The organism is Leptothoe spongobia TAU-MAC 1115 (assembly GCF_018739885.1).
GTDB classification, from domain to species: domain Bacteria; phylum Cyanobacteriota; class Cyanobacteriia; order Phormidesmidales; family Phormidesmidaceae; genus Leptothoe; species Leptothoe spongobia.
On sequence record NZ_JADOES010000040.1, the window covers coordinates 1 to 50,068 of the forward strand.

General features: G+C 46.2%; 40 protein-coding genes. 20 read left to right on the forward strand and 20 right to left on the reverse strand.

The window, feature by feature from the left end; translation table 11 throughout:
* Window positions 1-562 precede the first annotated feature (562 nt).
* Both IXB50_RS17305 and IXB50_RS17310 read right to left on the reverse strand, forming a co-directional pair.
* Window positions 563-934, reverse strand: coding sequence for a nucleotidyltransferase family protein (locus IXB50_RS17305; RefSeq protein ID WP_215610244.1), 372 nt, complete (start codon window positions 932-934; stop codon window positions 563-565).
* A gap of 76 nt (window positions 935-1,010) precedes the next feature.
* Complete coding sequence (locus IXB50_RS17310; RefSeq protein ID WP_215610245.1) at window positions 1,011-1,610, reverse strand: hypothetical protein; 600 nt, start codon at window positions 1,608-1,610, stop codon at window positions 1,011-1,013.
* Window positions 1,611-1,764: 154 nt separating this feature from the next.
* Between IXB50_RS17310 and codA the strand changes: the two genes are divergently transcribed.
* The 3 genes from codA (at window position 1,765) to uvrA (ending at window position 6,899) form a co-directional block, all read left to right on the forward strand.
* Entirely contained in the window at window positions 1,765-3,012 is a 1,248-nt protein-coding gene (gene codA, locus IXB50_RS17315) for a cytosine deaminase (protein ID WP_215610246.1), read from the forward strand.
* An 82-nt stretch (window positions 3,013-3,094) separates the two neighbouring features.
* Complete coding sequence (locus tag IXB50_RS17320) at window positions 3,095-3,661, forward strand: Uma2 family endonuclease (protein WP_215610247.1); 567 nt, start codon at window positions 3,095-3,097, stop codon at window positions 3,659-3,661.
* Window positions 3,662-3,818: 157 nt separating this feature from the next.
* Window positions 3,819-6,899: an excinuclease ABC subunit UvrA gene (gene uvrA, locus IXB50_RS17325; protein ID WP_215610248.1), complete on the forward strand. Its 3,081-nt coding sequence runs from the start codon at window positions 3,819-3,821 to the stop codon at window positions 6,897-6,899.
* Window positions 6,900-7,049: 150 nt separating this feature from the next.
* Here the strand turns inward: uvrA and IXB50_RS17330 are convergent, their stop codons facing one another.
* Window positions 7,050-7,619 (reverse strand): Uma2 family endonuclease, encoded by a 570-nt coding sequence (locus IXB50_RS17330; protein ID WP_215610249.1) that lies wholly within the window; start codon window positions 7,617-7,619, stop codon window positions 7,050-7,052.
* 147 nt (window positions 7,620-7,766) lie between these two features.
* Window positions 7,767-7,982 carry a hypothetical protein gene (locus IXB50_RS17335; RefSeq protein WP_215610250.1) on the reverse strand — a complete coding sequence of 72 codons (216 nt, stop codon included), beginning with the start codon at window positions 7,980-7,982 and terminating at the stop codon, window positions 7,767-7,769.
* A 414-nt stretch (window positions 7,983-8,396) separates the two neighbouring features.
* Between IXB50_RS17335 and IXB50_RS17340 the strand changes: the two genes are divergently transcribed.
* The gene (locus tag IXB50_RS17340; RefSeq protein ID WP_215610251.1) at window positions 8,397-8,978 is read left to right on the forward strand and encodes a PepSY domain-containing protein; all 582 of its coding nucleotides are present in this window, start codon (window positions 8,397-8,399) and stop codon (window positions 8,976-8,978) included.
* Window positions 8,979-9,291: 313 nt separating this feature from the next.
* Window positions 9,292-11,883, forward strand: a complete 2,592-nt coding sequence (locus tag IXB50_RS17345; RefSeq protein WP_215610252.1) for a calcium-binding protein — start codon at window positions 9,292-9,294, stop codon at window positions 11,881-11,883.
* 95 nt (window positions 11,884-11,978) lie between these two features.
* Here the strand turns inward: IXB50_RS17345 and IXB50_RS17350 are convergent, their stop codons facing one another.
* Entirely contained in the window at window positions 11,979-12,470 is a 492-nt protein-coding gene (locus tag IXB50_RS17350) for a GNAT family N-acetyltransferase (protein ID WP_281413292.1), read from the reverse strand.
* A 252-nt stretch (window positions 12,471-12,722) separates the two neighbouring features.
* Between IXB50_RS17350 and IXB50_RS17355 the strand changes: the two genes are divergently transcribed.
* Together IXB50_RS17355 and IXB50_RS22865 are read left to right on the forward strand one after the other, a co-directional pair.
* Entirely contained in the window at window positions 12,723-13,670 is a 948-nt protein-coding gene (locus IXB50_RS17355) for an SDR family oxidoreductase (protein WP_215610254.1), read from the forward strand.
* 106 nt (window positions 13,671-13,776) lie between these two features.
* Entirely contained in the window at window positions 13,777-14,067 is a 291-nt protein-coding gene (locus tag IXB50_RS22865) for a phage integrase N-terminal SAM-like domain-containing protein (protein ID WP_407658818.1), read from the forward strand.
* A gap of 22 nt (window positions 14,068-14,089) precedes the next feature.
* On the opposite strand, the gene IXB50_RS22660 is transcribed toward IXB50_RS22865, so the two are convergent.
* The 3 genes from IXB50_RS22660 to IXB50_RS17375 all read right to left on the reverse strand — a co-directional run bounded on the left by IXB50_RS22660 (window position 14,090) and on the right by IXB50_RS17375 (window position 17,338).
* The gene (locus IXB50_RS22660) at window positions 14,090-15,310 is read right to left on the reverse strand and encodes a sensor histidine kinase (RefSeq protein WP_215610255.1); all 1,221 of its coding nucleotides are present in this window, start codon (window positions 15,308-15,310) and stop codon (window positions 14,090-14,092) included.
* An 83-nt stretch (window positions 15,311-15,393) separates the two neighbouring features.
* Entirely contained in the window at window positions 15,394-16,647 is a 1,254-nt protein-coding gene (locus IXB50_RS17370) for an iron uptake porin (protein ID WP_215610256.1), read from the reverse strand.
* A 10-nt stretch (window positions 16,648-16,657) separates the two neighbouring features.
* Entirely contained in the window at window positions 16,658-17,338 is a 681-nt protein-coding gene (locus IXB50_RS17375; RefSeq protein WP_215610257.1) for a response regulator transcription factor, read from the reverse strand.
* A 336-nt stretch (window positions 17,339-17,674) separates the two neighbouring features.
* Between IXB50_RS17375 and IXB50_RS17380 the strand changes: the two genes are divergently transcribed.
* The 3 genes from IXB50_RS17380 (at window position 17,675) to IXB50_RS17390 (ending at window position 19,435) form a co-directional block, all read left to right on the forward strand.
* Window positions 17,675-18,028: a VOC family protein gene (locus IXB50_RS17380; RefSeq protein WP_215610258.1), complete on the forward strand. Its 354-nt coding sequence runs from the start codon at window positions 17,675-17,677 to the stop codon at window positions 18,026-18,028.
* Window positions 18,029-18,104: 76 nt separating this feature from the next.
* The gene (locus IXB50_RS17385; protein ID WP_215610259.1) at window positions 18,105-18,572 is read left to right on the forward strand and encodes an ankyrin repeat domain-containing protein; all 468 of its coding nucleotides are present in this window, start codon (window positions 18,105-18,107) and stop codon (window positions 18,570-18,572) included.
* Between the two features lie 74 nt (window positions 18,573-18,646).
* Window positions 18,647-19,435, forward strand: coding sequence for a DUF4870 domain-containing protein (locus IXB50_RS17390; protein ID WP_215610260.1), 789 nt, complete (start codon window positions 18,647-18,649; stop codon window positions 19,433-19,435).
* Window positions 19,436-19,479: 44 nt separating this feature from the next.
* Here IXB50_RS17390 and IXB50_RS17395 read toward each other — a convergent pair whose 3' ends face one another.
* Window positions 19,480-20,091, reverse strand: coding sequence for a Uma2 family endonuclease (locus IXB50_RS17395; protein ID WP_215610261.1), 612 nt, complete (start codon window positions 20,089-20,091; stop codon window positions 19,480-19,482).
* Between the two features lie 245 nt (window positions 20,092-20,336).
* Between IXB50_RS17395 and IXB50_RS17400 the strand changes: the two genes are divergently transcribed.
* The 4 genes from IXB50_RS17400 to IXB50_RS17415 all read left to right on the forward strand — a co-directional run bounded on the left by IXB50_RS17400 (window position 20,337) and on the right by IXB50_RS17415 (window position 25,290).
* The gene (locus tag IXB50_RS17400; protein ID WP_215610262.1) at window positions 20,337-21,350 is read left to right on the forward strand and encodes a hypothetical protein; all 1,014 of its coding nucleotides are present in this window, start codon (window positions 20,337-20,339) and stop codon (window positions 21,348-21,350) included.
* Between the two features lie 216 nt (window positions 21,351-21,566).
* Entirely contained in the window at window positions 21,567-22,523 is a 957-nt protein-coding gene (locus tag IXB50_RS17405; RefSeq protein WP_215610263.1) for a putative 2-dehydropantoate 2-reductase, read from the forward strand.
* Between the two features lie 85 nt (window positions 22,524-22,608).
* Window positions 22,609-24,024: an alanine/glycine:cation symporter family protein gene (locus IXB50_RS17410; RefSeq protein WP_246564649.1), complete on the forward strand. Its 1,416-nt coding sequence runs from the start codon at window positions 22,609-22,611 to the stop codon at window positions 24,022-24,024.
* 342 nt (window positions 24,025-24,366) lie between these two features.
* Window positions 24,367-25,290: a hypothetical protein gene (locus tag IXB50_RS17415; RefSeq protein ID WP_215610264.1), complete on the forward strand. Its 924-nt coding sequence runs from the start codon at window positions 24,367-24,369 to the stop codon at window positions 25,288-25,290.
* A gap of 108 nt (window positions 25,291-25,398) precedes the next feature.
* Here IXB50_RS17415 and IXB50_RS17420 read toward each other — a convergent pair whose 3' ends face one another.
* Window positions 25,399-25,998, reverse strand: coding sequence for a pentapeptide repeat-containing protein (locus IXB50_RS17420; RefSeq protein ID WP_215610265.1), 600 nt, complete (start codon window positions 25,996-25,998; stop codon window positions 25,399-25,401).
* 987 nt (window positions 25,999-26,985) lie between these two features.
* Here IXB50_RS17420 and IXB50_RS17425 point away from each other — a divergent pair.
* Both IXB50_RS17425 and IXB50_RS17430 read left to right on the forward strand, forming a co-directional pair.
* Window positions 26,986-27,480, forward strand: coding sequence for a YdcF family protein (locus IXB50_RS17425; RefSeq protein WP_215610266.1), 495 nt, complete (start codon window positions 26,986-26,988; stop codon window positions 27,478-27,480).
* A gap of 148 nt (window positions 27,481-27,628) precedes the next feature.
* A complete protein-coding gene (locus IXB50_RS17430; protein ID WP_215610267.1) occupies window positions 27,629-28,537 on the forward strand; it encodes a sulfotransferase family protein in 909 nt (302 codons plus the stop codon).
* 39 nt (window positions 28,538-28,576) lie between these two features.
* On the opposite strand, the gene IXB50_RS17435 is transcribed toward IXB50_RS17430, so the two are convergent.
* The 10 genes from IXB50_RS17435 to IXB50_RS17480 all read right to left on the reverse strand — a co-directional run bounded on the left by IXB50_RS17435 (window position 28,577) and on the right by IXB50_RS17480 (window position 42,123).
* Window positions 28,577-29,404, reverse strand: coding sequence for a sulfotransferase family 2 domain-containing protein (locus tag IXB50_RS17435; protein WP_215610268.1), 828 nt, complete (start codon window positions 29,402-29,404; stop codon window positions 28,577-28,579).
* 62 nt (window positions 29,405-29,466) lie between these two features.
* Window positions 29,467-30,894 carry an oligosaccharide flippase family protein gene (locus IXB50_RS17440; RefSeq protein ID WP_215610269.1) on the reverse strand — a complete coding sequence of 476 codons (1,428 nt, stop codon included), beginning with the start codon at window positions 30,892-30,894 and terminating at the stop codon, window positions 29,467-29,469.
* A gap of 20 nt (window positions 30,895-30,914) precedes the next feature.
* On the reverse strand, window positions 30,915-31,913 hold the full coding sequence (locus tag IXB50_RS17445) for a glycosyltransferase family 2 protein (RefSeq protein WP_215610270.1): 999 nt from the start codon (window positions 31,911-31,913) through the stop codon (window positions 30,915-30,917).
* Window positions 31,906-33,357, reverse strand: coding sequence for an O-antigen ligase family protein (locus tag IXB50_RS17450; protein ID WP_215610271.1), 1,452 nt, complete (start codon window positions 33,355-33,357; stop codon window positions 31,906-31,908). Before IXB50_RS17450 ends, IXB50_RS17445 begins: the two co-directional genes overlap by 8 nt.
* A gap of 58 nt (window positions 33,358-33,415) precedes the next feature.
* Window positions 33,416-34,405 (reverse strand): glycosyltransferase family 2 protein, encoded by a 990-nt coding sequence (locus tag IXB50_RS17455; protein WP_215610272.1) that lies wholly within the window; start codon window positions 34,403-34,405, stop codon window positions 33,416-33,418.
* Between the two features lie 54 nt (window positions 34,406-34,459).
* Window positions 34,460-35,488 carry a polysaccharide biosynthesis/export family protein gene (locus IXB50_RS17460; protein ID WP_215610273.1) on the reverse strand — a complete coding sequence of 343 codons (1,029 nt, stop codon included), beginning with the start codon at window positions 35,486-35,488 and terminating at the stop codon, window positions 34,460-34,462.
* A 58-nt stretch (window positions 35,489-35,546) separates the two neighbouring features.
* Window positions 35,547-37,757 carry a GumC family protein gene (locus tag IXB50_RS17465; RefSeq protein ID WP_215610274.1) on the reverse strand — a complete coding sequence of 737 codons (2,211 nt, stop codon included), beginning with the start codon at window positions 37,755-37,757 and terminating at the stop codon, window positions 35,547-35,549.
* 81 nt (window positions 37,758-37,838) lie between these two features.
* A complete protein-coding gene (locus IXB50_RS17470; RefSeq protein ID WP_215610275.1) occupies window positions 37,839-39,506 on the reverse strand; it encodes an alkaline phosphatase family protein in 1,668 nt (555 codons plus the stop codon).
* Window positions 39,507-39,652: 146 nt separating this feature from the next.
* Window positions 39,653-40,858, reverse strand: a complete 1,206-nt coding sequence (locus tag IXB50_RS17475; RefSeq protein WP_215610276.1) for a glycosyltransferase family 4 protein — start codon at window positions 40,856-40,858, stop codon at window positions 39,653-39,655.
* 53 nt (window positions 40,859-40,911) lie between these two features.
* Window positions 40,912-42,123: a glycosyltransferase gene (locus tag IXB50_RS17480; protein ID WP_215610277.1), complete on the reverse strand. Its 1,212-nt coding sequence runs from the start codon at window positions 42,121-42,123 to the stop codon at window positions 40,912-40,914.
* Between the two features lie 1,673 nt (window positions 42,124-43,796).
* Here IXB50_RS17480 and IXB50_RS17485 point away from each other — a divergent pair.
* The 4 genes from IXB50_RS17485 (at window position 43,797) to IXB50_RS17500 (ending at window position 49,940) form a co-directional block, all read left to right on the forward strand.
* Window positions 43,797-44,390, forward strand: a complete 594-nt coding sequence (locus IXB50_RS17485) for a LabA-like NYN domain-containing protein (RefSeq protein ID WP_215610278.1) — start codon at window positions 43,797-43,799, stop codon at window positions 44,388-44,390.
* An 837-nt stretch (window positions 44,391-45,227) separates the two neighbouring features.
* Window positions 45,228-47,519: an ATP-binding protein gene (locus tag IXB50_RS17490; RefSeq protein ID WP_215610279.1), complete on the forward strand. Its 2,292-nt coding sequence runs from the start codon at window positions 45,228-45,230 to the stop codon at window positions 47,517-47,519.
* 36 nt (window positions 47,520-47,555) lie between these two features.
* A complete protein-coding gene (locus IXB50_RS17495) occupies window positions 47,556-48,023 on the forward strand; it encodes a response regulator (RefSeq protein WP_215610280.1) in 468 nt (155 codons plus the stop codon).
* A 330-nt stretch (window positions 48,024-48,353) separates the two neighbouring features.
* Window positions 48,354-49,940 (forward strand): hybrid sensor histidine kinase/response regulator, encoded by a 1,587-nt coding sequence (locus IXB50_RS17500; RefSeq protein ID WP_215610281.1) that lies wholly within the window; start codon window positions 48,354-48,356, stop codon window positions 49,938-49,940.
* Window positions 49,941-50,068: the final 128 nt, after the last annotated feature.

Genomic DNA, 50,068 nt, shown 5'->3' on the forward strand with positions numbered 1-50,068 from the left:
CATTCGTATCACTTCATGTCTTTGCTATCTTGTCAATGCGTAAGTCCTAAATTATTAGATAAAACCGCACTAAATTCCTCGGTTAATGCATCTTAGCTATAAGAATGCTCATTTGTGACAGATTAAGGTCCAAACCCTTTTGTCAAGGGTATTTCACCAATACCAAATTGGCCACTACGTCAGGCCTTCAGCCTCTATGAGTAAATATGCTCATTGAGTTTGGGTTTGGGTCTGGTCCATATCTCTAGTGCCTATTCTTCTAATAAGCCTTTATATATGGGGCTTGATTATTTCTAGAAGTGTTTCACCTGTTACGAATGATTAATGATGAGTCCAATGGCTCGCAGCTTCTAGGGGAAAGGAGGTTCTTAATGAATCTGAGTTCTTTGGAGTCTTTCAGAAGTGTTTTTGTACTATTGGTATGAATAAGGTCTCTCCTAGTAAGCCTTTCAGGTGTAGCTAAAATTTTGGAATTATTCAACTCTGAGAAATCGATCACACAATAGGTTGAAAATTATCAAGCTCTCGATGAAGTCTGTCGGCTCGAAAAGGTAATCCTCGTTTAAACATCAATGCATTCTGTCTGTATGACCTCTAGCAAACTAGGACGGCAGGATTTAACATCAACAACATCTACCCTGAATGCCTCATTAAATTCATCCGCAGCAGTAGCCGCTAAAAAATACTGACTAGCAGGTATTCCCCAAACCGCTAGATCAATGTCTGAAGTCATCGAAAAGTACTCTAACTTGATGACTGAACCAAACACCTGAACCTTTTCAGCCCCATACTCTTCCCGCAGCAGCTTTGCCAATTTAGGAATCAATTCCCAAGCCTGCTCCCATCGAGCCTTAATTTCTGGCGTTATAGACCTCTGAGGCAGTGAAAACTGCTTCCACTCTTCCGGGCTTAGTTCTAAAGCAGTTTTAGCCATTAGGCTTATATTTCAGAAGACTGAAACCATAGTAATCGATATCTAAAGATGCTGGCTTCGGCTCCGCTACAAAATCCTAACCAGCCACGCAATGTTTCAAAATGCCAAGAATTTTACCAACATCGTTAAGAAAATATTCGGTTAGGTCAATATCTACAGTCGTACTTTGTAGTCGCAAAAACTGCCAAATACTACCCGTCGTAATCACCCCATAAACCGCTGGAATCACATTCTCCTGACGCTGATTAAATCGCTGAGCCGCTACCATCTCCGCCACACATTGCCCAAACCCCGACTTAATATTGTCGTTTTTCGCCTCCACAACCGTAACTACCGGAGCCTGAATAAATAACTGTTCCGGTGACTGACTAATCAGAAAATCGCAATAACCAGTTAACCCCTCAGCCGCATCTACATTGAATTCTCTGCCAGAAAACAGACTGATCTGCTCCGTAAACTGACGTTTTAGCTCAAATAAGATAGGCGCAATAATAAACTCAGATCGGGATTTTTCAGTGCCAATCGCCAAGGCAATGGGACTGTAATCCTGCAAAGCTTGTTTGAGAAAATCGCTGTAAGCAATAGGACTGATATCTCTAAATAGGTTTGTGCGATCCTTGATGCTTACCCCAAGGGCATTACCAACACTATCAATAGTGAACTGATTGTAGGACATGGTTGAGAGGCTGGCTTCGATTCCGCTTAGCCAGCAGCCAAGGGGAACGTTTATGCGCAGACGAGAAGGTCTACTGTTAGTTTAAGCACGGAAAAGAGTGATGGCCTAAGGTTATGTCTGCATTACCTCTATCCGACTATTTTCCGCTCGATCCATGACGCCTACACTCATCCTTAGAAACTGCACCCTGGCCGATGGCCTCGCCGACATCGCCATTGAAGACTCAACCATCATCGCCATTGAACCCAATCTAGACCTAACCGCTCCCACCGAAATCGACTGCGCAGGCAAGCTGGTCAGCCCACCCTTTGTCGAATCCCACATCCATCTAGACTCAGCCCTGACTGTTGGGCAACCGCGCCAAAACCAAAGCGGTACCCTGTTTGAAGGGATTGAAATTTGGCGCGATCGCAAACGCACCCTCACCCTTGACGACATCAAACACCGTGCCACCACTGCCCTCAAACTCATGGCCAGCCAGGGCACCCTCTTTGTCCGCACCCACGCCGATGTCAGCGAAGCCAGCCTCACCGCACTACAAGGCTTGCTCGCCGTCCGCGATGCCGTCAAAGACTGGATTACGGTCCAGGTCGTCGCCTTCCCCCAAGACGGCATTTATGGCGGTCCCAAAAACGATGACCTGATCGAAGAAGCGATCAAACAAGGAGCCGATGCTGTCGGCGGCATTCCCCACTACGAACTCACCCGCGAAGACGGTGTTCGTTCTGTTCACCGCATCTTCGAACTAGCCGAAAAATATAACCGTTTGATTGACATCCACTGCGACGAAATCGACGACGACCAATCCCGTTTTCTTGAAGTGGTCTCCGCCTGTGCGTTGCGAACGGGACTAAAAGAGAAAGTCACCGCTAGCCACACAACCGCCTTTGGCTCCTACAACGATGCCTATGCCCTCAAACTCATGGGTTTCCTAAAAAGTTCTGAGATTAACTTTATCGCCAATCCCCTGATCAACATCACCCTCCAAGGCCGCACCGACACCTATCCCAAACGCCGGGGCCTTACCCGCGTCAAAGAACTCTGGCAGGCTGGTCTCAACGTTAGTCTTGGCAACGACTGCATCCAAGACCCCTGGTATGGCCTCGGTACCGGCAACATGCTAGACGTCGCTCACATGGCCGTTCACGTCTGCCAAATGACCGGCCTTGAAGAAATTGACGCCTGCTACGACATGGCCACAACCCACGGTGCCCGCACGCTGAATATCCAAGATTCCTACGGTATAGCGTTAGGTAAACCTGCCAACCTGATTGTGTTGGACAGTGGCGATAAGTATGACGCCATCCGTCGTCGTGCCACTGTCAGTCATGTCATTTCTCGGGGACAGCTCCTGGTGGAGACCGTGACACCCCAGGTTACATGGCAGCAGGATGTGGGGTGATTTATGGTTTGCTTTACCAGCCATCCCCTTGCCCTAACCAAACGTTTATGATTGAAGGGCACCCTTCTGTGGAGACAGGTCTATGACAGCAACCACTCCCAATAAAGTTTGCTGGACAGTGGATGACCTAGAGGGTTTACCAGACACTAGCGATCGCTTTGAAATTATTAGCGGAGACCTGCATGTGACTAGAGCACCCCATTGGAAACATCAGGATGTGGCTGGTGCTATTTATGCAGAACTTTTGGCTTGGTCTAAGCAAACACAATTGGGAAAACCTGTGTTTACTCCAGGAGTGATTTTTTCTCCTACCAATGCAGTCATACCCGATCTCATTTGGGTTAGCAATGGGCGAATTGAGACCTTGATGGATGATGCAGGCCATCTAACAGGGGCACCTGAATTAGTAGTTGAGGTCCTGTCCAGGTCCCAGCAGGATAAGGATCGCGATCGCAAATCTAAACTCAAACTCTATTCAGTAGAAGGCGTCCAAGAATATTGGATCTTTGATCGTGAACAGAAAATGGTCGAGGTTTTCCGCCGTGAAAATGGTGTTTTGGTGAAGGCCCTTACTCTCTATGTTAGAGACACGTTAACGAGTCCTCTGCTGCCCGACTTCAGCTGTGGAGTAGAATCATTGTTTGTGTAGTGCGATCGCAAATAACGCCACTCTATCCATTTGCTATTTTCAGCACCACATGACTCAACTCTATGACTTACCATAAAGAAATGTTTTACCCATAGTAGTACTAATTTATTAGTACTACTATGATCGAGCTGTCTGAGCTGTCACCCCATTTGCCCCCATGCCCCAGTCCAAGACCCCTAAAACGGCCAAGACGACACGCAAGTCGAGTAGCAATGGCAAAGCCAACGGCAAGGCAAGCAGTAATGGTAAGGCAGCAAAGGCCAAACTCACCAACTTATCCGATGACCTGATCCGCATTCGTGGGGCTCGTCAGCATAATCTAAAGGACATCAATCTAGATCTGCCCCGTAACCAGATGATTGTGTTCACTGGGGTTTCGGGCTCGGGTAAGTCCTCCCTCGCCTTCGATACGATTTTTGCTGAGGGTCAGCGCCGCTATGTAGAGTCTCTTAGCGCCTATGCTCGGCAGTTTCTGGGCCAAGTGGATAAGCCCGATGTGGATTCCATCGAGGGCCTGAGCCCGGCCATTTCCATTGATCAAAAGTCCACCTCCCATAACCCTCGATCCACGGTGGGTACGGTGACTGAAATCTACGACTACCTGCGACTGCTCTATGGTCGGGCCGGTCAGCCCCACTGTCCCCAGTGCGATCGCTCCATCGCGCCCCAGGCCATTGACCAGATGCTGGACCAGGTGATGGCGCTACCGGACCGTACCCGCTTTCAGATTTTGGCTCCGGTGGTGCGGGGCAAGAAGGGGACCCATGCCAAACTGCTGTCGGGGCTAGCGGCGGAAGGGTTTGTGCGGGTACGGGTGGATGGCGAGATCCGTGAGCTGAGCGATAACATTGAGCTGGCGAAGAATAAGACCCACGACATTGAAGTGGTGGTGGATCGTCTGGTGAAAAAGGACGATATCCAGGAGCGACTGGCGGATTCGTTGGCCACCTGCCTGAAGCGGGCTGAGGGGATTGCCATTATTAATATCCTGGAAGATCGCAAGCAGGCGGATGTGGTGCCGTTGAAATCCAAGGGCAAGGGCAAAGGGAAGGCCGATCTACCCATGACGGCAGAGCCGGAAGGAGACTATGGGACTAAATTGCCGTCTGAGTTAGTCTTTTCTGAGAATTTTGCCTGTCCAGAACATGGGGCGGTGATGGATGAGCTGTCCCCCCGTCTGTTCTCGTTTAACTCGCCCTATGGTGCCTGTCCCGACTGCCATGGTTTGGGTAGCCATCGGCGGTTTAATGCAGAGCTGGTGGTGCCGGATCCGAGCTTGCCGGTGTATGCTGCGATCGCGCCCTGGTCCGATAAAGACAACACCTACTATTTCTCTCTTCTCTACAGCGTTGGTCAAGCCTACGGCTTCGAAATCCAGTCCCCCTGGTCCAGCCTCACCGACGAACAGCGCGACATTATTCTCTACGGTTCCCCCGATAAAATCTACATTGAGACCGACTCCCGCTATCGCGATAAAAAAGGCTACGAACGCAAATATGATGGCGTACTTCCCATCCTTGACCGTCAGTATCGTGAGAGCACATCCGACCTCTACAAACAAAAACTCGAAAAGTACCTGGTTGATCGAGACTGTGAGACCTGCGAAGGTGCCCGTTTACGGCCAGAATCTCTGGCCGTCAGAATGGGTCCCTACAATATTCTCGACTTCACCAGCGTTTCCATTCGCGACTGTCTCTATAACGTCGAAGATTTGATGGGAGAGAATGGTGGGGATCCTCTCCTGACCAAGAAGCAGCTGGCCATTGGAGAGCTAGTACTCAAAGAAATCAAAGCCCGTCTTACCTTCCTCTTAGATGTAGGTCTGGACTATCTCACCCTTGATCGAACTGCCATGACCCTCTCTGGAGGAGAGGCCCAGCGCATTCGGCTGGCCACTCAGATCGGTGCTGGTCTCACAGGGGTGCTGTATGTTCTGGATGAACCCAGTATTGGTCTGCACCAGCGTGATAATGAACGTCTTCTAAAAACGCTCAATCATCTGCGTAATTTGGGGAATACCCTAATTGTTGTCGAGCATGATGAGGATACTATTCGAGCAGCGGATCATCTGGTTGATATTGGTCCCAGGGCGGGGGTGCACGGCGGTAATATTGTTGTTCAAGGCGATCTTAAGGCTCTCTTAAAGAATAAAGATTCCTTGACTGGAGCCTATCTATCAGGACGTCAGGGCATCGATACGCCAGCCGAACGGCGAGCGGGGAATAAGCGTAAACTACTCATTCGTAATGCCCATCGCAACAACTTGCAGCATATCGATGTCGATATTCCCCTGGGTAAATTTGTTTGCATCACCGGTGTTTCCGGCTCCGGCAAATCCACCCTAATTAACGAGCTGCTTTATCCTGCTCTCCAACACAACTTTGGCAGTAAAATTCCTGAGCCCAATGAGATGGATCCGATTAAGGGGCTTCAGGCTCTGGATAAGGCCATCGTTATCGATCAATCTCCCATTGGTCGTACCCCCCGTTCAAATCCAGCGACCTATACAGGCGTCTTTGATGTTGTTCGTGATCTGTTCTCTGAGACGATCGAGGCCAAGGCCCGAGGTTATAAGCGAGGGCAGTTCTCTTTTAATGTGAAAGGTGGTCGCTGTGAAGCCTGCGGTGGTCAGGGGGTGAATGTGATTGCCATGAACTTTTTGCCCGATGTCTATGTGCAGTGTGAGGTGTGCAAAGGGGCGCGCTACAACCGTGAGACTTTGCAGGTGAAGTACAAGGGTAAGACGATCTCAGACGTACTCAACATGACGGCGGAAGAGGCCTTGCACTTCTTTGAGAATATCCACAAGGCAGCTACAAGATTGCAAACCATGGTGGATGTGGGATTGGGCTATATTCGTCTAGGGCAGACGGCTCCTACTCTTTCTGGTGGTGAGGCCCAGCGAATGAAGTTGGCATCTGAGCTGGCCCGTCGGTCTACGGGTAAAACCATGTACCTGATTGATGAGCCGACAACGGGGCTATCGTTTTACGATGTGCACAAGCTGCTGGACGTGGTGCAGCGTCTGGTGGACAAGGGAAATTCGGTGGTGATGATCGAGCACAACCTGGATGTGATCCGTTGCTGTGACTGGATTATTGATCTGGGGCCTGAGGGCGGTGATCGCGGTGGAGAGATTATTGCTGAGGGGACCCCAGAAGATGTTGCTCAGGTGGAGAATTCTTACACTGGGCATTATCTGAAACATGTGTTGGAGCAACATCCTCCCAAAGGCTAGGCGTATTATGGTACCTGGCGAAATCTCGGATTTCTTCAATCATCGGAAGAGCGACCACTGCCAATGCATTTGGAGCGAAATCTCGGGTTTCTTCAATCATTGGAAGATCGATCGCCAATGTATTTGGAGAAGAAACCCGAGATTTAAGGCTTAAAATCGAGCTATTGTTGTCTCAAAGCCGGGGAGAATGTCTTCACCGGTAAGAGTTTTTGGTAGTGAGTAGATAACTTTTGTCTGATTAGGACGATAAATCTCGACTTGCTGATCCTGTGGATTAAATAACCAGCCTAGTCGTACGCCACTTTCTAGGTATTCTTGCATCTTCTCTTGTAACGTTTGCAAGGTATCGGTTCGCGATCTTAATTCCATGACAAAATCAGGCGCAATGGGCGGAAACTTAGCACGTTCTTCAGCTGTTAATGCGTCCCAACGAGAGCGTTCTATCCACGCTACGTCTGGAGAGCGGTCGCCGCCGCCAGGAAGTTTGAAAATAGTTGATGGGCTAAATACTTTGCCTAAACCAGTCTGACGATTCCAAATGCCTAAATCTAGACCTAACTCAAATTCGCGATTGCCGCTTTCCCCACCAACTGGAGACATAACAATTAAAATTCCTTTTGCTGTGCGCTCCAAACACATCTCTGGATTATCAATGCAGAGCTGGTAGAACTGTTCATCCGTTAGATGAACCTGACTGATATCTAGGGTTAGAGGGACCATGGGATCAACTCCTAAATCAGTTCGCTTAGATTGCTGTAGCCTTAATCATAGCTTGGCAGTTACCGGGCTTCTTGCCTAAATCTCGGGTTTCTTTGTCAGGTATAGGTGCAGTTGTCCGAGGTGTTTAAGAAACCCGAGATTTAATGCTTAAACGACTGACTCGGTGGAGGTTTCGCTATCAGTAGGAATCTGACCTTCGAGTTCGCCAATGGCGGCATTGATGGCGGCTAGATGTACCTGCATGCGATCGCGACTCGCTTTCAGCCATTCCAGCCTCATTTTTTGGCAATTGGCATAGAAACTGGCATAGTCATTGCTGGTGCACTTACCAGACGCAGAAGGGGTGCAGAAAGGAAAAAACATGATTGCGGGCTAAAGAGGTACCCCTATAAGCTAACAACTTTCTAAAAAATGTGTGAGGGTGGGACGCTACTGAATCAGATGCTTGCTGTGCATACACTTGAGAGCAATGAGCCCTGGTGCGGCGTCAAAGCTAAAAATTAGAGTTGAGACGGTGAGTGGTGAGTAGTGAGTGGTGTGTCGGGGCCCGAACACTAGCGCAGTTGGTTGTTCGCTCCTCACTGCTGCGATCATAGGCATGGATAATCTGCCGTATCTCGTTTCATGCGGTATCAGATTCCTGGCTCGACAGGGTTAGGAATCTGAACTGTATCATGCAGTTTTGCATGGAATAGTATGGTTATCGTTGTCTTACTAAGTTCTTGATCTTTGGTTGCTATTATTTGAGCGTGCAAAGTGACTTGAGAGGAGGGCATCATGGTTAGAAAGGGCTGGCTTGGATTTGGAATATTGAGCCTGGCAGCTGTAGGTTTAACAGCTTGCTTAGGGGAAAAAGTTCCTGAGGTTGAGCTAGAGTCAGTTCCTAAATCAGAATTAAAAGTTAGCTTGCAAGAAGCGTTAGAGATTGCAGAAGCAACCGCTAATGGTAAGAAAGCCTACAGTATAGAGCGTGAAACTGAAGAAGGGCAGCCGGTGATTGAAGTGGGGATTGATGGCCATGAAATCTTTGTTCATGCAACCAATGGAGAAATTATCCTCATTGAAGATCTTAGAGAAAGTGAGGATCCAGAGGATCAAGAAGAAATTGAAGAGTTCCTAGAATTACAGTCTTTGGCAACAGTTCTAATCTTGGATGCACTCAATACTGGTGAAGAGTTTGCTGGAGAGTCTGCCCATACGGTAGAGCTGGATAATGAGGATGGTAGTCTAGTATATGAAGTAGTTGTGGGACGCCAGGAAATTTATGTGGATGCAGGTACTGGTGAAGTGTTGTATGTAGAAGAGGACGGCAGTGCTGAGCAAGCTGGTAGCATCCAGGTGCCGGGTGCTGATGAGTGATTTTTAAATCAGCTGGTGATTGAGAAGGCTGAACTGCTTTTGTTGCGAGGTAGTTAATGAGTGCTAATGCTAAAGGCTACAGTTAACGCTAAGTAAAAACTTCTCTTCTCTGAAGTAGAGAAGCCTTGCAGCATATAGGGACCTCATTGTAGGTCCCTATTTTGTCATTAGTCTCTTAAAAAAATCACTGGTCTTGCTAATTTCTTGATCTTCGATCTCTATAACTATCTCCGAAGAGAGTGCTCAGCTGTTTAGTTGAAAAGCATGTAGTGAGTGACCTTCAACTTTTGTCTAAGTTTTTGGAGATAAAGTAATGACTACGATTCTTCCTGAGTTTGGTACAGCTACATTTGATCCTGATGCGGTTATTGATAATCCTTATTTTCCATTGCCGCTAGGACAAATACTAGCTTATGAAGCAGAAGACGATGGTGACGTGGTTGAGAGCAATCAGGTGATTGTCACCTCAGAGACTAGGGAGATTCTGGGGATTAAAGCAACCGTAGTCAGAGATATAGCCTGGGATGAAGGCACCCTGGTGGAAGATACCTCTGATTGGTATGCCCAGGATACTGATGGCAATGTTTGGTATCTGGGAGAGTTGGCAACAAACTATGAATATGATGATGAGGGTAACCTGATTGAAATCAATACAGATAGTTCTTGGGAAGCAGGTGTTGATGGAGCCTTGCCAGGCTATTTGATGCCAGCTGACCCCACGGTGGGCGCTCGCTACTACCAGGAGTTTTACCCAGGTGAGGCTGAAGATGAAGCAATTGTAATTAGCCTGGATGAATCTATTTCTATCGGCTTAGGGGACTTTGAACAGGTACTCCAAACTCAGGAGCTTACGGCATTAGAGCCGGAGGAGTTTGAGTATAAATATTTTGTGCCTGGGCTGGGACAAATTTTGGCAGAGGAAGGGCTTACCGAAGTAGGCGGTGAACCAGAACTAGCACCTGAACTGGTGGGAACTTCCAGACTATCAGATGCTATTTTGCCCGCTCTCACCTCTACGACATTTACCAATGGGGCTCATATTGATAATGAGTATTTCCCTTTGGACCCAGGCATTCTTTATGTATATGAGGGCCAGGAGGTAGATGACGACGATGACGATAGCGAACAACGTTTGGTTTTGGTGACCGGTGAAACAGAGGATATCTTAGGTGTGACCACCAGAGTCGTTCGGGATAGCGAGTTTGACGATGGTCTGCTGACGGAAGATAAGCTGGTTTACTATGCCCAGGATGATGGGGGTAATGTCTGGCTCATGGGTGAGTCGGTAACCGAATATGAGTATGACGAAAATGGCCAGGTCATTGATACAGAGAATGATGGTTGGTTAGCGGGTGAAGATCATACGCTACCTGGCATTGTTATGTTGGCCGATCCTGAGGAGGGGGATGCCTACTATCAGCAGTTTCAATTGGGTGAAGAAGAAGAGCAGGCGCTCGTGCTGGACGACGACTCAGAAATCGATGTTGATGGCCAGGAAATTGAGGATATTTTACGGGTTAAAGAGTTTTCCGCTTTGGAACCCGATGAATTTGACATTACCTACTATGCAGAGGATGTGGGACAGGTTGCTCAGAAAGAGTTTGAAGATAACGGAGAACTGGAGTTTGTATCTGAGCTAGTGGAGACCAAGGATTTAGGGGAGACATTACTGCCAGATTTTAGTTCGGCCACCTTTGAGCCAGGTGCTTTTGGGGATAATCCGTATGTTGCATTAACGCCTGGCTCGGTCACTAGCTATGAGTTAGATGTGGTTGATGAAGAGACCGGTGAGGTTAGTCTGGAAAATAATCAGGTCTTTGTTACCTATAACACCAAGAATATTCTGGGTGTGGATGCCCGCGTGGTGAGAGATCGAGAATATGTGGATGGTTTGCTGGTGGAAGATACCTTTGATTGGTATGCCCAGGATACCGATGGTAATGTTTGGTACATGGGGGAAGATTCCACCAGCTTTGAGTATGACGATGCAGGGAATTTAATCGAAACTAATACGGATGGTTCCTGGCAAGCGGGTGTTGATGGTGCTTTGCCAGGAATTCTAATGTATGCCGACCCTCAGGTTGGGGCGAATTACTACCAGGAATTTTTCCTTGGAGAAGCGGAGGATGAGGCTCAGGTGGTGAGTTTGGATGAGTCTATCTCCATTGGATTGGGCAGCTATGATAATGTGCTCCAAACCTTTGAATCCACGGCATTAGAGCCTGACGCCCTGGAGTTTAAGTACTATGCACCGGGTGTGGGGTTGCTGCGGATTGAGGGTCTGAATGAAGACGGGGAGCCCGAAGAGGTGACAGAATTCACCGGCATGGAGATGTTTGATCAGTTCTTCTTTGGAGAGAATAGTCGAGATAAGTTTGTTGGAAGTGACGGTAATGACTTTATTGATGGTGGCGCTGGTAATGACAAGATTGCTGGTGGTCTAGGTGACGATAAGATTTTGGGTGGTGCTGGTAATGATGTGTTGCGAGGTGATTTGAACCGGCGTAATCCTCAAAATGGTATTAACGGTGGGGATGACATTATCTATGGTGGTGCGGGTAATGACCGTATTGGTGGCAAGGGTGGAGATGATACTCTCTATGGTGATGCTGGCAATGATAGGCTGTGGGGTGATGCTGGTGATGATGTGTTGTTTGGTGGTGAGGGCAAGGATAAGCTATGGGGTGGTCGAGGCAGTGACACCTTTGTGCTGAGTATGGGTGAGGGACGAGACAAGATTATGGACTTTGAAGTGGGGACAGACTTTATTGGCTTGAATGAAGGACTATCCTTTGGTCAGCTAGAGTTCCAGGGGCGTAAGATTCTCTTTGATGATGAGGTGCTGGCTACGGTTGCTGGGGTGAATACTAGTACTCTTGGAGAGAGTAGTTTTGTGATGATGTAATTAGTTCTGGGGGCTCCATCGGAGCCCCTTTGTTAAAGATTCTGCATTGAGGTCGCTTGCTTAAAGGCTATAAAGTGGCCTGACCCGAAGTGCGGCTACCGGTTTGCGTCTCGGGTGAACCGGTAACGGTTAAAGACCTCTCCTTCGATCGTGACTTCACCATCCTCATGGAAGCCCAGACGCCGCATGCCTGCGACACGGGTTCGACTGATAGGTAATAAAGTGATCACGGAATCCACCCCAAGTTCCTCGAAGGCGTAGTTAATAAACTTCATGTAGAGGAAACGGCCAGCTCCCCAATAGGCCCTGTGCAGGACCAGGGCCACGTCCACATCGTCTCCCTCAGGCTGTAACCCACCCCAGCCAACAAAGTCGTCGTCGAGTAGGAACGCCCAAGGACCGTAGCCGTTCTCTTCCCAAATGCGTTCTTTCGCCGAAACGAAATGCTGATGCTCACGGATGCCAAAATGCCCTCGCGCGAGTGGCAGATGCCGCCGCACGTCGGGGTCATTCATAAGATCGATAATGACGTGCGGACTGACCTCGTGGAGTCGTCTAAATGAGATCCTTCTGTAATTATGAGACATCGTTGCCACAGTGTTTGATCGATATAGGTGGTTTGGTTTCGCTACCTAACGTCCGCAATCACCGGGCCGCGACGAGCGATTGCCCACTTCAAAATGCCCAGACTTCACGGCTCCGGTGCATTGCATTGTTATCCTGCGCTTTTTGCTACCTGTATTGTAGAGCTAGCCGCCATTGACAGGAGCATTAAGATGGAAAACAAATATTATTCCACCGGCACGCAAACTAAGCACACAGAATATGGAGTTTGAACAATGACGACCACGAAACAATTTGGACCAAAGGGCTGGACGCCGGAAAAACTGGGCTCCCTCGCAGGCAAAACATATGTCATCACCGGTGCCAACGCCGGTGCGGGATTTGAGGCAACGCGGGTGTTCCTGTCCAAGGGCGCAAAAGTGGTGATGATGAACCGCAACGCCGATAAGTCAACCGCCGCCATCGCGACACTGAAACAGGAATTTAGCAGTGACGCTGACGTGACTTTCGTGCGCATGGACCTGGCGGTGTTGGCTTCCGTGCGGGAAGCAGCTGCGGAGGTATTGGAGAAGGTTACCCACATTGACGCGATCATCTGCAACGCTGCCATCGCGCAGGTGGCCAACCAGGAGATCACCGTAGACGGCTTTGAAAGCCAGCTTGGTGTGAACCATTTCGGTCATTTTCTCCTGTGTGGATTGCTCTTCGATCGGGTCGAAGAATCGAGGGGACGAATCGTGGTCGTCGGCAGCAACGCGTATAAAATGGGACTGAAGAAAATTCAATTCGAGGATCTCAACTTCGATGAGAAGTACACCGCGTGGAACTCCTACGCCCAAAGCAAACTGGCGCAGATGATGTTCGCCTACGAATTGCAGCGTCGAGTCCAGGCTGCTGGCAAGAACGTTCAGGTCCAAGTCTGCCATCCCGGCGCATCAAGAACAAATTTGTTGAACGACACGGCCAGTGTCTTCAATAAGATTGTTTGGTCCATAGCCTCTCGTATTATCGCGCAATCCGCCGAGAAGGGTTCCTGGCCCGAAGTTATGTGTGCAACGGAAGAGACACTGGAGATTGAAAAGCTCTATGGCCCTACAAGAAGAGCAGAGACGGTCGGCCCCGTTGACGAGTGTCCGTTAGATAAGTGCGTCCTGGATCAGGACATGGCAGCCAAACTCTGGACGCTCTCCGAGCAGAAGACGTCTCTGAGTTGGTCGCCGTAGTTCGACTAGAAAAGAATGAATCGCAACATGATCTTTACCGAGCAGGATAGCTATGAGTTATCCAGAAAGCTTTAAATTATCTTCACTAGTTCAAATGGACTATTAAGTGGTAATTGCTACATGGGATTTTCATTGTTTTTATGTAGTCATTTGTAAGCAATCTAATCCAGGAACCTTACTGGAAGGGGGCTGTGATACTATTCGCGTAAAACATTACTCATATCGAACCGAGCAAAGTTACATCAATTGGATTAAGCGATACATTCAATTTCACGACTGGCAGTACTCCAGAAAGATGGGATGGCCAGAAGTTGAAGCCTTTCTCTCACATTGTCAGGCATTTATTAGTGGAGAATCAATCTTAGGGAGTGCAACACCTATCGCACCAACAACGTAAGGAAAGCTGCAGTTTGCCAATCCTAGTCTGCAGGCAGCTCAAGCGTAAAACAACTGCCTTGTCCAGGCCGACTTGTTACCTTAATCACACCACCATGACTGTGGGCAATACTCTGAGCAATAGCCAGACCTAACCCTGCGCCATCGCTTTTATAAGCCCGAGCCTGATCCACTTGCCAGAATCGTTCAAAAATATAGTCTAAATGATCAGGAGCAATGCCAATGCCAGTATCTTCTATACTAATGATGAGTTTAGGAGACAAATGTTTAGCCGTTACTTTAACCGTACCTCCTTCAGGGGTATAGCGTAGGGCATTGTCGATTAAATTCGTAATCAAGCGAGTAAGCTGTACCTTGTTGCCCATGGTCGGTAGCCTGGTCGCAAACTGCGCCTGTAGACGAATCTGTTTCGCATTTGCCTGAGGCTGATATAGAGTGTGCAGATGTTCTAAGACGGGGGTGAGATCAATTGACGTGTGTTCAACAACTGTTTTCTGGTCTAGCCTTGTCAGGATTAATAAATCTTCTGTGAGAGCCTTCATCTGCCTGGAGGCACTCTTAATGGCTTCAAACTTTTCTGCGTCTGAAGACCGCATGTTTTCTGGATACTTGAGGGCGACGACAGCATTGGTTTGTATCGCCATCAGCGGACTGCGCAGTTCATGGGAGGCGTCGGATGTAAACCGCTGGAGCCGTTGAAAACTGTTTTCAATGGGCTGCATGGCCTGTCGAGTCAGCCATAGACCGCCTAAACTGCTGAGAGTTAGAGCTGCGATAATGCCGCTACCAAGACCAATGTCCAGAGTACGTAGGGTATTTTTGAGATCGGCAGTAGACTCGCTGACTCGGGTATAGCCGAGAAATATATCCTTGTTAAAGTCATCAATGGCTATGGTTAAAGCTTTAGCAGGATAAGGTTTATGCTGAGTTTGTAGCTGATTTTTAGGTTCAAAGGGTAGGGTAACTACATAGTCTCCCTGACTTTCCAGGAGAGTGCCGTCTTCATCAAACCACTGTACTGCTTGAGCCTCATTAGTGATTGTTTCCAGGTCGACACTAAGTTTCCCTCCGTCCAGTTCCAGCTCCAATGCAGCCGCACGGGCCAGGGTGGCCAGTCGACTGTTGAGTTGTTGGTTGAGACTATAGGCAAACGTGGTGCGGACTGCGATCGCAAACACCCCCAACACCACAGTCAAGACCACCAGGTAAGACAACAACAGCCGAGTTTGAATTTGCTTGAACACCGCGTTAGATCCCTGTTGCCCCGTGAAACCATTATGACATCACCCATTAGTCGTCCACCATGGTATACATTGCGTAATCCTGGTTAAAACTCAAAAGCCGTTCTCACCGTAAAGAGAATAATGTCATCGTTGTCATTATTGTGGTCAGGGGCCGTAAGCCAGATAAAGCCAGGGGTAATAGAGAGATAGTCATTTAGCTGATGGGTGTAGAAAGCTTCAATGTGTAGGGATGTATCCGGGTCGCTACGACGGTCATCAATGGTAAACCCACCGGTACCCATTAGTTTTGGCTCCTGGCCGATCATAAGTCCCAACAGGTTGTCCTCCTTGCCTAAGTCTGGAAAGGCTAATGTCAGGGCGTAGTTCAAAATATAGGCGTCACCCTCATCAATCACCCTGGCGTTTGTATACCCCACCCATCCACCGACAGTGAGCCACTCGTTGGGTGCCCAGCTGCCTGCGAAACCATAGGAGTTACCAATCACAGGCTGTTCTAAATCAACTTGCGAACGGAAGCTGCCTGTATCAGTTTCCAGGCTACTATCGTTGTCGGTATACACATAGGTGAATCCTAGAAGGAGACTATCGCTGGGTTCATAACCCACTTGAACAAAGGCGCTATTATTGCCATTAAATAATCCTTCCGATGAGTTACTGGCATTCTCGGTGAAATAGCCTACTCCAATATCCAAATCGTCTGTAAGCTCATAATTTAACTGAATGCCGACATCGTCTACCAAGCTATGGATGGGGTTTTCACTGCCAAATTCAGAAATTGCTCCAGTGAGATCATCGTCTAACAGAGGATGGAAGTCATCAAGATCGTCCCCTGTCGCTGAGATAAATACCGTTCCTCGGTCTCCCATGGGAAACTCATAGGACAGTTCACTGAGCTCAACATTATCCTCAGTGTCGGTTAGAAAGCTGAGCTGGCCCTCTGCCGTAATCTCATCATTAAAGCTGAACTCTCCTGCGTTACCGGCTTCGATACCAATTTCTAGATAATCTTCTCCGGTCAATGTAGCCCCAAAGATGAGTTCGATACTTCTGTTGAACCGGGTGCCCTCATTAATATCGTTGCCAGTAGCATCACTTATTCCAAAAATTGCCTCACCTGATAACGTTACGACCGGAGAGACTTGTTTTTCCTGTAGGTCAGATACTCGATTTTCGAGTGCGTCTACCTGGGAGCCTATATTATCTTGTTCGTGTAGAAGTTCTTCTAACTCGGAGACTAATGGAAAGGGAGTGTCAGAGTCACTATTAATGAGGCTTTGAGCAATAACTGGCTGTGGTTTTAGATAATTTAAAGGTGCAGGATATTCAATTAAAAACATATATTTTCTCTTAATTCTTAGGGCTATTGAGTCGATAGCCGACACCGTAGACGGTTTCTATATATTGGTGCTGACTGCCAGCGCTTTTGAGTTTTTGGCGTAGGTTGTTGATGTGGGTGCGAATGGTGCCTTCTCCAGAGTCGCGATCGCACTCCCACAATTTGTCCAAAATCATAGATCGAGTAAACACCTGACCTGGATTTTGCATCAAATGCTCTAAAATTAAATATTCCTTAGGTGTTAGATTTAGGAAGGTCTCATTGTGTTGAATGGCATGTGTACTTGGATCTAGCTGTAGTGAACCCTGTTTTAGAACAGTCGATTGCATCTGGATCGGACGACGAGACAATGCCCGGATACGAGCGGCTAACTCATCCAATTCAAATGGCTTGACCATGTAGTCATCAGCCCCAGCATCCAACCCGATAATTTTATCGGTGGTGGTATCTTTGGCGGTTAACATTAGTACAAAGCCGCGAAATCCAGAATTGCGTAATTTTTTACATAGGCTGATGCCATCAAGGCGAGGCATCAGCAGATCGAGCAGAATCAGATCATAATCGATACTCTGGACATAGTCCCATCCGTCCATGCCATCGACAGCCACGTCTACCACATGTTGATGGTGTTTGAGATCTTCGGCTAGCGGTTTAGCAATGCGATCATCATCTTCTACCAATAAAATCCTCACCTGTCTAACCTCTTATCGGTTCATCTGCCTCTGGATCTATACCATAGCTATAAGATACTTCAAGAAGATCAAGAACTTGACAAGACATCGATTAGACTAACCGGCATCTATAATTTCAGCTATGTCAAAAACCGTGCCATCTGTGCCAATGGCCCGAATGTATATACGGTCAGGGCGAACATCGAAGGTGGTAAACCCTAGTTGAGAACGGGCGTATAATGATGCTCATGGCCGCTGAGATAGGGCTGCACTCCATACTTGCTGAAAAGAGATTGTAGCTTTTTTGCCAGTTCGGGTCGCTAGAATAGGTCAGTGATACTGTGCCCCTGCAATTCTATGAATGAGCATGAAAAGATAAACTACGTTGAATTACCTGCGAAAGATATTCCTGCAACAAAGGCGTTCTTTACCCAGGTCTTTGGTTGGTCCTTTGAAGACTTTGGGCCAGACTATACTGCATTTGCTGATCAGGGGCTGGATGGCGGCTTCTTTAAGGCTGATCTGGCATCCTCTACCAAAAGTGGTAGTGCCCTGATTGTGTTCTACAGTCATGATCTAGAAGCAACTCAGAGTAAAATCGAGCAAGCAGGCGGAGTAATTGTCAAACCGATATTTACGTTTCCTGGTGGTCGTCGATTTCACTTTATTGAGCCTAGCGGTAATGAATTGGCTGTCTGGTCAGACCTGTAGGTGACTTTGTTTGCATGGGGTGGCCTCAGTTATGTCCCGATCTAGGAGATATTCCTATTATTTATTGATTGCGCTGATGCTTCCTAGCATTTGTCTGGGACTGGGGAGCTGTCATGCGGTTGATCGACAAGTGAATGCAGAGTCTACTGCAGTTGTTGATGTGGCTCCGCCGTTGGTCAAAGCAACCCTGGAGGGAGATGCAGATGCAGTCAGCATGCTGCTTGAGCAAGGGTCCGATCCAAATGTGGTCTACCACACAAATACGGCCCTTACCTATGCCGCCCGTGATGGTTTTATAGAGATTGCCCATCTCTTGATTGAGCATGGTGCCGATGTTAATTGGGTTGATGGTGAGGGGGTAACGCCACTGATTTTGGCTGCGTTTAAAGATCATATTGAGCTGGTGCAGCTGCTTTTGCAGCAAGGGGCTGATACAACCGTTAGAGATCAATGGGACCGAACAGCTTTGGACTATGCCCTGCGGCGGGGTGAGGCCGATCCCATTGTCCAGCTCTTGAGCGACGGCGACGGGGCTGAGTATTAAGTTTCATCCCCAATGGGTTGCGTTCACAAGGGGTAGGCCAAAGGATAGTTGGGTACCATGGGCTGGCAATTGCTATGAGTCATGCAAAAGAGACTCCCTCAGGGGCATTCTTATTACACCTTTCACTGCTCTTGGGGTGGCTGGTGCCGATACCCTTTATAGATATAATGTTGCCAATTATTATTTGGCAAACTACCAAGAAACAGTCTCCTCAAATTGAACCCCATGCTCGTAATGCGATTAACTGGCTGATATCATCGACAGTCTATAGCGTTGTCTTGATGATTACGTTAGTGGGAACTGTGCTTCTCCCAGTGTTATGGGGGCTACGGCTTATATTCCCTATTATTGCCGCGATTCAAGCTAGTAAGGGTAAGGTCTGGAAGTATCCTCTAACCATTGATTTCCTCGGGGCTAGAGCGGACAAACAATTGCAAAGAGCGGCCATTGGCTTTTTGTCATTGGTTGTAATTCCCTTATCAGCTTTGCTGGGCTCTCTTGTCTGGCGACATCGTCATGTGAATTGGCTGGCCAGTCTATCGCCAGCGACGGGTACCGTTACCCAGGTCTTGGAAAAGACAGGGGATGACGGTGATACACTCTATAAACCGGTGATTAAATTTAAAGTGCCGCAACAAGAGTCCTATGAAGTGTCTTCTCTTGGCTGGTCGGACTATATAACCTATAAGAAAGGAGCCTCTGTGGAGGTTTTGTATTCTCCGTCTGACCCAGCTAATGCCATTATTGATCAATGGTTTGAGAAATGGTTTCTGATTACATTGGCTTTAGTGACGAGTGGGGTTCTGCTAAGCTTCTCAATTATCCCTAGTATTTTTTGCCTGGTCTTCTCTCGCTTTGTCTAGACTGATGGACGTGAGTTTGTTGAGGCAAAATCCGGGTTATACCTTTACCAAATTTTTGCCATCTTCAATTCAAATGCCAACATCTCAGGTTCGCAACTAACGGACTCAGGCTTATCCAAAATTTTTGGTGATTGATTAGGTCGATACATATGCACCTGATAATTCTTTCGATCAATCAACAATCCCAACTGAACTCCATTGCTAATATACTCTTCCATCTTTTCTTGTAGACTCATCACTGTATCGCTACTAGATCGTAACTCCACAACAAAATCAGGAGCAATCGGCGCAAAGGAAGCTTGTTGTTGCGGTGACAATGCATTCCAACGCTCAGATAAAATCCATGCCACATCTGGCGATCGCGTTGCACCATTAGGTAATGTAAACCCTGAACTAGAATCAAACGCCTCACCCGTTCCATCTGTTTCAGACCAAACATAAAGCTGCCCAAAAATCCTGCCATTACGGTTACCGTTATCAGCAAAAGCTGGAGGCATAACGATAATTTCTCCGTTAGCAGTCCGCTCAATCCTTAGTTCAGGATTCGTGCGACAAAACTCATAAAATTGCTGATCGCTCATCTTCGACATGATGGTGAGCGAAGATAGATCAATCAGCAACGACATCTCTACGGATTTGACCAACAGGCTAGTCATTGGCAACCTGGCTCCATCCAGGAAAGTCTGGACTTATTATAGCAATGGCTCATAATCTGGTGCCGAACCTTGGGCTCATAAGTCGTATTTCCCAGCTAAAACCAAGTAGCCAGAGCAATTAATAATTACGCGCTACTCGATAACAGAATCTCCTTCAAAATCTAAAGCTACTTTAAGCACACCTCAACCCAACTGAAATTATCAGTAACCTTGGGAGCATACCTACACAATATGGGGGAAAGCTGATGAAATGGCGTCATATTATCAGTCGTATTACAAAAGGAATTGTCTTTGCCAGTTTAGGGGTGATTGCTGTTAACACTAGCCCCTTAGCCAATGCTCAAGAGGATGCCAATGCTCAAGAAAATAATCTGCCTCCCACTGCCCGTTATGCAGCAGGCGAAGATCTTGACCTCGCCCTGATCATTGCTGAGTGGAAAGAGCGATTCCCTGATATTCCAGTCTTTGCCTGTGCCTGTAATGCTGACGCGTGCGCTCATACTGAGCGCTGGCCATTTCGCAACTATAGCCGGTATCAGTTGACCGTTGCCCTGGGGCCGTTTAATGGCACCTATACAGAAAGTTTAGGATTCAACTGTTTTGACATTCAGACAGGACAAGGCTTAGACCAAGCACCTGAGATACCTACTGATCCGCCTGAACCAGAACCACCAGTTGAACCAGAACCACCAACTGAACCCACTGGGACCCCCATGGCCTCAGTATCGGCAGATAAAGCAAGTCTAATTTTGACTTGGCCCGATAATCAGACTAATACCATTGATATTACGGGCTGGAACATAAATGTGTTGGATGCTCTAGATTGTGAGACCGTTACCCAAGTTCCCCAAAAGACATTAAACGCCCGTCGCATCATCGGTACTCCCATGGTCGATCCTCTCACCGACAATGTTGCAGTGCCTGTACTTTTAGAAGAGTGTCTGGAAACACAGCAGACGGCAGTATTTGTCGTTGATCCGCAGGGGGTAGGGGGTCATGCCCTATACCGAACTCAGGTCCCAGGAGAACGTCCGCTACCCAATGAGTTTTCGAGTTACGGACTCAGCAGCATCAGCGGTTTGCAATATTGGGACTCAACCCTACTCGTACGTCATGGCTCAGCATCAGGAGCAGAAGCATTGCTAGTGTTTCGACCGGATATTACACCAGCGGGGAAATTTGCTAGCTGCGGCTTTTTAAATACGTTAGAAGGGGCCAATCGACTCTGTCCAGCAGAGCTGGCAGAGCCATCAGAATAGTTAGTTGCCTTCAGCGCACTGACTTTGCCAACAATTTAAACGGTCGAGTTGGGAGCATTTGAGACATGCTACACGTCATACAACTCGATCTTCCCTGATTTTGTACGACAGCTACAGAAGGTCTCTGAAGGAGTCAACTAGCGAATGGCTCCCAGGGATGACTCTGCCGTTGCCCCATACAATTAGTGATCACAGTAGAGCAGGAACCAATCAACCATGTCGGCTAAACGTTATGCCATCATTGGTACAGGAGCCATTGGCGGTTACTACGGAGCACGATTACAGCAAAGTGGCTGTGACGTACATTTTCTGTTGCGTAGCGACTATGACCATGTAAAAAAGCAGGGTCTGGTGGTGGAGTCGGTTGATGGTGATATCACGCTACCCCAGGTAAATGCCTATAACAATCCAGCGGATATGCCACCGATGGATGTTGTTGTTATCGCCTTAAAAACAACTCAAAACCATTGCCTGATAGAGCTAATGCCACCACTAAAGGAGGGGGCAATAGTCCTGACATTGCAAAATGGACTGGGCATTGAAGACGAACTTGCTCAGCTAGTGCTGCCAGAACAGGTTATGGGCGGCCTGTGTTTTATCTGTTCTAACAAAGTCGGTCAGGGGCACATTCACCACTTAGACTACGGCAAAGTTCAGCTGGGTGCCTATAGCGCTAGTCATCAAAAGCGAGCGCTAACGGTAACCATGATGGAAATTGCCGATGACTTTCGGGCAGCAAAGATTCCCATTAATGTCACTGATGACCTGTTTATGGCGCGCTGGCGCAAGCTCGTATGGAATGTGCCCTATAACGGATTATCGGTGGTGCTAGATGCGACTACTAATGAACTAATGGCGGATGAAGAGGTGCGATCGCAAATCCATACCCTGATGACCGAAGTCATCACCATCGCCAACACCTGGGCCGCTACCATTGCCGATGCCGCCGTCCCACTGCGCCAAATTCCCATGACCTTCGCCACCGATATGCTGGCAGCCACCACCCGCATGAAGCCCTACCGCACCAGTATGAAAATTGACTTCGATGCCGGTCGCCCTTTAGAAGTAGAAGCGATCTTGGGGAATCCGGTAAGAGCGGCAGACAAGCTGGGCATCGCCACCCCTCAGATGAAAAAGCTTTACCACCAGGTAAAACAACTGTCATCGCCTTAGCAGGAACTACACCTTGGGCAAAGGCATCGGTTTACATAGGTTTACACTAGTAATAGCCTACGCAATCACGACCTTGAACCAATTTTTGACCAACATCGACCAAGGATTTGACCTGGGGGTAACGCTGCTGGAGCGGACCTTATTTTTTAAGCTGTGGGGCATGCCGCTGATTGTCCTGTGGCTACTGGGTGGGTCGGTGTACCTCACGCTGCGCATGGGGTTTATTAATGTGCGAGGGTTGGGGCATAGCCTATCGGTGCTGCGCGGTACCTACGACGACCCGGATGAAGTGGGGGAGGTGAGTCACTTTGAGGCGCTGGCGACGGCCATGTCAGCGACGGTGGGGTTGGGGAATATTGCGGGTGTGGCGATCGCACTCCAGTTGGGCGGTCCTGGAGCCGTCCTTTGGATGACCGTGGCCGGACTGCTGGGCATGACCACCAAATTCACTGAATGCACCCTGGCCCAGCAATATCGTGTTGTTAGCCATGGTCAGGTCTTGGGTGGGCCTATGTACTACCTCAGCCAGGGTTTGGCGGAGCGGGGTCTTAAACCCATGGGGCAGTTGTTAGCTGCTACCTTTGCCATTATCTGTATGGTGGCCGCCCTCGGCGGCGGCAACATGTTTCAAGCCAACCAGTCAGGCATCGCCGTAGCCGCTTTGGGCGAACAGCTACATTGGTCATGGCTGAGTGATCCACGGATCTATGGTTTAGTCCTTTCCCTCACCGTCGCTGCGGTGATTATCGGCGGTCTGCAGCGCATTGCCCAGGTAGCCTCCACCATCGTACCTACCATGGTGGGGCTGTACCTGACTGCGGCCCTATGGATCATCTTTCATCATCTGGGAGGTATCCCCATGGCTATGGGCCAAATCTGGCATTCAGCCTGGCATCCAGTTGCCATTGAAGGGGGCCTCGTCGGTGTCATGGTGCAGGGGCTACAGCGGGGCGTATTTTCCAATGGGGCGGGGACTGGAGCGGCTGCGATCGCCCACGCTGCTACCAAGAATCCCGAACCCGTACGTGAAGGCATTGTCGCCTTGATAGAGCCCCTGATTGACACTGTCCTTATCTGCAACCTGACAGCCCTAGTGTGTTTGCTCACGGGAGTGTATCAGCCTGGTAGCCTTGTCAACGGCATAGAACTCACAACCACCGCCTTTGCAGCTGAAGTGCCCATGATGACTTGGGGTTTAGCCATCATCGTTTGTCTATTTAGCTTCTCTACAATTATTTCCTGCTTTTACTATGGCGAAGCCTGCTGGCGTTATCTACTAGGTGAACGGGGGCTGTTGGCTTACAAGCTGTTCTATATCCTTGGCTGCTTTGGTGGCACCATCATCAGCCTGGATACCGTCATTCGCTTTAGCGACATCATGGTATTCGCCCTCGGCATTCCCAATATGCTGGGCCTCTTGCTCCTATCCGACCAAGTCGCCCATAGCCTGGACAAATACTGGCAAACCAGAAAAATACTAGTGCCCACACCGATAAAGTAACTAAGTAAGCAGCCAAAACTAAACGTAATGATGAGTAATCTTCTATTAGCCTATTCGTCAAGCCCCCAAACCCCCAATACTGGGGGCTTTGAGTCAGGTCTCCCCCAGTATTGGGGGACGGAAGGGGGCTTTCAGAAGCTTTAGCATAGTTACGGCCATCTACTTATCTAGAACCTGCTAACAAAAAGGGAACGTTGCTGATGCTGCTTGGACGCAGCCATCACATGCCTATTTGCAAGTTCATATTACTCATAACAATCCAAAGCAACACTTTTTGAAAATGGGTGTAATCTATAGGCACCTTTGGTTCAGTAGTCCATTTATTAAGGTTGTGGGTAGGTAATGGGTAGCGATGTTCTAATTTTGACAATCTACTTTTTGGTAGTGATCTACGTGCTCTACCAAATGGCCCTATCTGTAGAAAACACCCTAGAAAATAAGTTACAAGTTGATCTGAATGTTGAATCATTAATTGAACAGGTCAAACTGCAGCTTGATCAACTGTCAACCAGTCAGACAACTTCTCAGAAGATTACTGCCAAGGTTGATCAACTAGAGATTGAGGGCAAAAAGCTACCGCCTTATCTATCCCTCAAGGTAACCTCTCACAATGATCCTGACGAGGAGTTCATGGTTTTAGTGGATGTGGGGCCCACCGGCAAAATGCCCCTAGCCCGTTCAATCATGAACCTTTCCATCGCCATCCAAAACACAACCAACGATGCCCAGATTTTTATTGATTGGGATCAAAGTTCGATCACATCCGGTAAGGCTCGCAGAACCCAGCGAGTTGTCCGCTCAGGGATACCCATAGGGGGAGGCTTACCCCGTGCCCAGGTCTTAAGCGTGATCAACCCACGTGAATCGTTCATTGGTCAAGTGACTGGGGAAAATTGCCTGGGCCTTGATCCTGAAACCCAAACCCTAACAGCTAAAAGACCCTTAGTTGAGATGCTGGATGTAGCGGACTATATCCTGGATATGATGGATTTAAACAGCAGACTTAGTAGTGGTAGTGATGACGGCTTTATTGAAGAGGTTGGCCCAACCCTGGTTTATGGTCTGCGCTTGATGATCGGCATACGGCAAATTACCTATGAGCAAAAGAGCCAAACGACCTATCTGATGCTCCCCTTTGAGTTTGAGGCTATTCTACTCACCGACGAAATCGCGTTTCCACCATTACGCTGGCTTCTCAAGCGTCCCCGTCCTGCCAATGCTCGGGATGCTCTAAGTACATTACTATTGGGTCGCCCAAGATTATAAATCACGTCCAAGTTGAAACCTATAGATTCTCTACGGAAAAACTCCAGTTCTGGACGTGGACAAGGTTTAAATATAAAGAAGTGAGCGCAAAACAATGCTCTACATGCCCTAAGCGTTTTTATAATTGAGCGATTGTTTAAAATCGCCTACCTTACCATTGGGCAAGACTGTATTCCCCCAGGTAACATTGCTAAAATTCGTCTTGGATGATAGCTGTGCTTCGTACAAGCAAGCGCCCTTGAGGTTGGCCGACCAAAGACTAACTCCTGAAAGGTTTGCACGTCTAAAATTACATCGTTTACATTCGGTGCCGCTAAGGTTAGCGTTTTGAAAATCTGCAGCTTCACAATCCGCACAGTCCAGTGCTGCATTTGGCAAACTGACGCCTCTACAATCGGCAAAACTTAAGTTGGCATGCTTTAAAGTGGCGGATACTAGATTTGCTGATATCAGGTTAGCATTACGAAGATTTGCGTTAGTTAGGTTCGCATCTAGTAAATTAGCCCCTCTGCAGTTAGCGCCACTTAAATCAACGTTGCGTAAGTTTGTTGATACTAGTTGCGCATTAGTAAGGTTAATTTCACGTAGATCAAGACCTGCTAGATTGGCATAGCTCAAATCAATACCAATATTGGCATTCGTCATTCGCCATTGATTCCAAACCTGACTTCCCTGACGAATAATAGTTAACTGCTGCGAATTAGTCATTCCACCTCTGGGGCTTGCACCGTTCATCATACATATTGAAATTTTGAATTTCCGTTAGAGAGTCAGAAAGATCAGCCATTACTAACCTTTCACGATTCCTTGGCTTAGATCAGCTAAATCTAGCTTTAGCTATCCCGCCATGGACTAGCATCACCCAGGCATATAGCTCTATAGATTCATCTAAGGAAATAAGGTTTCACTATTTAGTGATCTCACATCAAAAACTGTCCACTAAATGGATAATTCATGAACTGATGACAGGTGCTTACATTGCCTTCTTGATCCTCCATAGAAGAACGATCTTTTCCTCGAAAAGATGTACGTCATGTAGCTAACGTTAATGATAACTAGAGCGCACAATTACAGAGCTGATCAGGAAATTATGCCCATGTGAGTTTAACCAATGAGATCACATGATCGAAATCACAATCTAGATATATAGGGCATCCTAATCAAGCTAGAAGTATCTCCAAACCACGTCCAAGTTGAACCCTGTAGTTTCTCCCATGGTAAAACGACCGTCCTGGACGTGGACAAGGTTTAAATAGGGAGGATAACTATCACCTTGCGAGACAGTGCTACATTTAAAAGGTTTGCAATTATTTGCCTTGATATATGCCTATCACAGGATGGTTAACCGTTGTTTTATATGGCTGACTTAGAGGATCAACCTCACAGTGATTGTGCCTGTCTGCCTACATCTCACCACTTACGCCCTATCGAGAATCAATAAAACTCATTTTTTATGGATTACTTCTATCTATACTTATGTTGAGACCTCCCGCATGCAGTACAAATGATGCCACGGAAGAGTGGGTTGAGTTCACAGGAAGGTTATTTAAACTATTCTCTAATCCTGCAATTTTAATTGCTTTAATTGTGATCATCGGGGTTGTTAGTGTGTTTGTCCTAAGAAGACAACGATCCCGAGGTTGGTTGGTACGCATTAGTCTGGGGCTAATACTCTCCACTATAGTCTTGTCTTTGATGGGGCGTTACTTGCTGATATCCTTTGTCCCTATCGATACTGGTGAGCCCACTCAAGCCATAGTCGTATTAGGTCGAGGAAAAGATCTTAGAGAAGCTCGCTCGGCCCTTGGCGTGTCTCTAGTGAAATCCGGTCGTGCTCCCCTGGTTTTCTTTAGTGGTAAAAGCGATGCCCCCCGCATTGTTAAAGCCCTGGAAGAACAGGGGGTGGATACAGGCATCTTGGATGGAGAAGCTTGTTCACGAACTACGGCAGAGAATGCTAAATACACAGCCCAAGTACTGATGGAACGGAACATTAAGAAGATCATTTTGGTGACCGATATACCTCACCTATTGAGGGCATATCTGACCTTTAGTGGTGTTGGTTTCCAGGTAATTCCTCACCCAACTCCATTTCCGGCTAGTTACAGCCGATATCGTCGCCAGATTTTATCGTTACGCGAAGTGGTTAGCTTTATCTCCTATGGACTCCAAGGATACTATTCTCAGTAATCATAGGTTTGTCAATAACCCATGGCGTGATTCTATATACCAGTGGCGGGAGTAGAACAGCTTGTTACGACATCATTTTAAACAAATACAAGCCAGGGCAGTCTCATAATAGAGTAGACAAAGCGACGAACATTAGAGTGCGACTGAAATGCCTATAAAAAGAAATCTACCTAGTTTTTTGGTTGTCGGGGCCTATAAATCTGGAACCACTGCACTATATCGTTATTTTTATCAACATCCTGAAATCTATATGAGCCCCATCAAGGAGACAAATTTCTTTGCGCTTGAAGGCTCTATTCCGAACTATTGTGGTCCTGGGGATGCCCAGGCTCCCACCAATCGGTTATCAATTACTCACATCGATGATTATCGAGCTCAGTTTGACGGATTATCCACCGAACGTGCGATTGGTGAAGCCTCTCCTATGTATCTCTACTCATCTAAAGCAGCTGGGCGAATTCAACACTATTTACCCGGAGTGCGTTTGATTGTAATTTTGCGTCAACCTGCAGCTAGGGCATACTCTAATTTCTTGCATTTAGTGCGAGACGGGCGTGAGAAAATACAGGATTTTGAAAAAGTCTGGGCGCAAGAGGATAAGAGAATTCAGGCCAACTGGGCACCGATTTGGCATATTAGACAACATGGGTTTTACTATAGACAGCTAAAGCAATATTTTGATATCTTTTCCCCTACTCAAATCAAGGTGGTTTTGTACGAAGACTTGGTGAAACGACCAGAAGAAACCCTAGCCAGTCTTTTTGACTATGTGGGTGTAGATAGTGAATTTCAAGTAGATTTCTCTCGACGCCCCAATCAGTCGGGGATTCCTAAGAATAGGTTAGCCCGTGGCCTTGCCCGAAGACTGTTGGTCATTCCCTTACGAGCAACGGGCAATAAAAAAATGATGGATTGGGGAGAATCTATTAGTAACTATTTTCTCTACAAACCCAAAATAACATATGAACAAAAAAAAGAAATCACTGAGTTCTATCGTCAGGATATTCTTAAGCTGCAGTCGCTGATTGATCGAGATCTAACTCACTGGCTTGCTTAAGCTTTAAATCTCTCAACGTAATCGACAGCTTATCAACTACTAGTGCTTGAGGATAAGATTGTCTATTGCATAGTTGTATAGATCTGTATCGGGTTGGCAAAGGTCTTCAATTCGTGCATAAACTTGTGGCGTTATCAGTGACCTTTGATGAGACTTAGATTTAGGGTTTCTATTCCATGTGCCAATATCTAAGCGCCTTCCAAAGGTATGGGAAAACTGTTCTAAAAAGGTGTCAAGGTGTTCGATAGCACCTACAAGCTTAAAGCAATGAAGGTTTTTCTTGGCGTTCTCTAAAAGCTGTTCTGTTGAGACGCTATCTTGATCGTCGATCTGTTTTCCGTATAAAAAACGGACACAAGATTGCCCACTGCGATAAGCGGCTGGAGAGTCAAGATACTCCTCTAGGGGTAAATCTGTTTTAGAGTTTCCATAGGATTTGTGTCGATTATAAAAATATGCGGAAATCCACTTGTCCACCGGATTTCTTAGCATGGTAACGAAATGGAAATCATGCCCAGACATGTTATAGGCTAAGTTGCTGAACATAAAATGCCCATTGATAAAACGAATATCCTGTTGAGCCATGGCATACATCAACAGATTTTCGCGCAGACCTGTAACGGTGGGGTGCTGAGTATAAAGGGATTTATTTTCAATTTGTTCGGCTACCTTTAGAGTGGCGACAGAATCCAGGTTATAGACTGCCTTGTCGCGCACATCCCAATTGACATAGCAGCCTTTGAGGGCTTTGCTAATGGAGACTCCGCCACATTTGGGGATATGTATATAAACAATTTTGTCGGCTAATGGGCTGGAGAAAATATTATGTGTTCGTGAGCGAAGTTCAAAGCTAATTTCTTTCAGCATTGTTCTAGAACTAAGTTGTAAATCATAAGATTAAATCTCTTTGCTCAGTAGTTTTGCCTGTATTAGGCAACTTGTTTTTTGGTAAATCGTCCGGCAATAATAGCCCATAGCTCTAATAACAGTTTCCTTGCCCCAGAACTAATTAAGAATAGTATTCCATAACTGAGGAGAAATACTCCAAAGTTGATGCTCAGAGGGAACCAGATACTTGCTAAACAAGGCGGAATAGATGCTAATACAAAACCAAACACTAAATGATACTCAGGTGAGCCAAACTGTTTGCTGATGGCGCGGTGTACTAGGTAGTAAGTGGGAAGAGCCAGAATTTCTGATATGGCATATCCCCATACGCCAAATATTGGGGTTAACAATAAGCAACTGGGCCATAGCAGTGCTATGTATGCTAAATTCGACCAGCTGACTACATGGTTGCGATCAACTGCATAGAGTACGGCTGTGTGTAAGTCAAAAATCGCTCCGACTAACGTTGCTATGCCAATCAAGGGAAACATTTGGGCACTTAAGAGCCACTTGTCTCCAAAAACAGTAGGAATCAACCAAGAGGCACAACTGGCAAATCCACTGCATACTAAACCCATCATTAGGGCTTGATACATCATTCCCTTGGTAAGGGCGCGTCGAGTGGCTGGCTTATCGTTTGTAAGCTTGGCCATTACACTAATCGACATTCGCTTCAACACCCCTCGCAGCAACATTAGTTGCGCTACCATGCGTACGGCAATATTGATAATCCCCACGGCTTCAATGCCGACTAAGCGTCCGACAAACAATGGTACTGTCAGACTTCGAAGGTTAAATAACCAGTTTGAGCAGTTATAGCTAAACCCATAGGCGATAGCTGGCTTCATATAGTGCCGTTGCCAGCGGAAGGTCCAATGTACGGGATAAAAGCGTCTAGCTAATATAGCTGCGATGAGAAACTGTAGTAATGTGCCACAAATGGGTCCCCAATAGCTATGGTAAGACAGCACTAAGATGACCGAAAGTATATAGTTGGCGGTCTGTGCAATGGCTTCTACTAAGCTAATTTGGTCAAAGCGTAATGCTCGGTTTAAAAGACTGCTAGAGACAATGGATACCATGTCTAGCCAGATGGCTGGGGTGAGTACCCACAGGATTTTAGTGATCTCATGGCGACCTACCCACCATCCAAACAGTGGTGCGGCTAGGGCAATCCCAAGGCATAGTAAAACGCCACAGGTATTGTAAAACGCAAGAATTTGTTCGGCATCTTTTGGGGTGAAGTCAGGTTTGCGAACAAGATAGGCCCCTAATCCAAATCGACTTGTCCAACGTAGAAAATAAAAGATGCCGAGAGCTGCGGAAACAATACCATAGCTCTCTGGGCCCAGCATACGGGCAATGACTAAGGTGCTGACTAGGGAGAACCCTGAGGCTAGAAGCTGTCTTAAGGTTAAGTAAAAGCTCCCTTTGAGAACCTTACTCTTTAGAGATGGTTGTGGGCTCATGCCAATAAGAGACGACTAGCCTAGCTAGAAGCAGAAACGGAAAAGAACTTGGGTAGCTGGGTTAAATGGTTTTTGAGGTGATGGAGATTGGTGCGTAGCTGGCTATAGCCGTCCAGACCAAATAGCTGCACCATGATGATGGCGATGCTTAGACGCACACACTGACTAGAAAACCTCAGCTTAGGACAGTGGGTAAGTGCTTGTTTACGAAACTGCCGAGCGGGTTGGCAGTCACCATCTAGGTTTTGTAATGTTTTCCATGCAATTCGTAGGTAGGCAAAACCATAGCTACGACCTTTTAGGGGTTGGTAATGTTGGGGTGCGATCGCAAACACCTTTTCAATAATGGCATGGTAGTTTGCTTCCATTTTTTGCCACTTTTTAGAGGTATTACCCGGATGAAAACGATATCGCACTAGTGGTTCTTGCACACAGTAAAATGGATAAGCCATGGCAATGCGTAGCCACATTTCCCAGGTTTGTGCGTAGGGAAAACGAGTGTCAAACTCCCCTACTTGAGTAAAACACTCACGACGAATCATCGGGTTGCTCCCACATTCAATGATGTCGTGCTCGATTAGACGGGGTAGTACATCACCCGATTCAGAATTTTTGCAAATCTTTCCCTGGGGGCGATCATATTCATCCATCGTGGCAACCCAAGAATAAACCAAACCCACCTTTGGGTTGTTGTCTAACGCCTGTACATGGGTTTCTAACTTCCGCTTATCCCAAAGATCATCAGCATCAAGAAAGGCAATGTAGGCACCGGTTGCATGGGATAGGGCTGTGTTACGAGCGGCGGCACTACCTGCATTTGCTTGGGAGAAAAATTTAATATTAGGCTGGGTCAAACTTGTTGCCCAGGTTTTAATATGATCGCTGCTGCCATCATCCACGATAATGATTTCGAAATCCTGGAATGTTTGAGCTAGAACACTATCCAATGTTTGCGGCAAATAGTGCATCGAGTTGTAGGCCGCAATAATTACTGAAACCTTAGGCATTACATTAGACATAAGAATTTTCACCCTGTGGTTGATGTTCCAATCGCTCTGGTTTCCGCCAATCCCAACTGCACAGAGCAATCAGAGTAAACCAATAAAAGAAAAGCACCGTATGACTCCAGATATTTTCTGTCAACATGCCAACCATCATGGCAATGAGAGTTGCCAACAACATAAGTGCCAGATCGACCTGGACACGAGTCGACAAATGGGAACGACACGTCTGAATCAGATGAATCGCTATCCCTCCTAAGAAGGTTAAATATGAGATAATGCCGACAACCCCTCCCTCTACCAGCGCTCGCACATAGTCGTTGTGAGGTTCACTTCTAAAGTGAGTCAGAAACTTTGATGCACCTAAGCCATATCCTAGCCAGTATTCTTGTTGCCAAGCATCCAATAACAATGTCCACTGTTCTAATCGCCAATAAAAGCTATTGGAGGTTAGACCGCGCAGCAAAATTGCCCGTGATAGATCTAAATCATCATTAAAAAATGGCAGCGTAGCAAACAATAATAATCGCTCTCGTCCAAATTCTGTACTGCCAAACAATGCAACAATCATCGCCATCAGTATAGTGGCACCAATAAACTTTGAGACAGTAATGCGAGGAATTATGACCGCAATGATTAATATTCCCGTCATTACCAAACCGACTAAGGCTTTAGTGGCTACGATAAAAAACACGACTATTCCCATGGGAATCAACCATGGCCAAGAACGCTTTGCCTGGGTCATCTGCCAATAGAGCACACCTAAAAACAAGACTAAGAAAGTAACTAAAGTATTAGGATGTCCTAACGTTCCATTCACACGGGAGGCATTCTCTAGAGCTGTAAATGCCATGCCACGAGGTGCCAAAAAGGTGGGTAATGCAGACGCTGGCAAACATATCTGGAGTAAAGCTGCGAACAGGGGAAGAATCAAACTAAATAACAAACCCTTTACCACTGTCTTGGGATGAACCTTATCCTGGAGCTGCATAACCAGAAGGTAGACCATCAACCAAGAAAATAGACGTATCCACTCGCGTAGGGCGGTCATTGTATGGCCCGTCCCCATGCCTAATCCCCCCATGGGAAGTAACCCTACCCATAATCCTTGGAAAAGAACCCAACTTGCAAAAAACCAGAAGAAGCGATTGGTATGAATCTTTTGTCTGGTAGCTAGTAATAGGGCGATATAGGACATGGCCAAGAGATCTAAGCCAACGGCAAAGATAGCGGGTAGCTGCTGCTCAGAAAAAATATCAATGGCACTGCGAAAACATAACAGTCCTAAAACCGTATATTCAAATTTAATACCTAACATTAAAAGCCCAAGCAATGCAATGGCCATAACTAAGGGAATAGCAAAGCTAATGCCAGCTCCCCAGCCCATCAGAGCTGCCAATACAACACCGCCAAGAACGACGATATAACTTGTGACCGATAATGTTGAATACTTGAAAGTCATCTCATCCCCTGGTTGAAACTGTAGTTAACTAGCCCAGTGTTATTCCCTAACTGAGTCACTACAGCGATAGAATCTGACCTCGTAAAGTATGCAGTCTACTTAGAAGGCGGGTATAGGTATTAGTCCCTAAACAACGCATTGTCAGCAAGGTTAAGTTCAGGCGCAAAAACTCCCGTGAAAATCTGAGCGTCGGATCGTTTGCGATCGCTTCACCCATAAATCGTTGAGACGTTTGATAATCTTTTTCTAGACTTTGCAGTGGTTTCCAAGCTAAAGACAAATTAATTCTTGCCCAAGACCGCTTGATCAGATCACATTTGACCTCATCAGAAATATAGCTAGGGGCCATATCAACTGCTTTATCCAAAATAATCCTGGCACTGCGAGCCATCGCTACCCAGTTTTTAGATGCACTACTGGGATGCTGACGGTAATCAACCAAAGACTCTTTCACCACCGCAAACTCGTAATAAGGCGCAATACGTAACCACATATCACGATCTTCCATATAGGAACCTAGATTTTCATCAAAATCTCCTACCTGTTCAAAACAAGTTCGTCTAACCATGGGATTGCTTCCAGATCCCACACAGTTACTCAAAATCAAGCTTTCCCAGACATTGCCTTCGACACAGTTGTTGACAAAGCGTCCGGTCGGTTCACCCGTTTGATTGACCAATGTCATCCAGGTATAGACCACACCTATATTGGTAGAGGCCTCCATCAAGGTCACCTGCTTTTCCAACTTGGTTGGATGCCAACGGTCATCAGCATCTAAAAAGGCAATGTAATCACCATCTGATTCTCGAATACCCGTATTTCGAGCCCCTGCTAATCCCCTATTTGCCTGAGAAACCAAACGCACTCGTGGGTCTTTAATTGTCGTGACCCAAGTCTGGATGTTGTCATTACTGCCATCATCTACGATCACGACATCATAGTCAGCGAACGTTTGAGCCAAAACGCTTTCAATGGCCTCAGGCAGATAGGCCATGGCATTATAGGCTGGAATAACGACAGACACTCTAGGTGGTTTGCGAGCAGGCATAGTAGATGAATATATAACAGAAATATAGAAGAGGTTTAAGCTAAACCCAAGATATCAGTCGAGGATTCTAAACAGTGCACCAAGGGGATTTAACAATCGTCCAATAAAGTCGAATGTATCACCAACACCACCACGGTTAGACGCTTTAACCACAATCAAATCACCATGCATCAATGTCGTCGATGCTTCACCAAAAGCAAAGTCCTGTTGGGCTAGCTGTCCATTGGGCTCCATCCGAAACAGGGCAACTTCATCCGCATCGGCATCTACTGTTAGACCACCAGCGGCAGCAACGGCAGCACTCACATCTGCACTAGGCGTAATATTGATTTGTCCTGGACGAGAAACTTCTCCAGCAACATGGATAATGATCTGTTCTGGGGCCACCGTCGATGCTAACAACATTCTTTGATCAACTGTGGTGGATTCAGATTGAGGCACAATGACTTCATCTCCATCCAGAACTTCTGGATCAGCAGATAACTCACCACTTTGAATAACTTCCCACAAATTAACGCTGATATTTTCCTGCCCCAAGACAGTATTAGTCGGGCGACGAATAGTAATATTCCTCAGATCAGCTTCGGGGGTAATACCGCCCGCCATCACCAAGGTCTCACTCAAAGTTACTTTGCCATCGGCATCTATCTGGTCTGTACTCAGTAGTCGTGGTCCAGGCTGTACAACGGCTCCAGTAACGCTGATGCGTAGAGGGCTAAACCCCATAACTGAGACAACGACTTGAGGCCGACGAACATAAGGAAGCAATAACTCATTGAGAAATGGAGCAACTTGAGACGGTGTCAGACCAATAATCGAGACATCACCGACCAGTGGCATTTGAATCGTGCCATCAGCCGTAATTACATGCTCGCCAGACAGGTCTGGAAAGTCAATAACCGTTATGTTCAATCGATCTCCTACCTTAAGCGCTACCGCACGACTATTTGCCTTAGCGCTTTCCGGGGTAGTCGCCTGGACAGCAGGAACCACCTCTGTCTCCGCTGACTGAGCTTGAACCGGCATAACAATGATGCTGGCCAAAATTGACCATAAAACCGTGGGAAAACAGATACGTTTCATAGTGGTAATCAGAAAAATGCTTTATCGAATAAATATGACCAGAATAGAAATAAATTCCCTAGGAAATCTTTTCAAGGTGTCTGTTTCTGGATTCATCTGCACTGACAGCTGCATTGCTATATTCGATTAAATGTAAATGCTCACTGTCAAAGTTACGAGACATTCTACGTGTGCCGGAAGATACATTATCCAGGGCAACACCCAGGATATGAGTACCTCCTCTCCTTAGTTCTAATGCAGTACTGGCCGATGCTTCATGTTGTGAAACACCTGATCGAAGCACCAGTAAAAGACCATCTGAATATCGGCTTAGGGTGCTAGCATCTGTAAACTTAGTCGAGGGAGCCGTGTCGATAATGACAACGTCATATTGTGAGGATGCTGCTGCAATCAGGGATTGCATAGCTTGACTTTCTACAACAGCTCCTGGAAGGTTTACAGGATATTTATGGGGTAACACAAACAAATTACCAACATCTGTAGCTTGAGCTATAGATGATAGCTGAGTCGGATCTTCGAGAGCTGCTGTCAAACCTGGATAATCTAGGCTCTGAAGCAAAGAATCTTTAGAAGAAGCCCAAAAATCAGCATCAATCAGCAACGTTTTTTTCGATAACATCGCTGCTGTAGCCGCTAAATGTAGTGCAACCGATGACTTACTGTCTTGAATAAATGGACTAGTGACAACAATTGTTTGTCCATGCGTTGCTATTTTAGGAACTACGGCATTACCATTACCATTACTCAAAGTTTTGCCGTTCCCTAAAGAATACTGTTGGGCCGATAATGCCTTAAGTAGTGCCCGATAGGGTTCTACTTGTTCTGGTATAGCTAAAAATAAATTAAGGCGATGGGCATCATATCTGTGGGAAAGCTTTGGCAACATACCAATAACAGGTAGCTTGAGTTCACTCTCCACCTCCTCAGGTGTACGTAGAGTGGAGTCAAGACCTTCTAGGACAGCGGCTAATGCAACTGATAAAGCCGCACCCGATATCAGAGCCAACAGCAGAACTACTGCCGGTTTAGGTGCAACAGGATTTTTAGGAATTTCCGCTTCACCAATGATCCTTACGTTACTAACTAGCTGAGCTTCCGCAAGTGTGGCCTCACTTAATTTACTTTGCATAGACTCTAGCGTTTTTGCCGCTTGTTCACGCGCTCTAATCAAGCTAGCAAGGGGCTGTTGCTGAATTGGCAAATCTAGCAATTGAACAGAAATATCAGCAAGCTCACTGTCTATCACAGACAGTTGACTCGCTAAACTTTGCTGCCTGATATTACTGTTGATGTATTGGCCTAGCAAATCTTGGCTAAGGGGGGCATCGGCACTCCGTGGATCGGCGCTTGTCGATAAGCTTTCCAATTTGGCTTGATAGAGCCCTTCAAGAGACTGACGCTTCTCTAAGAGAGCTAGCCAGTCAGGATGCTGTTCTCCTAAGCGGGTTGCTTCATCGGCCATGGTCACATTTAAAGCGGTTATTTCTTGCTCCAGTGTTTGTAGTTCCTGGTTTTGGCCAACTCGCACATCATTGTAAGCAGCCTCTGGCGCAGGGGTTTCAGTAAGAGCTTGAAGTTGTTGATTTTCAGTCACAGTTGACTCTAACTGCGACAAAATCTGAGATCTCTCTGTCTCTAGCCCAGCCTGGCGATTGACAAGTTGTTGGGTCTGTGATTCTAACGCAACAATGCCACTAATCTGTCTATATCGCCCTTCAGCATCTTCAGCCTCCCGAAGACGAAGTTTCTGCTGGGGAATCTTGACTTCCAAAAATTCACGAACTACTTTTGCTTCTTGCTGAATGGCTGCAATATTTTCAGAAACAGTTGCATTAGCGATCTCATTCGCCAACCTCGCCGTCAACTCAGGATCCTGATGCTCAACAGTTACACGCAAGATGTTTGTAGCTGGCAAAATTTCAACATCGACTGCTTTACGCAACCCCTTGGTAGACGGCAGATCCTCTGGCCCATCTTTAAAGGCAAATAATGCTTTCTTAAGGACGCTCTGAGAACGAATGAGCTCCGATTGCGTAGCAATCGGATCTGCAATACCAGGCGCATTAGTCCCGATTTTAGTCAATCCTTGACCTAAATCAGATACACTCGTGTCCTTGTCATTGACAATAATTTGGCTTGAGGCTCGATATGTTGGTGGTGTAACCAACAAATACAGCAATGCTGCGCCCATGGCGGATGTAACTATTGGTAAGGCAAGCCAACCACGACGTTTTAATACCGTCTTTAAACTTACTAAGGTTTTAACCATGGTGCTAGTTCCGATGACAAATAACTAGAGTGAGAATCAGGGACAATATAATTTCAACTGCGAAAAACTGTTGCCTTACTACTAGACAGGTGTGGTTACCTTAGCTTTAGAAACCAGACTATTACCCTCAAAATAGTCTGGGATGGAGACTCCCATCAAATCTAAAATTGTCGGTGCTAAATCAAGTGCACTAGCGACTGATGATGATTTTTTGGATTCATGGTCAGGGCCATTGATCAATAGGAAGCCATTGGGAGTGTGACTACCGGTTCGTTGATAGGGAACTGGACCAATAGTACCAAAGGAGGGACTCTGAATAATATCCGTCAAGTATTCTTCATTCCACATCACGACTAAATCGGCATCAGGCAACCCATCATCTGATTGCATTGCGTGAGTACGAGTTTTAATGACTTCTTGCACAACTGGCTGTCCGCTTCGACTATCAACTAATGCTTTGAGTTCTGCAATCACCTCATCGCAAACCGCATCATAATCTTCAGGCTCAACAATGCCCTCAGCATCACGCCCCTTGAGGTTGATACGAACATACCCCTCAGAGAAACTAGGTAAGGCAAATGCCTTCATCCGAGACCAGGCTGGCTTATACCAGGTCGCTGATTGCCAATCAAAGTCTCCACCTGTATTCTGCAAAGTATAAGGAGACACAAAATCAGATGTGTTTTTATAGCCCAACAAACGTCTAAACTGATCAAAGATACGATGAGCTTTGGTCGGCATTTGAGCTCGTAAAAAGCGAGTCAATGGATTCTTATCATGCTTTTGAGCCCAAATTTGCTGATACCAGCGTCGTCTTGCCCGCATACCCTTAATAGGCTCCTGCACCTTTTGATTGGGATTATGTGAAAAACCAATCTTGCCAGGAAAATTCCAACGATAAAGTAGCTCAGCTAAGAAAAATGTGCTGGTTACATCTAAATTGTTGTTCTGCATACCATGGGCTGAAAATACAACCACTGTGGAGTCTTTGGGGGCAGCCTCTACAATTTCACCAATGGCCGTATCAATTGCTTGAAATACTGACAGTAAGGAGTTTTTACCTTTAGTCACCTGATCTGGGTAAAGCGGATGAGAAGACTCATTAAGGTGCCACATATAGTGGCCTGCCGCATGGGCTTCCCCAAATACCGTCAGCAGTAAATCCCATTCATCATTCTTGAGGAAATGGCTGCAGATCTGACCTCGACGATCAATACCTATTTCCAAGCGTTGTTGCAACGTAGCAATTGAACTACGGCTATAAATATTGGCATGGTCTCGGCCAAATGCAGGATGCTCACCAAACTGTTTTGTTAAAGTCTCAAATAGTGAAGCCGGTTGAGAACCGCGAGCGACTTGAGGCGAGTGAGCGCCCCAAGCGAGAACCTGAACCCCATTTAGGCCATCCACTAGAGTCGTTTGTGGCATATCAAAGACGGCCACCTTTTGGTCATCAAGTGCATAGAAGGGAGAGAGCCCTTCAAATTTGTATGCACCCACCTTTTCTACATCATAGGTAGATGCGTGATATTTTACTGGCCCCCAGTAGCCGGTTGTTTGAGGAGTACAGCCAGTTAGAAACGTGGTCCAAGGAGTCTCGGCCCGATAATATCCTATGTTTTGTAGACGCTGATATGATCCTGTTTCTAATAACTTGGCTAAATTTTTAAGTTTACCAGTACTAATCCACCCTTCTAATAGAGCGGGCTCAGTGGCATCCAGACCAATAGCAATAACAGGCTTCTTCATGATTTCACTTCCAGGTAATCGAGATAGGGTGTAATGAGGTAGTTAGAACAAACTGTTAGATAAATCAATCGACAACTTTATTGACCAAACTTACTAACAATCTTTGCAATTTAGACTGAACATAGTTTTCATAAAAAACTCTCTGACTATGATGCAAGCCGTTCAGAAACGTTTGCTATCCGTTCGGGAACACCTTTCATTCGTTCTTGAGCTTCAGCTATTGAGGGCACCAGCAACGACTGATCATAAATGCCTAACGTTTCAGACGTAATTCTCTCCCAGCTATGGTTCAACTGGGCATAGTCCTGTGCGCCTTTTGCTATTTTTTGCAGCTCAGTAGGATGCTGCACTGCCCAATTTAACTGTTGAGCACAGTCATCAATACTACCAGTCTCAAATAGTAAACCACGCTCTTTGTCAAGTAGCTGTTGATGAGGGGCAATATCACTGGCAAGCACGGGGATACCCTCCATCATTGCTTCCAACATGGCTAGGGGCATGCCTTCTACATATGATGGCAAAACAAAGAGTCCTGCTCCCCGCATGACTTCTGCTAGTTTCTCCCCACGCAGTTCTCCGGTAAAAACGACTTCGGGATCATCGTTTGCTAAGGTACGAATATTTTGAGTGTAGGCTGATGTATCACTGGTGCCACCCACTAGTGCTAGCTTCCATCCAGCAGGTCGCAGTTGTTGAAATGCCTGGATAAGAAGATCAGGCGATTTTTCAGGCACCAAACGACCTAGGAAAACTATATATTTCTGTTTAGACAAGCCTAAGGATTGCCCAAATTGGAAGGAGGGATCAGAGTACGCATAGGGGGCAGATGCGTTGGGTACATAATGGGTAGGACGCTGATATGTTTGTTCAAAATAGCTACACAATGCTTGAGAGACAACAATCATTTCATCAGCACAGCGCACGGCGGATCTCTCTCCAAACTGAAGCAAGGTTTTTGCAAAACTTCCCCATTTTGCCCTTTGCCAATCTAGGCCATGACAAGTGACAACAATTTTAGTTCTAGGCGAGACTACATATGGAATAATGGAAAACATTGCTGGGCCGAGGGCGTGGAAATGGACAACATCATATCCATAGCTGGAAACCAAGCTACCTAAGGCCGAGCTTACAAGGGCATCTACACCCCGTTTACCAAAAGCTGGCATTGAGATGACCCGTACACCTTGAAATTCACTTTGTTCAAACCAGCCAAGTTTTGTAGAAGACGCTCTGGCATATAAATCTACACTATGGCCTTGTTGTACCATTCTTGGGTAGAGTTCTGCACAAGCTCGCTCAATGCCACCTTGATGGGGGGGCAGCTCCTTCACACCGACAACTGCAATTTTCATAGAAGTAACACAATGGCGCTTGATAGGGAATAACAGAGAAAAATTGAAAAGCGTCAACTATTTGCCTGAGAAACATGCCAGCGCTGTAGCATACTATTGTAAATCGGCTCGACTACATGCTGAGCACTGTGGGGAGAGACTGCTTGCATACAAGCCTCTGGGGTAAATCTTTGAGGGTTATCTACAACAGTGACGAGTGCTTGCGCTAGAGATTGAGGCTCTCTTTGGGAAACCACCAAACCACTTTCAGATGTAAGCAAGCTTGGGCCTTGGCCACAATCTGTAGTAACAACAGGTGTGCCACAGGCCAGTGACTCCAGCATAGCAATTGGCAATCCTTCATAGCGACTACTTAATACAAATACATCCGAAACTTGATAGAGAGTCACCATCTCTTCTTTGGGGACAGCTCCTAAAAGAGTGACTCGTGAGGATATATTGTGCTGCTCAATAGCCTGCTCAACTTCTGACTTGAGATCTCCATCGCCCGCAACTAACAGATGAATATCACTTTCGGGAGGAGTTGCAGCCAACGCGCGTAACAACAGTAGCGGATCTTTCTGCGGATGGAGTCGTCCAGCAAATAGCAACAGTCGTGTACTAGGTTTCAGACGAAGGCGGTCCAAAAGTTGTTGTTTTGCCTGTTGGTAGGGGCCGGGAGCCAGTGGCTTAAAGCAACTAGTATCGACTGCGTTTCTAACATCCATGATGCGGTTCACCATGGATGGATAATTTTGCTGGTAAAACTTGGTAGAAGCTGAATTACAAGAAAGGACCTGATCAAACTGCTCCATTAACTGTCGCTCTAGCCAAAAATAGAGCTGAGGAAACTGTTGCCAGAGAATTGTTTTTGCCCCTTTAGCAGAACTCATCTGCTGAGGAATGTCATTATGGACAAATAGTGTTTTATCCCCAAGCCATCCCCGCGCTGCCAATGTGGGTTCAATCCGATGAAAGTGCATAAAGTCCGATTGCAGCGTTTTGCTGAGTAATGCAGCAGTATATCGAACAGTTGTGGGAACTAATTTGCGCACATTGTCATCTAAGAGTGTAAATAGCGGAAAAAACTGTATTGGACGCCCCAATAATTCAGACTCATGCCACTGCCCTACTACTTGACCATTGTCAGCACCTGTGCCTACAAGGCGAATTGAAAATGTATCTGGCGCAAATTTAATAAACGTATTGATTAAAGATTGGATGCCTCCAATGGTTGATTGCCAAGGATTGTATTGGTAAAAGATGGTCAGTACGGGCTTTCTCATGGTAAATGCACTTTGAATTGTCTGAAAAAAGCTTGGTGCCTTTTCTTATACACAAGCCGTTATGCATCCCAAAAATCTAATTGCAAGACATGATGGGCGAACCTTTCAAAACTGAAGCGGTTCACTCCATAGGGCGTCTGTAGATAGATGATGCCATTCACGGCTTAACTAGCATTATTACGTATCATTATTAACAGACTCAATATGTAGGGGGTTGCTGTGGAGTAACTCTTTAAAGAAAGAATAGCTGTCCTCAGAGGAACTTCATACAAATCGTCCTGATGGACTCCTTAACTATTTGAATTTCTAGTAAAGCTCAATTAAGTCTTTAAAGAAAGCATCATCACCCTCAGGCAAACTTTATATAGCTACTTCTGATAGAGCTTATTCCCCACTTCAGTCGACTGACTCTACTTAGATAGCGATGGAGTCATTTGCTATCTATTAGTGCAGGTCTCAAAGGAAATGGAGTTTCATAAAATCGACTCCATCGTTTAAACATAGAGCCAGGGATTCTGATTAAATATCGCTAAATGCCTTCTGAGGAGAAGGCTGTACCTATTTTTCAGGGGCACTTAAGTCTTATCCTCCCACTCTACTAGTGCAAAGGTAAGGACTAGTAAGTTGGAAAAAATCTGTGTTGATCATGGCAGATATAAAGGTTGAATATGTCTGTTCAATTTTTTATCTCTCCCACCCTTCTGGAGTTATTCATATTGGATAGAATTCGTCATAAGTTGAAGGGCTAAGCAGGCATACATATCAAAATAAATTGATATGTATGCCTGCCAATTTTGCATAGGTGATGATTACAGCAAGCAATTTACTAGAGCTTCAAAAAAACTAAATCGGTCAAATAAACATCGGTATTTATATCCAAAAATGTATGGTCTATTGATACCCAATGGAGAGTTTAAATACCTTTTTCGATGAATGCGGTTCCCTAGAATAGCCAGGGTGGGACGCTCCCACTGTTGGCCAAGGCCCTGGTCAAACAAGCTGGTTGGCTACAAACACATGGATAATGACCATGCAATCCCTGAAGGCATTCATGATAAACGCCTCTGGGTGGCAGAATTAGTGACCACTTATCCAGGCTGGTGGCTGTCTGGCGCAGTGGAGGGCTCTAAAGGCCATAATCTGCATGTAACGAGAACCTTAAGCCGACCAATGACATTATTAGCAGCGGATCCATCAACTCATTAGCTAAACTCTAACCCTCTGATCACAGGGGCTTTACAGAATCTTCTACTCCCTTTTGAGAGCCTGTCATCGTTCTTCAAAAGGACCAAGAGCCTAGGATTTCAGCTTTTGTAAATGCTAAATATTAAAATATAAAGCAAATCTTAAGATTTTGGGGTAATATTAAAATATAATAGTTCTAGCTTTGCTGTTCTGGTCAGGTCTTGTTGTGGCTTGGCGGAGTTTTTGCAATCAACTGCCTTTGAGAGTTTTCGAAAATTCATTTGTACTTCAATTGAGAGTCGTTAGCTTATTTAAAGCCTTTAGCTTACTTAAAGCCTTTAGCTTACCTAAAGCTTTCTCTTGAATTTTTGACATATCTGATTTCGCAAATTGCTTGCTACAAGTCAATTCGCTAAACCGTCATAGCTACTCAAAAGAATTCCTCGAATCTCTCCTTTCTAACATTTCAGTGGAGGATTCTTTCTACGATGCGAACTGACAATAAAGCCATGTTTAACGAGTTATCTCTCTATTCCACTGGTCAAGAGCAAGGTAGGGTGTCTGTTTTTATTGACGCTGCCCATGTTTTCTATGCTGCGTCCACACTGGGTATCGAGATCGATTACAGTAAGCTGGTTTCTCAGTTAGTTCCGCATGGGCAGTTGCTACGAGCCTATTTCTATACAGGTGTAGACCCGAAAAATATGAAGCAGCAAGGCTTTCTTCTTTGGATGAAACGTAATGGCTATCGAGTAATCACCAAGGAGATCACGCCCAAAGAGAACTCTGATATGGTCAAACCTCAAAGATCGGTTGACTTTTGTGTGGAGATAACCGCAGATATGATTGAGCAGGCGACGTTTTGTGACACGGTGATTTTGGTGACTGGAGATGGTCGCTTTGCTCGGTTGCTTCAACACTTTGTTCATTCCAGTACAAGAACGGAACTCGTGAGCCTTCAGTCGATTACCAGTGAGCGCCTTTTAAATGAAGCAGACAGTGCTATTGATTTTGCTAGCTTGAAGGATGCGATCGCAAAACGCCAAATCACTTACAAGCGTTCTCGGTTCAACGCAGCTTAGAGTTATAGCTAATCAAGCCTGAGGTAATCTATGCAGCAATTAGAGTCTTTCTTCCTGCCAGAAAGCTCTAATTGCTATTGCTTTTAGCAGTTTTATATTGTCTGGCAGTCTAAAACTGTATCAAAATGGTGGCATTGCTGCCCCTTGGTTTGTTTCTGGTGACAGCAGAAAACTAAGGACAATGGTTATCGACAATGTCCATCTTAGCCATGGCGATATGACTGAAATGCAGGCTTAAACCACGTCCAAGTTGAAACCTGTAGTTTCTCCCACGGTAAAACGACCGTTCTGGACGTGGACAAGGTTTATATGACCAGTCGCAGTCACCTAATTCGTGAAATTGCTAGCGTTCAGAGTCGTTAATTGCGATCGTAAAACAAACTTCAAACACCTATGATGGCAAAACTATAAAGCTTCCACATAATGAAGCAATATAGTCCCATAGGGAGTAAAACAAGACCTGCCAAAAAGACAACCATAGCCTTGACTGGCCAATGGCCCTGGGAAATCATTTTCTTTGCTTTCCAAACCATCAATAGAATTCCTGAATCTCAACAAACAGGGTAATTTCCCATATATTTGCAACACAATAGAAATAATAAATTAAGGAAAAATACTCTTCGAATGTGATCAAGCTTGACGATGAGCACGATCAAACGCTCTGTCTAACGCCTAGGACCAAACACTTTAGCCAGAGATTTGTACATACTTATAACTAATAACCTTGGTAATGTTAAGAGAATTTCAGATCCTCTTAACTTTTTGTAATACTCGTAGCAGAAGGAAAATATAATAAGTTGTTTCGTATAGTCCTGCCCTATTTAATACCCCGCCAGAATGAGACAGTCTGATTCCCTACATAGTTCAGGGAGACTCCAGCAAACCCATGACACCTTTCCTGTCCATCTCATTGGTGTAACTCAACCCCATGGTGTGTTGATGGTATTAACTGAGTCTGACTTTATGATCACCCAGGTTAGTGAAAATGCCGACTTGCATCTCGGCATCAGCCTTCAATCATTGTTAGGTAAGTCGTTACTAGACATCCTGGAGTCAACGGCTCAGCTCCAACATAATTTGGAGGCCTGCACAGAGCAACCTGTCTATATTCCTATTTCGTTGCCGATATCCGATGCCATCAAACACTTTGATGGGCAAATCCATCGGATAAACGAGTCCATCATTTTGGAGCTTGAGCCTGCGGGTTTACAGACAGTGATTCAGCTGACGTCTCTGCAAAATAATGTGCAACGGGCCATTGGTCGCTTACGCCAAATAGATGATATTAACGATTTTCTCCAGGCCTCCGTTCAGGAAATACAAGCATTTACTGGCTACGACCGAGTTATGGTCTATCAGTTTGATCATACCCAGGCGGGCTCGGTCGTAGCTGAAGTCAAACCATCTGACGCAGTGTCTTACTTGGGGCTACATTATCCGGCCACCGATATCCCCAGTCTGGTGCGACAGCTGTACCAACAGGGTGTCGTCCGATACATCCCTGATTTAACGGCTTCACCCGTCAACCTGCTTACAGCAGAGGTCTCTGGCCTTGCAGAAACCCCGCCAGATTTGAGGCACTCTATGCTGAGAGGCGTAGACCCCTGCTGCATTGAATATCACCAAAACATGGAGGTGACTGCATTACTGGTAATTTCCCTGGTTAGAAATAATCAGCTTTGGGGACTGCTCTCATGTCACCATCCGACGAAAAAATACCTTCCCTACGCTGTCAGGTCAGCCTGCGCAGTGTTGGGACAGTTTATTGCGGCAGAACTGGCCGGTAAAGTCAATCAAAATGAACTGAACTATCTCAACAGCCTCAAAGCAATTCAGACGGATTTTATAGAATCTATTGCCGCTGCTCAAGACTTTAAGCAAGCCCTGATTCATCCAGAACCACGCCTGCTGGATATGGTGAATGCTAAAGGTGCAGCCGTCTGTCTAGATCAAGACATTACGTTAATCGGTGATACACCTGCTTTGGCAGATGTGCAAGCCTTGATTGACTGGTCAATGGCAGACAAGGTCACAGAAATTTTTCACACCAACTGCTTATCCAAGGATTACCCCGCTGGCGCTAATTTCCAGACCATTGCTAGTGGGGTCATGGGGTTAAAAATCTCTCAGCTGCGCCGTTATCTGATCCTCTGGTTTCGTCCTGAGGTGCTGCAGACGGTCAACTGGGCTGGCAACCCAGACAATGGTATCCATAAGACAGAGGATGGCGATGTCTTCCTCTGTCCTCGCAACTCCTTTCAACAGTGGCAGGAGACGGTACAAGCGACAGCCTTGCCCTGGAAACCTGTCGAGATCTCCAGTGCCCTAGCCTTAAAAAATGCCATTGTTGGCATTGTGCTCAATAAGGCTGATGAGTTAGCACAAATTAACCTCGAACTAGAGCGTAGCAATCGAGAACTCGATTCGTTTGCCTATGCTGCCTCCCATGACCTGAAGGAGCCTCTGAGAGGCATCACTAACTTTTCAAATATTATTTTGAAGCGCTATAGCCAGAATTTAGATGAGTCCGCTATTAAGAAGCTGCGAACATTAGTCAAACTGTCTGAACGGATGGATAGGTTAATTGATGCGCTACTGAGATTTTCACGACTAGGGCAAGCTGAGTTGCATTATCAGTCAACAGACCTAAATGACCTTATAACGAATGTTATTGATGGATTGGAGGCAAGCCAAGCCGATACAGCACCATCACTAAACGTGCTACTACCAAGACCGTTACCCACGGTCAACGCTGATCCAGCCCTCATTACAGAAGTCTTGAGCAATCTTCTAAGTAACGCTCTCAAGTACACCAATAAACCCCAGCCAAAGATTGAAGTTGGCTACTTAACCGCTGACGAATGGCAGCGAGAAGACGGGGGACTTCCAGCTCATACCTGTGCCCTCTACGTTAAGGATGATGGCATTGGTATTCGAAAACGGCATTTTCAAAATGTATTTCGCCTCTTTAAGCGTCTCCACGAACGCGATAGCTATGGTGGTGGTACAGGGGTGGGGCTCACCATTGCCAAGAAAATTATTGAACGCCATGGCGGACAAATCTGGCTAGAGTCTAACTATGGTGAAGGAACAACATTTTACTTCGTGCTAAACTGTGAAGAAAAGTAATAAACTCTGGTAAAAAATTAATTCTTTCTTAAGTTTATGCTCGATAACAATAAAGCTACTTTACTAGTCGTTGAAGACAGTGATGAAGATTTTGAAGTCCTGCAGATCTTCATGGAAGATCTAGCGGTTACCAACCCCATTTATCGCTGTACAACTGGGGATAAAGCGTTAGATTTTTTGTATCGCAATCAGGGTGAGGTAGGGACTAAAAAGGACCCCCTTCCCTCGATGATTTTGCTGGACTTAAATCTACCTGGAATCGATGGTAGAGAAGTGTTAGAGCGGCTTAAGCAAGATGATGAGTTTCGTGAAATTCCCATCGTTATTTTTACTACCAATTCTGATCCTAGAGATATCAAGCTCTGCTACAGCAAGGGGGCCAATGGTTATCTGATCAAGCCGGTTGGTACAGAGAGATTTGAGAAGGCAATTCAAGCATTTGTAGATTACTGGCTATATACCAATACTCCACCCGATTGGGTTGAGCTAACTGGATTTCATTAGGATGGATTGAAAAGTAGAAATCAGGTTTAAAAAAGTCCGTAATCAATCGTATTTTTGTGGAGAATGTTTATTTGTTTTATGAGTGGTTTCCTAGTGAAATCATTGTGCGGTGGATTCTATCCTGCCATCTTTGTAATTGTTTGGATAACTTTAAAGTGGCTAAGGTATAAGGCTTTTTAGGCATTTTTGGCTGAGGCACACCGATAGTAGTAGAGTGTTTCTGAAAGTATCTAATGGAAGCACTTATCGATTTTGTATATTGATTTTTATATTTTATTAACAATTTAAAGTTTAATGTCACCCTGGTGAGGAAGATGCTCATCACCTTCCATGGCTGCGGCTCACACATTGCTCATTGTTGATGATTGTGCAGAGGATCGAGAGGTCTATCGCGAGTACCTTTCTAGCGATCCTCATAATACCTATGAATTTTGCGAAGCGTCCCTGGCAGAAGTGGGCCTTGAGCTTTTTTTGAAGCAGCAATTTGATGTGGTGCTGCTGGATTTTTATATGCCCGATATGACGGGGTTGGAATTTTTAGGGCAGCTGCAAAAACATCAGCATAAGGTGCAATATCCCATCATTATGCTGACGGGGCAGGGGAATGAGGAGCTAGCTGTACGGGCCATGAAGCAGGGGGTACAGGACTATCTGGGCAAGCAGCACCTGCAGCCAGAGGTCTTGCAGCGTACGGTGAGGAGCGTGATCCAGCAATCCCATCTCCATGTGGCGTTGCATAAAACCCGTGAGCAACAGCGCTTAATTGCGACAACGGCCTTGCGGATTCGACAGTCTCTCGATCTAAGCCAGATTCTGGATACAACGGTGGCTGAAGTCCAGCAGCTTTTAGAATGTGATCATGTGGCCGTTTATCAAGGGGATACCCAGGATTCGTCTCCTAAAATTAAGGCCGAATTGGGTACTCGCTGCTGTGAATCACGAACACTCAATTCGGGTGAAATCCTGGCCCACCCTACAGCCAATGGCGAGTCGCCTCAAAAGGATGACTATCGAGAGCTGACTGCGCCCATCTTGATTCATTCACCCCAGTCGTCTCAAAGCTATACCTGGGGTTACCTGGTGGCTCACCAATGTTCTAAGATTACGGCCTGGCACCCAGAAGAACATAGTCTTCTGAATGAACTAGCCGTACAGCTTGCGATCGCAATCCAACAAGCCGAACTACTATCCCAAACCCAATCAGCCTTAGAAAAAGCCCAGGAACTGAGCCATTTCAAATCCCAAATCCTCGCCACCGTTTCCCATGAATACCGATCACCCCTGGCCGTTATCCTCGGTGCAGCCTCTACCCTAGACCGTCATGGTCAGCGTCTAGAGCCCTCAAAGCAGGCCCGATTTCTAACCATGATCCAGGAAAAGGCCAGACACATGACCCGACTAGTGGACAATATGCTGGTCATGCATCAATGCGAACTGGACCAGGCTCGGTTTGAACCAGCTCCTATGAATATTCTGCAATTTATCGCTGATATTGTAGAAGAATATCGAGAAAATACCCCAGAACATCAGCTAATCTTCCAAATAGCGGGCAAAACTCAAGGTTTCTGGGGTGACCAGGGTATGCTTCGACTGGCTATCGATAATCTGTTATCCAATGCCATTAAATTTTCTCCCGATGGTGGGCAGATTGAAATACATCTTTTGGGCGAAACGACAAAAATCATCCTCTCGGTTAAAGATTTTGGTATTGGCATTCCCCAAGAGGACATACCGAATTTATTTCAGTCCTTTAGTCGCGCCAGTAATGTGGACAATATTCAAGGTATTGGTCTAGGTCTCTCTATTACCAAAGCTTGCATTGATCTGCACCAAGGCAGCATCCGCTTAGAGAGTGAAGAAAACTATGGCACCACTGCCATTGTCGATCTACCAAAACAACCGCAGGTGCAGCCGTAATCGTCTCATAGCGACGAGCCCTCTATGAGACGATTCTCGCGGTCTAAAAGGCAGCCCTTTCAAGGTGATTTTTTAGGCTTTCTATTTTGTGCAAGTAAACGAGCTGTAGAGACATGCGGCTTATTTTT

What these genes read in the sequence shown, in the direction of transcription:
- IXB50_RS17345 (WP_215610252.1), top strand. Translation starts at nt 9,292, where the DNA reads ATGACTACGATTCTTCCTGAGTTTGGTACAGCTACATTTGATCCTGAT.
- IXB50_RS17330 (WP_215610249.1), bottom strand. Translation starts at nt 7,619, where the DNA reads ATGGTCCCTCTAACCCTAGATATCAGTCAGGTTCATCTAACGGATGAA.
- IXB50_RS17310 (WP_215610245.1), bottom strand. Translation starts at nt 1,610, where the DNA reads ATGTCCTACAATCAGTTCACTATTGATAGTGTTGGTAATGCCCTTGGG.
- IXB50_RS17350 (WP_281413292.1), bottom strand. Translation starts at nt 12,470, where the DNA reads ATGTCTCATAATTACAGAAGGATCTCATTTAGACGACTCCACGAGGTC.
- IXB50_RS17485 (WP_215610278.1), top strand. Translation starts at nt 43,797, where the DNA reads ATGCGAACTGACAATAAAGCCATGTTTAACGAGTTATCTCTCTATTCC.
- IXB50_RS17335 (WP_215610250.1), bottom strand. Translation starts at nt 7,982, where the DNA reads ATGTTTTTTCCTTTCTGCACCCCTTCTGCGTCTGGTAAGTGCACCAGC.
- IXB50_RS17355 (WP_215610254.1), top strand. Translation starts at nt 12,723, where the DNA reads ATGACGACCACGAAACAATTTGGACCAAAGGGCTGGACGCCGGAAAAA.
- IXB50_RS17440 (WP_215610269.1), bottom strand. Translation starts at nt 30,894, where the DNA reads ATGAGCCCACAACCATCTCTAAAGAGTAAGGTTCTCAAAGGGAGCTTT.
- IXB50_RS17450 (WP_215610271.1), bottom strand. Translation starts at nt 33,357, where the DNA reads ATGACTTTCAAGTATTCAACATTATCGGTCACAAGTTATATCGTCGTT.
- IXB50_RS17495 (WP_215610280.1), top strand. Translation starts at nt 47,556, where the DNA reads ATGCTCGATAACAATAAAGCTACTTTACTAGTCGTTGAAGACAGTGAT.
- IXB50_RS17465 (WP_215610274.1), bottom strand. Translation starts at nt 37,757, where the DNA reads ATGGTTAAAACCTTAGTAAGTTTAAAGACGGTATTAAAACGTCGTGGT.
- IXB50_RS17460 (WP_215610273.1), bottom strand. Translation starts at nt 35,488, where the DNA reads ATGAAACGTATCTGTTTTCCCACGGTTTTATGGTCAATTTTGGCCAGC.
- IXB50_RS17405 (WP_215610263.1), top strand. Translation starts at nt 21,567, where the DNA reads ATGTCGGCTAAACGTTATGCCATCATTGGTACAGGAGCCATTGGCGGT.
- IXB50_RS17455 (WP_215610272.1), bottom strand. Translation starts at nt 34,405, where the DNA reads ATGCCTGCTCGCAAACCACCTAGAGTGTCTGTCGTTATTCCAGCCTAT.
- uvrA (WP_215610248.1), top strand. Translation starts at nt 3,819, where the DNA reads ATGCCCCAGTCCAAGACCCCTAAAACGGCCAAGACGACACGCAAGTCG.
- IXB50_RS17445 (WP_215610270.1), bottom strand. Translation starts at nt 31,913, where the DNA reads ATGTCTAATGTAATGCCTAAGGTTTCAGTAATTATTGCGGCCTACAAC.
- IXB50_RS17390 (WP_215610260.1), top strand. Translation starts at nt 18,647, where the DNA reads ATGAGTCATGCAAAAGAGACTCCCTCAGGGGCATTCTTATTACACCTT.
- IXB50_RS17430 (WP_215610267.1), top strand. Translation starts at nt 27,629, where the DNA reads ATGCCTATAAAAAGAAATCTACCTAGTTTTTTGGTTGTCGGGGCCTAT.
- IXB50_RS17395 (WP_215610261.1), bottom strand. Translation starts at nt 20,091, where the DNA reads ATGACTAGCCTGTTGGTCAAATCCGTAGAGATGTCGTTGCTGATTGAT.
- IXB50_RS17425 (WP_215610266.1), top strand. Translation starts at nt 26,986, where the DNA reads ATGGGGCGTTACTTGCTGATATCCTTTGTCCCTATCGATACTGGTGAG.
- IXB50_RS17470 (WP_215610275.1), bottom strand. Translation starts at nt 39,506, where the DNA reads ATGAAGAAGCCTGTTATTGCTATTGGTCTGGATGCCACTGAGCCCGCT.
- IXB50_RS17490 (WP_215610279.1), top strand. Translation starts at nt 45,228, where the DNA reads ATGAGACAGTCTGATTCCCTACATAGTTCAGGGAGACTCCAGCAAACC.
- IXB50_RS17480 (WP_215610277.1), bottom strand. Translation starts at nt 42,123, where the DNA reads ATGAGAAAGCCCGTACTGACCATCTTTTACCAATACAATCCTTGGCAA.
- codA (WP_215610246.1), top strand. Translation starts at nt 1,765, where the DNA reads ATGACGCCTACACTCATCCTTAGAAACTGCACCCTGGCCGATGGCCTC.
- IXB50_RS17380 (WP_215610258.1), top strand. Translation starts at nt 17,675, where the DNA reads ATGAATGAGCATGAAAAGATAAACTACGTTGAATTACCTGCGAAAGAT.
- IXB50_RS17475 (WP_215610276.1), bottom strand. Translation starts at nt 40,858, where the DNA reads ATGAAAATTGCAGTTGTCGGTGTGAAGGAGCTGCCCCCCCATCAAGGT.
- IXB50_RS17370 (WP_215610256.1), bottom strand. Translation starts at nt 16,647, where the DNA reads ATGTTTTTAATTGAATATCCTGCACCTTTAAATTATCTAAAACCACAG.
- IXB50_RS17500 (WP_215610281.1), top strand. Translation starts at nt 48,354, where the DNA reads ATGGCTGCGGCTCACACATTGCTCATTGTTGATGATTGTGCAGAGGAT.
- IXB50_RS17400 (WP_215610262.1), top strand. Translation starts at nt 20,337, where the DNA reads ATGAAATGGCGTCATATTATCAGTCGTATTACAAAAGGAATTGTCTTT.
- IXB50_RS17320 (WP_215610247.1), top strand. Translation starts at nt 3,095, where the DNA reads ATGACAGCAACCACTCCCAATAAAGTTTGCTGGACAGTGGATGACCTA.
- IXB50_RS17420 (WP_215610265.1), bottom strand. Translation starts at nt 25,998, where the DNA reads ATGACTAATTCGCAGCAGTTAACTATTATTCGTCAGGGAAGTCAGGTT.
- IXB50_RS17415 (WP_215610264.1), top strand. Translation starts at nt 24,367, where the DNA reads ATGGGTAGCGATGTTCTAATTTTGACAATCTACTTTTTGGTAGTGATC.
- IXB50_RS17305 (WP_215610244.1), bottom strand. Translation starts at nt 934, where the DNA reads ATGGCTAAAACTGCTTTAGAACTAAGCCCGGAAGAGTGGAAGCAGTTT.
- IXB50_RS17435 (WP_215610268.1), bottom strand. Translation starts at nt 29,404, where the DNA reads ATGCTGAAAGAAATTAGCTTTGAACTTCGCTCACGAACACATAATATT.
- IXB50_RS17385 (WP_215610259.1), top strand. Translation starts at nt 18,105, where the DNA reads ATGCTTCCTAGCATTTGTCTGGGACTGGGGAGCTGTCATGCGGTTGAT.
- IXB50_RS17340 (WP_215610251.1), top strand. Translation starts at nt 8,397, where the DNA reads ATGGTTAGAAAGGGCTGGCTTGGATTTGGAATATTGAGCCTGGCAGCT.